This window comes from Nocardia puris (assembly GCF_003315035.1).
GTDB lineage: Bacteria > Actinomycetota > Actinomycetes > Mycobacteriales > Mycobacteriaceae > Nocardia > Nocardia puris.
The window spans coordinates 115,344-173,014 of sequence record NZ_QNRE01000008.1; the positions used below are offsets into that span (position 1 = coordinate 115,344).

Consider the following 57,671-nt stretch of genomic DNA (forward strand, 5'->3'; position numbering starts at 1 on the left):
TGCCCGCCATCTGCAGCAGCTGCTCGCGCGGCAGCATCTCCGGCAGCATGCGCGCGGCGGGCGCGTGCCTGCCCGGGGTGAGGCGGGCGATGGTGGCGACCGCGTCGGCCACGGCCTGGCCCAGCGTCTCGGGGTTCGAGCTGCCGTCGATGCGGGGCAGACCGGTGAGCATGTGCAGGCAGTCCGGGGTCATACCGCGGCCGGGGCGGCCCATCGGCACCAGCGCCGCGAACTTGCGGCCCAGGTCGGAGTCCATCGGGTCACCGAGACGCAGCTCGATGCGGGTGCCGATCTGGTCCTTGAGCGCCGGTCGCGCCTCGGCCCAGCGGGCCAGCGCGATCACCACGTGCACGCCGTAGGAGAGGCCCTGCACGGCGAGGTTCATGATGGGCTGTTCCAGCGGATCGAAATCCTGGCGGATGGAGCCGAAACCGTCGATCACCAGGAACACGTCGCCGAACGGGTCCTCGTGCGCGCCCGCGGCGGCGGGGCTGCTGGAGGGATCCATCGAGCGCAGACGGCGGAACTCGGCCATCGACTCGATGCCGAGCTGGCGGAACCGCGCCTCGCGCTGGCGCACGATGGTCGTCATCTCGGCGACCGTGCGGCGCACCTTGTCCTCGTCGAGACGGCTGGCCACCGAACCGACGTGCGGCAGGCCCTGGAGGCTGGAGAGCGTGCCACCACCGAAGTCGAGGCAGTAGAACTGCACCTGCTCGGCGGTGTGCGTCATGGACAGCGCCATGATCATGGTGCGCAGCGCGGTCGACTTACCGGACTGCGGGCCACCGACCACGGCCACGTTGCCGCGTGAACCGGACAGGTCGACGACCATCGGGTCGCGCCGCTGGTCGTAGGGGCGGTCGACGATGCCGATCGGCGCGCGCAGTGTGGCGACCGCCGAGTACTCGCCGGTGAGGATGGAACGCGGGATGAGCTGGTCGAGCGTGGACGCCTCGTCCAGCGGCGGCAGCCAGATCTCGTGCGCGGGACGGCCGTGGCCCCGGATGCGGGAGACGAGCATGTCCACGTTGGAGATCTTCTCGCCCTCCTCGTTGCGGTGCTCCTCGGGCTGGGCGTTGGACTGCGTGGGCAGCGGCACCCGGTCGATGGCACGGAAATCCACGTGGTGGGCGGTGAACGGCCGTGCCTTCACATCGATCTCGCCGCCCGCGACGCCCGCCTGGGTGACCTCGCGCTGCGAACCGCCGCCGACGTAGGGCCCGGAGACATAGGACGCCTGGAAGCGCCGGATCTCGCCGGAGTCGGACTTGAGGTAGCCGCCACCCGGGCTGTTGGGCAGGTTGTAGGCGTCGGGCACGCCGAGTACCTGGCGAGATTCGTTGGCGGAGAACGTCTTCAGGCCGATCCGGTAGGACAGGTGGCTCTCCAGGCCCTTGAGCTTGCCCTCTTCCAGGCGCTGCGAGGCCAGCAGCAGGTGCACGTGCAGCGAGCGGCCCAGGCGGCCGATCATGACGAACAGCTCGGCGAAGTCGGGGTGCTGGGTGAGCAGTTCGGAGAACTCGTCGAGCACCACGAACAGCGCGGGCAGCGGGTCCAGGTCGGCGCCGGCGGCGCGCGCCTTCTCGTATTCGGAGACGTTGGCGAAGTTGCCCGCCTGGCGCAGCACTTCCTGGCGGCGGTTCATCTCACCGGCCAGGGCGTCCTTCATACGGTCGACGAGGTCGGCTTCCTCTTCCAGGTTGGTGATGACGGCCGCGACGTGCGGCACACCGTCCAGGCCGAGGAAGGTCGCACCACCCTTGAAGTCGACGAGGACCAGGTTCAGCTGGTCGGGTGAATGGGTGGCGAGCAGGCTGAGCACCAGCGTGCGCAGGAACTCCGACTTACCGGAACCGGTGGCGCCGATGCACAGGCCGTGCGGGCCCATACCGCTCTCGGCGGCTTCCTTGATGTCGAGTTCGATCGGCAGGCCCGCGGCGTCCAGGCCGAACGGGACGCGCAGCCGCTCGCGGCCGTAGCGCGGGCGCCAGGCGCTCTCCGGATTGAAGGTGCCGATGTCGCCGAGGTTCATCAGCTGCGCCCACGACGAGATCACCTCGGCGTCATCGGTTTCCACATCGCTGCTGCGCTGGGTGGCGGCGCGGTAGGGCGCGAGGCGGCGGGCGGCCTGCTGGGCCTGCTGGGCGCTGATCCGGTCGATCGTCGCGAACCGCTCCTGGTTGCCGGTCGCGCCGCGGCCGACGCACTCGCCGTTCTCGATCACCATCTTGATACCGCGCGACACCGCCAGGCGCGGCGCGTACCCGCACAGGTCGATGAGGGTGACGCCCTCGTAGCCCGATTCGCGCAGCTGGTCGTCCTCGGCCTCGAGCAGGCCGCCGTCGACGACGATGACGAGCTGCACCAGGTTCGCGTTGGCGGGCTGGTTGCGGGAGTAGCGGACGCGGTTGGCCAGCAGCGGCTGCAGGCCCGCCATCGCCTCCCGGATGGAGCCGTAGAACATGCGCTGCGAGCCGATGCCGTCCTGGGCGTCGGGATGCTGGGTGTGCGGGAGCCACTTGGTCCACTCCCACTCGCGGGCCGTGTCGGGCCCGGCGACGACGGCCACCAGCACCTGGTCAGGCCCCTGGAACATGCACAGCTGCAACAACATCGCGCGCACCATGTCGCGCGCCTGCTCGCGGTCGCCGTCGAGCGCGATGGTCGCGAAGCCCTTCACGGCGATGGCCGTCGGCAGGTCGGGCACGGTGGAGTGGGCGCGCACGAAGCGGCGCAGCGACACCGCCGCGATCGGCTCGAGCTCCTCGACCGGGCCGGTCTCGGGGGCGACCAGCCGGGTGGCCAGGCGCTGGCCGCCGATGCCGATGCGGGCGTGGCAGAAGTCCTTGTCCCCCGCGCGGCGCTCCCACATGCGGCTGGTGCCCGCGAGCATCCAGATCAGACCGGGCTCGGGGTGGCTCCACTCCACCGAGGCGCGCTGCTGTTTGGCGGTCTCGTCGACGTCTTTGCGGACCTGGTCCAGATAACGCAGGTAGTCCTTGCGGTCCTCGTTGGCCTCGGCGGCCTTCTGGCCCTTGCCCCCGCCCTGGCCCGCGAACATGCCGACCATGGAGAACAGCATCATGACCGGGAACATCATCATCATGGGGTTGGACGCGATGCCGCTACCCTGGGTGAACAGCAGCGCCATCATGCCGACCATCGCCACGATCATGACGACCGGCATCATCTTCATGAGCAGGTTGCCCGGTGTGACCCGGGGGATCTCGGGTGGCGGCTGCAGCGTCACCTCGCCGCCGGGCGTGCGTGGCATCTCACGACGCGCACGACGCTGGAACCGGACAGTGCTCATCGGATGAGATCCCCCTCTACGCAACCTGCAAGTTCGGCCTCAGTGTAGAGGCCACCGCCGACATGTCGTACAGTTCGACCTGCATTCTGCTGCCCGGACGCCGGGGTCGCAAACTCGCTGCCCGGCGCGCGGGACGGCGAATACTCGACGTAGAACACCAGGTTGGGGGAAGTTTGACGCACGCGCGACTTGACCACATCGATGAAGACTCCTCGCGCGGCATCGTGCGCGCGCCGGACCTGGCCCGGGTGACCATCCTGGCCAAGCACACCCAGGTCGACATGGCCATTCCCGTGGACGTGCCGGTCGCGCTGGTGATCCCGAGTGTCGTCGACATGGTCGCCCAGCACAGCAGGACCAACGACTTCGACAACGAGGGCGAGCGCTTCGAGCCCGCCGAATGGGTGCTCGCCCGCATCGGGCACCCGCCGTTCTCCAACTCGCTCAGCCTCGGCGAGCACGGTGTGCGCGACGGCGAGCTGCTGATGCTCGAGAGTGCGTCGCACACCGCCCCGACGCCGCTGTTCGACGACATCATGTACAACGTCGCGATCGCCGACGCCGACCACTACCGCAGCTGGACGCCCAAGACCGCGCGCATCACCGGTTCGGTGCTGGCGGCGCTCACCATGCTGGTCGGCTGCCTGGGCCTGCTGCTCGCACCCGACGAGATGCCGGTGTGGGTGAGCGGTTCCATCCCGCTGGTGGTGGCCATCCTGCTCGTCGTCGCGGGCATGGTGCTGAGCAGGATGTACGGCGACACCGCGACCGCGCTGGTGCTGGGCGGCTGCGCCCTGCCCGCGGCGTTCACCGCCGGAATGCTCTATGTCCCAGACCATTACGGCTGGGCGCACCTGCTGCTCGGCTCGGCGCTGCTCGGCGCGACGGCGATCCTGGCCTGGCGCGTCACCGGCGTCGGGCTGGCGCTGTTCATCGGCGTCTCCGCGCTGGCGGTGTACGCGGTGCCCGCCGCCCTGGTCGGACTGCTCACCGAGCAGCCCGTCAAGGCGATCGGCGCGGTCGCCGCGGCGCTGGGCCTCATCGGGCTCTCGCTCTCGCCGCGGCTGTCGATGCTGCTGGCCAAGCTGCCGCTGCCGCCGGTCCCCTCCCCCGGCACCCCGATCGACCCCACCGAGGACGATCCGGACGACCACCGCGCGCTGCCCACCATGGAGGCGCTGCGGGTGAAGTCCGAGCGCGCCCGCATGTACCTGGCCGGTCTGGTCGCCGCGACCACACTGGTCACCGTCGTCGGCGCGCTGGCCGCGACCGATCCGCAGGGGAACCAGCCGTACTGGCAGGGCATCGCGCTGGCGCTGGTGTGCGCGGTGGTGCTGATGTTCCGCAGCCGGACCTACGCGGGCGCCGAGCAGGCCGTCGTGCTGATCGCGGGCGGTGCGTCGATCGTGCTGATCATGCTGGTCGCGATGAGTTTCGAGATGGACATGCCGCTGGCGGTGTTCGGCGCGGCCATGCTGATCCTGGTCGTCGCGCTCATTTTGGGCATCATCATCCCGAACCAGTCGGCGACCCCGCCGATGCGCCGCGGTGTGGAACTGCTCGAGTACGGCTTCGTGGCCGCGGTGCTGCCGCTGGTGTTCTGGGTGACCTCGCTCTACTCCCTCGTCCGCGGGCTGTGAACGCGCGACTGCGCGTCGCCGCGGTGGCGGTGACGCTGGGTATGTCGGCGTCGTTCGGCACCTTCTCCGGTCCCGGCGTCGCGCACGCCGACCGTCCACCCGCGGTGAATCCCGCACTGCGTCCGGCGGGCGATCCGGCCGCGCCCCCGGAACCCACCGAGCGCCCGCCGAACTCGAACTGCGCGGATATCGTGATCGGCGGTGACGGTCCGACGATCCCCGAGGCGCAGCGCGCCCTCAATCTGGAGCGGGCCTGGCAGTTCTCCAAAGGCGCGGGCCAAGTGGTCGCGGTCATCGACACCGGTGTGGCCAGGCATCCGCGGCTCCCCGGATTGGAAGCCGCGGGTGACTACGTCGCGGCCGGAGGTGACGGCACCGAGGACTGCGACGGGCACGGCACCTTCGTCGCGGGCCTGATCGCGGCGTCGCAGGTGCCAGGACAGGGTTTCGCGGGCGTCGCGCCGGAGGCCAGGATCATGACGATCCGCCAGACCAGCAAGATGTATCAGAAGGAAGGCGCGAGCCGGGACAAGGGCCCGGACGAGCTGCCCGACGGGTACGGCAACCTCGCCACCATGGCCTCGGCCATCGTGCGCGCGGTCGACCGGGGCGCCACCGTCATCAATATCTCCGAGGTCTGGTGCGGCACCGCCAACGATCTGGACGGCGCGATCGGCGCGGCGCTGCAGTACGCGGTGGACCGCAACGTCGTCGTGGTGGTCGCGGCGGGCAACGACAACGACAAGTGCCGCAACAGCAGCCCGATCGATCCGCTCGATCCCACCGCCGATCCGTGGGAGAACGTCTCGATGAACGTGAGCCCGGCCCGCTGGGACGAGTACGTGCTGGCCGTCGGTTCGATCGACAGCAACGGCGCGCCGTCCAGCTTCACCGTGCCGGGCCCGTGGCTGAGCGTCGCCGCGCTGGGCGAGAACATGATCTCGCTGAACCCGCGCAGCGACGGCACCGCGAAAGGCGTGGTCGACCAGCGCGGGTCACAGGGGCCGATCAGCGGGACGAGCTTCGCGACACCGTTGGTGGCGGGCGTGGCGGCGCTGGTGCGGGCTCGCTTCCCCGAGATGAGCGCGCGCGAGGTGATCAAGCGCATCCAGGCCACGGCGCACGCGCCGGCCGAGGGCTGGAATCCGTATATCGGGTACGGCTCCGTCGACCCGCTCGGCGCGCTCACAGCCGAGATCCCCGACGAACTGCCGCCGAAGCAGCCGACGCCGGCCAAGAGCACCCAACTCGCCGTGCCCCCGCCGCCGGTGCCGCCGGACAACACCGCACGCAACGTGGCGTTGATCGGTACGGGCGCGATCGCGGGTGCGCTGATCCTCGGATACCTGGCGTCGTTCCCGATCAGGAGAAGATTCGGCGTCACGTCCGACGACATGTGAGACGGTGAACGGGCCCGCGTGAAGTGAATTCGCGCGGGCCCGTTCGGTGTTCGGGGCGTGGCGCACAGCAACGACCGCGTGCCTCGTCCGAATCTCCGGCGTTGCGCGGGGGAACAACAAGGCATCGTGCCTTCCCGGACACGTCGCGCTTGTCGCGCGCGAAGGGTCTCGTCCGACCCCGACCTCCGTCAGCCCCTGCCCCGGGGAGTGGAGCCGCTGGCCCGACGCGCTCCACGCGCGGCTCGAGCCCAGAAGCCGACGTGGCCGACAGACCGGGCATCTCACGCACCGCCACACGAAAACGCCGCACCGGCAAGAACTCCCGGTGCGGCGTCCGAATACTCGACTCAGTTGCTGTTCTGGTTGCCCACCGGCTTGGGCGCGGGTGACGGGTCGGGGGCGACACCGTCGTGGGCGACCATCGCCTCCTCGCGGCCCAGCGTGGGCCCGTTGGCCAGCAGGCCCACGATCGGCCACGGCGCGGGCTCGGGGGTCACGCCCGCCTCCGCGTCCAGACCGAGCGCCTTCTGGGCGGCGGCGTTCTTGATGCCGTAGCGCACGCCGGTGTCGGCGACGTAGAACATGCTGTCCTTGCGCTGGCTGTCCTCTTCGATGCCGGTGGTCTGCACGAACGCGCCGGTGCCCGGCGGCACGTACACCGTGTCGGCGTTGGGCCCGGAACCGTCGGCCTTGGCCAGCGACACCGGCTTGGCGTTGTCCGGGATGGGCAGCGTCACGCCGGTGAGGACCGACAGTTCGGCGCGCTTGCCGCCGTCGGTGCTGCGGTCGGCGGCCGGAATGGGCTTCCAGGACATGCAGCTGACCGGCTGGTCCTCGACGTCGACCACGGTGGGCTGCACCCGCGGATAGGTCGACACCGCAAGGGAATCGGCCACCTGCGCGGCCACCTTGTCGGTCTGATCGATCTTGGTGTCGCCCGGCGAGAGGCGGTAGGTGTTGCGGATGATGTCGGCGGTCAGGCGCGACACCGGCTGCAGGCCCTCCTGCAACACCACGTAGTCCTGGTCGGGCTCGGTCGACACCTGCACCACATCACCCACGCGGTGCCCCCCGATCTGGTAGCTCACGCTCGCGCCGGGATCGTTGATCTTGGGCGGAATGATCGGCAGCACTTCGGGAATCGCGTTGATCAGGCCCTCGCTCACCGGGCGCGGGGTGCGGCCGGTGATGCCGAGCGCGTCGGTCACCTTGCGGTCGGTCATGTCGACGCGGGCGCGCTGCTGGTCGTACACCAGGTACGCCTGGTCGTTGACCGTGACGAGCAGCGCCTTGTCGCCCGGCATGGCGCTGGCTTTGTCCCCGAGCTCCGGATCGCCCGCGATGATGGTGGTGGTCATGTCACCGGACCCGTCGACCTTGAGCACATCGCAGACGCTCCAGGCCCGGCCCTTGCCGTCCTTGTCGTAGCGGAGCGCGGCGGGCGCGCCGGGGATGCCGATGAGCTGGCCGCGCGGCTTCTTGCTCAGCTCGGACTCCTTGACTATGACGGCCTTGCCCGCGTCGTCGGCGGCCAGCCGGGCCGAGGCCAGGTTCAGCGCCGGGTGCACCACACCGTCGATGACGACGTATACGCCGCCGGATTCCTTGCCGATCAACAGCGTGTTGCTGCCGATCTTGTCCTGCGGCCGCAGCAGGGCCAGGATGCCGCAGCCCGCGAGGACGACGCAGGCCAGCACCAGACCGACCGCGTAGGCACGCGTCTGCGAGCGCATCGGATCGTGCAGCATTCGCACGTCCCGGCGGACCAGGGCGTGCTCCATTCGCCGCACCAGGAAGCGGTAGCCGCTCACCTGCCAGCGAGTAGTGGGCTTTGAAGGCATGGTTCCTCCCCCGAACAGTGCTCGCGTTCGCCGAACACAGTACAGTTCCCTGGGACTGTTGTTCAGCTCGGCCGGTGCGAACGGTCGATCCGGGTATTTGGGGGACGATGATGGCTGTAGCCACCGGGACCGGGCCGCGCCCGCTCCTCGGCCGTATCTCGCTGCCGAATCTGCTGGTCGCGCAGGTCGTGGGGCTGATCGCCGGGTTGATCGCGGTGCTGTGCGGACTCGACGGCTGGATCGCGCTCGGCATCGCGATCGCCGCCGGTCTCATCCCGCTCGTCCCGGTGGCCAAACGCACGCTGCTGCAGTGGATCACCACTTGGTGGCGCTACCTGACCCGCCGCGAGTACGAGCTCGGCGACACCGTCGACTTCCGCGGCTCCGACGATCGCTCGCTCGGCCTGTACTGGGACGGCAGCCGGGTGGTCACCGTGGTCGAGGTGCTGCCGCCGCGCGGCGGGCTGACCCGCATCTCCAGCAGCACCGTGCTGGCCTCGCACCTGCTGCCGCTGCCGGAGCTCGCGCAGTGCCTGAACCAGCACGACATCCTGCTCAGCGGCATCGACATCATCAGCCACGGCCACCGCAGCCGGGCGGGCACGCCCGCGGGCAAGATCTACGAGTCCCTGCTGGGCCCGCTGCCCGCCACCGCGCATCGCGCGGTGTGGCTGGCGATCAGCTTCGATGCCATCGAGTGCCCCGACGCGGCGGCCCGGCGCGGCGGCGGCAGCGAGGGCGCCTCGCGTGCGGTGACCGTCGCGACGCAGCGCATCATGCGCGCGCTCGAGGACGCCGACTGCAACGCCCGCATCCTGACCGCGCCCGAGATCCGCAAGGCGGTCCTGCAGATCACCGCCGGTTTCGATCCGCGCACGCTCACCCATCGCTGGCGCTACGCCGAACTCGGCAACGCCGTGAACATCGGCAGCGCGGTCGATCCGAAGCACCTCGGCTCGGATCTGCTGTCCCAGCTGTGGGTCGCGCCCTCGCGCGGCACCACGGTCACGGTGCGCCTGCGCCCCGGCAGTTCGGCGGAGTCGGTGACCATCGGCGCCGCCTGGCGTCTCACCGCCCGTGAACTGCCCGAACGCGGCAAGCTCAAGGGCATGGTGTCGATGAACGGCCGCCACCGCGACAGCCTGCTCGCGCACCTGCCGCTGGCGGTGCCCGGCGTCGACGACACCGTCCCGATGACCGAGTACCCGATCGATGTGATCGGCGCGCTGCACCTGCCCTCGTCGGGCTGCGGCCAGCTGATCGGCTCCGACGAGAGCAATCAGGGTGTGGCGGTGCGCATCATCGGCCAGGGCATCTCGACCGTATACGTCGCGGGCGAGCTGTATCTGGCCCAGCAGCTGGTGTTCCGCGCGCTGGCCGTCGGCGAGCGCATCCTGATCCGCACCGACCGCGCGCACGCGTGGGAGAACCTGGTGCAGACCATCGGCAATCCCGAGCGGCTCACCATCGCCGTCGAAACCCACCAGTCCGACGCGGGGTTCACCGCCACCGTGGTGGACGGTGTGCTGGCGCCCGCGCCGCACGCCGGTGTCACCACCATCTACGTGACGGGCGATCCGATGGGCTGGCCCGCCACCCGTCCCGACCTGTCGATCCACCAGCCGGGCGCGATCGGCAACCACGTGGTGCTGCGCACCGGCACCGCGCAGGTGGATCTGACGCTGGTGTCGATCCCGCGCGAGGCCACCTACATCGGCCACCCGCGCGGGCGCCGCGCGATGGCCGGTCAGCCCGGATAGGGGTCGGCGGCCCGCGCGGCGCGCAGATGCCGCCCCCACCAGGCGAGTTGGCGCAGTTGGCGTTCGACGGCATCGAGCGCGGCGCCGTCGGTGGGCGTGCCGGTCGCGTCGAACCGGCGCTTGGCCTGGTGGAAGCTGACGGTCTCGCGCACCGACACCATGTGGATCTCGCCCACCACCTGCCGCAGTTGCTCGACGGCGCGCAGGCCACCGGACAGTCCACCGTAGGACACGAAAGCGATGGGCTTGCCGCGCCATTCGCGCTTGGCGGTGTCCAGGGCGGTCTTGAGCGAGGCCGGGTAGCCGTGGTTGTACTCGGAGGTGATCGCCACGAACGCGTCGGCGGACGCGAGCCGCTCCCGATACGCCCGCACCGCCGGGGTCTCCGTGAGGTCCATGGGCAGCGGTGTGTCGAGGAGATCGAGGACGCCCGTATCGAATTCGGACCTCTCCCGCACGGTGCGCAGGTACCAGGCGGCCACGACCGGCGCGAACCGCTCGGGACGAACACTGGCCACGATGACTTCCAGCCGCAAGGGGGTATCCACGCCGCGATGGTAATGCGGCGGTAGCCGGAGCGACCTCTCGCACGCCGGCCGGCCCTCCGCTCAGCTGTTCTCCACTGCACCCCTGGCGAATTCGGCCAAGCCCTGCGCCGGAGCGACCCGGGCTGTGAAGCCGATCGTGTGCGCCGCGCGGCGATGGTCGCCGACGAAGTGGCGGACATCCCCGATCCGGTACTGGCCGGTGACGACCGGGGTGGGGCCGCCGGTGGCCTTCGCCATGAGGGACGCGACCTCCCACAGGGTGATCGGATGGCCGGAGGCGATATTGAGCGGGACGAAACCCGGCGGCTGACGTTCGACGGCCGCGACGGTGGCGACGACGACGTCGTCGACGTGCACCAGATCGCGCACCTGTCCGCCGTCCTCGAAGACGCGGGGCGCGCGACCGACCAGCAGGTCGTCGCGGAACCGGGCCGCGGGCCCGACGCGCGCGCCCTCCCCGTACACGCTGTGGTAGCGCAGCACCGTGACGGCCGCGCCCGCGTTCAACCCCCACGCGTACGCATAGTGTTCCTGCGCCGCCTTGCTCGCCGCGTATGCGCTGCGCGGACGCGGCGGCGTGTCCTCCGCGACCGGTTCCCAGGTGAGCACTTCCCCGCTGCGGGGCGCACGATGGTCGAACATCCCGCGATCGAGATCGGCGCGCGAGCGCAACCCGGGGAAGAACGGGCCGCCCCGCACGGCGCGATAGCGCCCCTCTCCGTACACGACCACCGACGACGCGAGCACCAAGCTGCGCACACCCGCGTCGGCCATCCCGGCGAGCAGCACCGCCGTGGCGTGATCGTTGTGCAGCACGAAATCACCGGTGCCGGAGTCGGATTCGTCGCCGACCAGCGCGGCGAGATGGCATACGCTGTCCACCCCCGCGAGCAGCGGGACCAACGCCTCCCGGTCGCGCACGTCGACCTGAACCACACCGTCCGGCAGCCGTGCCTCGGGACCGTGCACGGACGCGAGCATCAGATCGACGCCCACGACCTCGTGCCCCGCCGCGCCGAGGGCTCGACGGACCCGCGACCCGATGAATCCGGCGGCGCCGGTCAGCAGCACCTTCATCGGGACCGCCCCGCTACGCGAACGTCGCGCCGTCCCATGCGATCACGGTAGTGCGAACGGCAGCGACACGCCCGTGTGCACGCGGCACCGATCGCAGGTGTCGGTGCCGCTCACCGCCGCCACCGACGCGCGGATGAGCTCCTTGAACGGCGCGAGATTGCGCTTGAACTCGGCGAACACGTCCACCGCGTGCACACCGTCGCCCTCCTCCAGTCCGGCGTCGAGGTCGGTGACCAGCGCGACGGCGGCGTAGCAGAGTTCGAGTTCCCTGGCCAGCACGGCCTCCGGGTGCCCGGTCATGTTCACCAGATCCCAGCCCTGCCCGGCGAACCAGCGGCTCTCGGCGCGAGTGGAGAAGCGCGGGCCCTGCACCACGACCATGGTGCCGCCCGCTTTGAGCGGCAGCGCCTCGATCTCGGATTTCACGACGGCCGAACGCAATTCGTCGCAGTAGGGGTCGGCGAACGAGACGTGCACGCCGCCGCCGTCGAAGTAGGTCTGCTCGCGGCCGGAGGTGCGGTCGACCAGCTGATCCGGCACCGCGACGGTGCCCGGCCCCCAGTCCGCGCGCAGGCTGCCGACCGCGCACGGCGCGAGCACCCGCCGCACGCCGAGCGACCGCAACGCCCACAGGTTGGCCCGGTAGGGCAGGGTGTGCGGCGCGAACTCGTGCTGTTTGCCGTGGCGCGGCACGAACGCGACGGGGCGGCCCTCGACCTCGCCCACGGCGATCGGTGCGCTCGGTTTCCCGTACGGGGTGTCGACCTCGACGGTGGTGGCGTCGTTGTCGAAGAAGTCGTAGAAGCCACTGCCGCCGATGACGGCGAGGGCGGGCCGGGGAAGCGAACTCATGCGCTCGATTCTCGCGCCCGCCCGGCCCCGGTGCACCACCGGGAGCCGGTGGTGACGACGGTCACCGGAGGGCATCGGTAATGATGGGACGATTCCCGGTCGAAGGTGAGGTAGCGGTGTCGCGTGCGCGGGCCGGTGTGTGGCTGACGGTGACGAGTGGGCTGACCTTCGCCAGCTCGGGCCCGCTGGCGAAATCGGTGATGGTGGCGGACTGGTCGCCGGGCGCGGTGCTGGCGCTGCGGCTGACCGGCGCGGCGGCGCTGCTGCTCGCGCTGGCCGCGCTCACCGAGCGCGCCGGATTGCGCGACAGCCTGCGCCACCTGCGCACGGTCGTCCTGTTCGGCGTGATCGGGGTGGCCGGCGTGCAGGCGACGTTCTTCCTGTCCCTGCAATACCTGCATGTAGGGGTCACCTTGATGATCCAGTTCCTCGCGCCGATCGTGGTGATCGGCTGGGACTGGGCGGTGCGCGGGCGCCGGCCGTCGGGGGCGACGCTGTTCGGCGCGGGCGTGGCGCTGACCGGGGCGGCGCTGGTCATCAACGTCTTCGACACCGGCGGGCTGAGCCTGCCCGGCCTCGGCTGGGCGGCGCTGTCGATGGTGTGCAACGCGGCGTTCTTCCTGGTCTCGGCGCGCGCGTCCGACAACCTGGAACCGGTGGCGCTGCTCGGATCGGGCATGGTGGTCGCGGCCTTGACGGCATGGGCGCTGGGCGCGGTATCGCTGCTGCCCATCCATTTCGGCGCGGCCACGGCGACGATGAACCACCGCGACCTGCCCACCTGGCTGGCACTGGCATTGTTGATCGTGATGAGCACCGTGGTGCCCTATCTCTGCGCCGTCGCGGGGACGGCGCGGATCGGCGCGACGCTCACCTCGCTGATCCTGTTGAGCGAGGTGCTGTTCGCGGTGGCGCTGTCGTGGCTGCTGCTCGCCGAGGCGATCGCGCCGGTGCAAGCGGCCGGTGCGACGCTCGTGGTGGGCGGTATCGCGCTGGCCAGGTACGGTGCCGAACAACGGTCGGTGCGGCGCGCGGAGTCCGCCTCGCGCCGCACCCCGACCTGACAAGACGCCGGAACGCCTGTACCCTAGGGGGGTATAAGACCGGCAGGCACGAGGAGGCAGTCGGTGACCACCCCGGACACGAGCACCACCCACGACCACGCGCACGCGGGGCACGGCTACATCACGGCCAAGGACGACTACCTCAAGCGGTTGCGCCGCATCGAGGGCCAGGCCCGCGGGCTGCAGCGGATGGTCGAGGAGGAGAAGTACTGCATCGACATCCTCACTCAGGTCTCCGCGATGACCAAGGCGCTGCAGGCGGTCGCCATGGGCCTGCTCGAGGATCACATCAGCCACTGCGTCGTGGACGCGGCGGTCGCGGGCGGGCCGGAGGCGGAGGCGAAGATCAAGGAGGCCACCGACGCCATCGCGCGCTTGGTGCGCTCCTGACTCGGGTGGAGTGCGCCGACCGGCTATCCGTGACGGCGCCGGTAGGCCGCTGCCGCGCCCGGATGCAGTGGGATAGGGCCGGTGCCGATCAGCGAACGCACGTCCAGGAATTGGGTGCCCGCAGCCTCCGCCGGAACCAAGTCATCCGGGTGCCCGGCCAGCAGATCCACTATGGCCGCGGCGGCGCGGTCCGGCAGCGCCGGTGTGGTGAGCAGCAGATTGGCCACGCCGACCGTATGGACTGCGGCCGCACCGGGATACGCGTCAGCGGGGATGGCGACGCGGTCGTACACCGGTCCGTAGCTCGCGCGCAGCGGCGCGGCCAGCTCGCCTAGATCCAGCAGTCGCATTCGCGCGGGGACCTCCAGCGCACCCGTCGGCACGCCACCCGCCCAGAGCAACGCGTCGATAGAACCCGCCCGTAAGGCGACCGCCGCGTCCGACAGGGAGCGGTGTTCAACCGTGATATCGCGCGCCGGGTCGATCCCCGCCGCGCGCAACAGCCGCTCGCCGGTCAGCGCGGCGCCCGACCCTGCGGCACCGAGATTCACCCGGGCGCCGCGCAATTCGTCGACGGCGCGGATCGGGCCGTCCGCCCGGACCGCGAGCTGGAGATAGTTCTCGTAGACCCGGCCCAGCGCGACCGCCGAACCCGGTGCCGAGCGCGCCGAATCCGCCAGCGCCAGAGCGGCATCCGCCAACCCCGCGCCAAGCAGATCCAAGTTCTCCTGCGAGCCCGACGTGGTGAGCGGCTCGATCCGCACCGCGCCGGTAGCCGCCGCCACGTCCGCCAGCAACCGCGCGAACGCGTGGTAGAAACCACCCGCCTCCCCCGACGCCAGACGCACCACGACGGGGTCGCGGTTCCCGCACGCGGCGGCGCTCAGCGCACCGATCGCCGTGAGCGCCAGGAACTCTCGGCGGCGGATTCCGGTCATCGCGGCACCTCCGCCCAAGGCAGGTCCACGACGGTCGCCAACCCGTGCGGTTCGACCGCTCGCACCGTCAGCGCGCCGCCGCGCGATTTCGCCAACGCCGCCGCGATCGGCAAGCCCAGACCGGACCCTCCCGGGGATGCGGTGGAACCGCGGAAGAAGCGTGTGGTGAGCTTGTCGAGTTCCGCCGCGGGCACACCCGGCCCGTCGTCGGCGACCGTGAGGAGGACCCGGTCGTCAGCGAGATCCACCGATACCGAGACGGTGGCGCCGGCTCCGGAGTACCGGGTCGCATTGCTCAGCGGCACATCGAGGATCTGCGCCAGCACGTCGGCTGACGCGGCGACCTCGGCCGCCCCCACTGCAGGTTCCGCACGCAACGTCTGCCCCGCCGCCACGAAGGCCGAGTGCCAAGCGTCTATCCGGTCGGCGACCACCTGCACCGCGTCGCAATGGTTTTCGGAGGCGTCGGTGGTGAAGGCTTCCGGTGTTTCGGCGACCGCCAGTGAGAGCAACCCGTCCAGCAGGGAGGTCAGGCGATCCACTTCCCCGCTCGCCCGCCGGAACGTATCGGACGCGGCGGGCGGGATGGACGGCTCCAAAGAGTCGAGTCGGATGGTCAGGGCAGCGAGCGGGTTGCGCATGGCATGTGCGGTGTCGGCCACCAATTGCCTTTGCGCTTCGGCCGATTCGGACACCGCGGCCGCCATACTGTCGAAGGATTCCGCGACGGCCCGCATTTCGGGCGGTCCGCCGTAGCGACGGGTGATCGAGGCGGGCGCCGCTGCCGCTCGAGGTTTCGGCAGCGACGCCGTCAGCCCGGCCACGGCGTCGGAGAGCGCGGCGAGCGGACGCAGCACCCACCGGCTCAGCGTGAGCGCGAGCAACGTGAACAGCACCATCGCCGCCGCCGCGCCCAGACCGATGATCACCCAGGCGCGGGTGATGTCGGCGCGCGCCCGTCCCGTCGAGGCCTCGATCACCACCGCGCCGTTGACCTGCACGCCCGTGCCCACCGGCCGCGTCACCAGCATCGTGTCGGCGCTCCACGGCAGCAGCCTGGTCACCGGGTGCGGGCGCTGATTGCGGCGCGCGGCGGCCACGGCCGCAGCCACCTCGGGATCGGCCACGTCGACGCCCGCGTTCACCGCCGACGCCCCTCGCGCGTCCACGACCAGCACGTTCTCCCCGTACAACTCGTGGTAGCGGGTGGCTTCCTCGGCCAGCGCGGTCCCGTCACCCGCCGCTGCGGCCGCGTCGGCCAGGGTCGCGAAACGGTCGGCGTCACCCGACCGGCCGAGCACGAGCTCCTGGGTGCGGCTGGTGGCGTAGGTGAGCGAGAGCGGCACCGCGAACGCGAGCACCGCCAGCGTGGCGAAAACCGTCAGCGCGGCGAGCAGCCTGCGCCGCACGGCACGCCCTCCGCGCTCAACGGCCCCACCGGTATCCGTAGCCGCGGATCGTGGTGATCAGGCCGGGGCGGTTCAGTTTCGCGCGCAGACCCGTCATGTGCACGTCCAGCGAGCGTGACACCGCGACGAACGCGTCGCCCCAGATCCGGTCCATCAGCTGCTGTCTGCTCACCGCTGCCCCCGGCCGTTCCACCAGCGCCTCGACGAGTTCGAATTCCTTCTGCGTCAACGGGATCGGCTTGCCCGCCACCTCCACGACCCGCGCCGCCAGGTCGACGCGCACATCCTCGGTGACCACTTCGCGCGGCGCGGGACGCCGCACCAGCGGCACCCGGCGCATCACCGTGTCCAGGCGCGCGGTGAGTTCGGTGATGCGGGGCGGTTTGACCACGTAGTCGTCGGCCCCGCCACGCAGGCCGCGCACGATGGATCGTTCGTCGTCGCGGGCGGTGAGGATCAGCACCGGCACCTGGCTCACCTCGCGCAACTGCCGCAGCACCTGGAGGCCGTCGATATCGGGCAGCCCGAGGTCGAGCAGCACCGCGTCGTACCCGCGGTGGTCGAGCAGCAGATCACTGCCCCGCCGCTTGCGCTCGGCCGTGTAGCCGCGGACGGTCAGCGCCTCCACCAGCGCATCGCCCACGCCGTCGTCGTCCTCGACCACCGCTACCCGCACGCGCCGATCCTCCCACAACCGCCCGGCCGGACCGCGCGCTCCCGCCCCACGGACCGGCGCCCCGTCGGACCCCGCAGCGCACTCCCCCTGCCCGCGCGATCCCACCGCACGACCGGCTCGCCTCGGGCTCCGGCAACCACATCCGTCGAGGCAGCGGATGCCCTTCGCACAGGCATGCTTCACATGTTCGTTCCTTCCGACTCGAAACCGCCCCGCCCGGACGTCGCGCCGCCACAAACAACTGCCCGATGCGCTCGCGTCCCGCCCGTCGTGGGGCCGGACGCGAGCGCCAGGGCGCACGGTGCTCAGCGCACCGCGACCGGCTCGCGTTCCGGGCCGGGTTCCGGCACCGCGGACGCGGCCTTGGCGTCGGCGTCGATGGTCGACTCCGCCGAGGTCTCCCGCATGAAGTAGTAGGTGCACAGCGAGATCGCGATGCAGCCCGCGACGTAGAAGAAGTACACCGCCTCCATATCGGCCTTCTTCAGCGCCAGCGCGATCATCTCCGCGGTGCCGCCGAAGATCGCCACGGTCAGCGCGTACGGCAGGCCGACGCCGAGGGCGCGGATCTTCGTCGGGAACAGCTCGGCCTTCACGATCGCGTTGATCGAGGTGTAGCCGGTGATGATGACCAGCGCGAGCAGCATCAGGCCGAAGGCCGCGAACCCGTTGGACGTGTGCGCGAGGACGCTCATGATCGGCACGGTCAGCAGCGTGCCGCTCACGCCGAAGAAGATGAGCAGTTTGCGCCTGCCGATCCGGTCGGACAACCCGCCGGCGAGCGGCTGGATCACCACGAACACCAGCAGCGCCGCGAAGTTGATCCAGGCCACCGTGTCCTTGGAGATGCCGGAGGTATTGATCATGAACTTCTGCATGTAGGTGGTGTAGGTGTAGAACGCGACCGTGCCGCCCAGCGTCAGGCCCACCACGAGCAGGCATTCGCGCGGGTAGCTCAGCAGCACCCGCAGCGATCCGCGCTTGGACTCACCGCTCGCGGCGCCGGTCGCCTCCGCCTCGAACGAGGCCGACTCGTCCATCCCGCGGCGCAGCACCATCACCACCAGCGCGCCGCCCGCGCCGATCAGGAACGGGATGCGCCAACCCCACGAGTACATCTGCTCGGAGGTCAGCACCTGCTGCAACACGATCTGCACACCGAGCGCGGTCAGCTGCCCGGCCACCAGCGTCACGTACTGGAAGCTCGAGTAGAACCCGCGTCGTCCGGCCGAGGCCACCTCGGACAGGTACGTCGCGCTCGTCGCGTACTCGCCGCCGACCGAGAGCCCTTGCAGCAGACGGGCGAGCAGCAGCAGCACCGGTGCCGCGATGCCGATCGTCTGGTAGCCCGGCGTCAGCGCGATGAGCAGCGAACCCGCCGCCATCACCGTCACCGAGAGCGTCAGCGCCGACCGCCGCCCGAAACGGTCGGCGTAGCGCCCCAGCGCCCACCCGCCGAGCGGGCGCATCAGGAACCCGACCGCGAACACCGCCGCCGTCGAGAGCAGCTGCGCCGTCGAATCCCCCTCGGGGAAGAACGTTTTCGCGAAGTACACGCTGAACGCCGCGTAGACGTACCAGTCGTACCACTCGACCAGATTGCCGATCGAGCCGCGCAGCACGTTCGCGACGACGCGTCGTTCCCCCGAGGGTGGTGTCTTGCGCACCGAGGTCGTTGTCACCGGAAATCTCCTCCTCCGGCGCTTCTTCGCGCCGGGTCGGAGACGAGTGTGTCGGCAGTCACAAGGTGGACGGAAGCTCGCGAGGGGTTTCCTAACACTCCCTTAGGAGAGTCGTCGCGGGCTCCGCCCGACTCGGGCTACCCGACCAGATGCGGGGCCAGCGCCCGCAGGGTCTCCAGGTGACCGCCGCCGAGGGCCTGCACCGCGACGTGATCGGCGCCCGCGTCGAGGTGCGCGGCCACCTGCTGGGCCACCCGGCGCGCATCGCCGTGGACGGCGAGCGCGTCCACCAGGCCGTCACTGCCGGGCGTGGCGACGTCGGCGTCGCTGTAGCCGAGCCTGCGCAGGTTGTTCACGTAGTTCGTGAGCCCGAGGTACGGGGTCACCGCCTGCCTGCCGACGGCGCGCGCCCGCTCCGGATCGCTGTCGAGCACGACCTTCTGCTCCGTGGCCAACAGCGTTCCCGCGCCGACGATCTCGCGGGCCTTGCGGCTGTGCTCCGGGGACACGAGGTACGGCAGCGCGCCCGCCGACCGGTCGCGCGCGAGCCTCAGCACCTTCGGCCCGAGCGCGGCCAGTGCCCGGCGCTCACGCGGCACGCCCTGCGCGTCGAGTTCGTCGAGGTAGTCGACGAGCGCGTCGTAGGGCTTGCGATAGACGCCGTCGAACTCGCGATGGCCCGCGCCCACGCCGAGCAGGAACCGTCCCGGATGACCCGCCTCGAGCCGGTGGAACGACTCCGCCACCTCCTTCGCCGGCGACTGCCAGATGTTCACGATGCTGGTGGCCACCGTGAGCGATTCGGTGGCGGCGAGCAGCTCGTCCACCCGCGCCAGATCCGCGGGCGGCGATCCGCCCAGCCACACCGCGCCGTAGCCGGCCTCCTCGTAGGCGCGCGCATCCGCCGCACTCACCTGCGCGTACCCGCGCCACACACCGACCCGTCCGAGCCCGTCGAAAGTCATGTCCCGAACCAACACCCGCACGCGTACGACCTATTCCTCGGCCACCGCCGACGCCGCGAACACGCCGAAAAAGTGTTAGCACTCTCGACCCGAGAGTGCTAACCTCAAAGGTGCACAGCTTCCGGCGCCCGCCGCCGTGGCGAGCGCCGACGCGACGAAACGGAGGTGATCGCTGTGCTGAGGTTCGATCCGTTCCATGACATCGACACCGTCGCCCGCCAGCTGCTCGGTGAGACCACCGGTACCGCTCGCGCCCCGCGATTCATGCCGATGGATCTGTACAAGGCGGGCGACCACTACGTGCTCAATGCCGATCTGCCCGGCGTCGATCCCGGCTCGGTCGACGTGAGCGTGGACAACGGCACGCTCACGCTGCGAGCACAGCGCAGCCTGCCCAGCGAGGACGGCGTCCAGTGGATCGCCTCCGAGCGGTTCGCGGGCACCTACATGCGCCAGCTGTCCCTCGGCGACAATGTCGATGCCGACAAGATCAGCGCCACCTACGACAACGGCGTGCTGTCGGTCATCATCCCGGTCGCCGAGAGGGCCAAGCCGCGCCGCATCGAGATCGCGGGCGGCAGCTCGCCCAAGACCATCGAAGCCGGGCACGGCAGCAGCTGACCGCGAATCGCCCTCCGAGTGCGCCATCGCATCCTCGGCGTGTGCCGCGGCGCCAAAGGTGTTGGCTTCCATGCCATCTGGACCACGGCGCAGCCTGTGTGCCGGGTACCAGATGCCGAGCAATACGCCGAAGGCGTTGGCTACCCGCAACAGCCCCGGCCGGGGACGGTCCGCATCTCCCTGGTCTGGGCGTTGCGGGCGGCAAGGTCGGCGTCGGCCGGGTAGTCGACGCCGATCAAGCTCAATCCGTGTGCGGGCGCCACCGTGACCGCGCTGGAGCGCTCGGTCTCGGCGAGCAGTCCGGCCACCCAGTCCGGTGCGCGCCTGCCCTCCCCCACCGCCAGCACCGCGCCGACCAGACTGCGCACCATCGACCAGCAGAACGCGTCGGCGCTGACGTAGGCGGTAAGCAGATCCCCCTCCCGCACCCAGTCGTAGCGCTGGAGTTCGCGCACGGTGGTCGCGCCTTCCCGGCGGCGGCAGAACGCGGCGAAGTCGTGCAGTCCCAGCAGTTTCGCCGACGCGTCCCGCATCGCGTCCACGTCCACGCCCGGACGGCACGCCACCACACCGCGCGCCGAAAGCGGTAGCGCGCCATAGGGGGCGGTGGTGAGCCGATAGGCGTAGTGGCGGCGGATCGCGGAGAACCTGGCGTCGAACTCCGGCGGCGCGACCCGCGCCGCGGTGATCCGCACGTCCTTCGGCAGGAACCGCGCCATCCGGTGCACCAGCTTGTCGCCGTCGAACTCGGCGCGCGTATCGAAGTGCGCCACTTGACCTTCCGCGTGCACACCGGCGTCGGTGCGTCCCGCGACGGTCAACTGCACCGGCTCGCGATACACCTTGCTCAGCGATTCCTCCAGCACGCCCTGCACGGTCCGCAGGCCGGGCTGGCGCGCCCAGCCGGTGAAATCGGTGCCGTCGTAGGCGATGTCGAGCCGCACCCGCGTGACCGCGCCGTCAGCCGCACCCATCGAATCCTCCACCCTCACCAGGCCCGTCCGCCGAACGCGAACGAGCCCGCCGACCCGGAACGGGTGGCGGGCTCGTTCGAGAACACGACGCGAACGTCAGCTGTCCTTCTTGTCCTCGGCGGCCTCATCGGCCTTGTCCTCGGCGGCAGGCGCCTCGGCGACGACCTCGTCGGCCTTCTCCTCGACGACCTCAGGAGCGGACTCCTCGGACTTCTTGGAGGCGGCCACACGACGGGCGCGATCGGCCTCGTTGGTCACGGTCTTCTCCCGGACCAGCTCGATGATCGCCATCGGCGCGTTGTCACCCTTGCGCGGCAGGGTCTTGGTGATGCGGGTGTAGCCACCCTCCCGACCCTCGAACGCCGGGCCGATCTCCGCGAACAGAGAGTGGACGACGTCCTTGTTGCGGATGACCTTCAGCACCTCGCGGCGGTCGGCCAGGGTGCCGGCCTTCGCCTTGGTGATGAGCTTCTCGGCGTAGGGGCGCACGGCCTTGGCCTTGGCCTCGGTCGTGGTGATCCGACCGTGCTCGAAGAGCGCCGTGGCCAGATTGGCGAAGATCGCCTTCTGGTGCGACGCCGACCCGCCGAAGCGAGCACCCTTCTTGGGCTTGGGCATTGGTTAATTCTCCTTGTGAGAGGCCGGTCGGGGTCCCTACCCCAACGGCCTAGAGCTGTTCGGTCTCGGCGTAGTCCTGCTCGCCGCCGTCGGTGTCACTGAAGGTGCCGCTGTCACTCCACGTGCCGGTGCTCGCGTCGTAGCCGACCACGCTGGACGGGTCGAACGACGCCGGGCTGTCCTTGAGCGAGAGGCCGAGCGCGTGCAGCTTGACCTTGACCTCGTCGATGGACTTCTGGCCGAAGTTGCGGATGTCCAGCAGATCCGATTCGGTGCGGGCCACCAGCTCGCCGACGGTGTGCACACCCTCGCGCTTGAGGCAGTTGTAGGACCGGACGGTGAGGTCCAGGTCCTCGATCGGCAGACCGAACGAGGCGATGTGATCCGCCTCGGCCGGCGAGGGGCCGATCTCGATGCCTTCGGCTTCGACGTTCAGTTCGCGGGCCAGGCCGAACAGTTCGACCAGGGTCTTGCCCGCCGAGGCGAGCGCGTCCCGCGCGCTGATGGAGTTCTTGGTCTCCACGTCGAGGATGAGCCGGTCGAAGTCGGTGCGCTGCTCGACGCGAGTCGCCTCGACCTTGTAGGTGACCTTGAGCACCGGCGAGTAGATCGAATCCACCGGGATCCGGCCGATCTCCGCACCGGACGCCTTGTTCTGCACGGCCGGAACGTACCCGCGACCCCGCTCGACGACGAGCTCGATCTCGAGCTTGCCCTTGTCGTTCAGGGTGGCGATGTGCATGTCCGGGTTGTGCACGATGACGCCGGCGGGCGGCACGATGTCACCGGCGGTGACGGTGCCTGGACCCTGCTTGCGCACGTACATCGTGACCGGCTCGTCCTCCTCCGAGGACACGACCAAGCCCTTGAGGTTCAGGATGATGTCGGTGACATCCTCCTTCACGCCGGGAACGGTGGTGAACTCGTGCAGGACGCCGTCGATGCGGATGCTCGTGACCGCGGCCCCCGGGATCGAGGACAGCAGGGTACGCCGCAGCGAGTTGCCGAGGGTGTAGCCGAAGCCCGGCTCGAGGGGTTCGATGGTGAACTTCGAGCGGTTCTCCGCGACGACCTCTTCGGTCAGCGTCGGACGCTGGGAAATCAGCATGAGGATCATCCTCCTTCTAGGGCGCCCACTATTTGACGCCACGTTTCAGGGGTTGTGTTCCGGCCGGCCCGTGAGACGGCCGGAACACCAGCGGCAACGCTGATTACTTCGAGTAGTACTCGACGATCAGCTGTTCCTGCAGCGGCACATCGATCTGGGCGCGCTCGGGCTCCTGGTGGACCAGGATGCGCAGGCGGCCGGGGATCACCTGGAGCCAGCCGGGGACCGGACGCTCGCCGTAGGTCTCGCGCGCGATCTGGAACGGCAGCGAGCCCGCCGACTTCTCCTTGACATCGATGATGTCGTACTGGCTCACCTTGTAGCTGGGCACGTCGACCTTGACGCCGTTGACCAGGAAGTGGCCGTGGCTGACCAGCTGACGGGCCTGGCGGCGGGTGCGCGCCAGACCGGCGCGGTACACGACATTGTCCAGCCGGGTCTCGAGCAGGCGAAGCAGGTTGTCACCGGTCTTGCCCTTGAGGCGGTTGGCCTCCTCGTAGTACCGGCGGAACTGCTTCTCCATGACGCCGTAGGAGAAGCGGGCCTTCTGCTTCTCCTGCAGCTGGAGCAGGTATTCGCTCTCCTTGATCCGCGCGCGGCCGTGCTGGCCGGGCGGGTAGGGGCGACGCTCGAACGCCTGATCGCCGCCGACGAGGTCGACGCGCAGACGACGCGACTTGCGGGTGATGGGTCCGGTGTAACGGGCCATTTCGCTCTACCTTCCTTTCCCGCTAGACGCGACGCCGCTTGGGCGGACGGCAGCCGTTGTGCGGCTGCGGGGTGACATCGGAGATCGTGCCCACCTCGAGGCCGGCGGCCTGCAGCGAGCGGATCGCGGTCTCGCGGCCGGAGCCGGGACCCTTCACGAACACGTCGACCTTCTTGACGCCGTGCTCCTGCGCCTTGCGGGCGGCGTTCTCGGCGGCGAGCTGCGCGGCGAACGGGGTCGACTTGCGCGAGCCCTTGAAGCCGACGTGGCCCGAGGACGCCCAGGAGATGACGTTGCCGTTCGGATCGGTGATCGACACGATCGTGTTGTTGAACGTGCTCTTGATGTGCGCGTTGCCGTGCGGGACGTTCTTCTTGTCCCTGCGACGCGACTTCTGGGACTTCTTGGGGCCGGAGGCCCTGCTCTTGGGAGGCATCGGTTATCCCTACTTCTTCTTGCCTGCGACGGTGCGCTTCGGGCCCTTGCGGGTGCGCGCGTTGGTCTTGGTGCGCTGGCCACGCACGGGCAGGCCACGGCGGTGGCGCAGACCCTGGTAGCAGCCGATCTCGATCTTGCGGCGAATATCGGCCTGAACCTCACGGCGCAGGTCACCTTCGACCTTGAACTCCGAAGCCTCGATGTAATCGCGCAGCTTCGTCAGGTCGTCGTCGCTGAGGTCCTTGGAGCGCAGGTCCGGGCTGACGCCGGTCGCCTCCAGGATCTCCTTGGAGCGGGTACGGCCGATGCCGAAAATGTAGGTCAGCGCGATCTCCATGCGCTTTTCGCGCGGGAGATCGACGCCCATGAGACGTGCCATGTGGCATGTTCCTTAATCGTTGCGGAGGTCTGCTCCCTGTCCGTTCCCCCGTCTTCACTGGGGCACCGGCCTCCGTACCGGTGGTTGGCCTGCACGCCCCGGGCCGAGGCCCGGATTCCCACAGCGTGCGGCTGGAGCTGGGAGTTCTTCTCTTTGTGTTGCCAAGCCGATCAGGCGATCGGTGCCCGGCGGTGAGCTGAGATCAGCCCTGACGCTGCTTGTGGCGCAGGTTGTCGCAGATCACCATGACCCGGCCGTTGCGGCGGATCACCTTGCACTTCTCGCAGATCTTCTTGACGCTCGGCTGAACCTTCACGTCCGTCCAATCTCGTTGTGGTCCACAGGGGCGTGAACACAGTTTTTCCCCAGCCTTACGACTGGGGAAGCCTATTTATTCTGCCACCACCTGTTCAGGGGGTGACACCCGGGTCCGCGACCCGGTCCAGCGCCGATGCTGGAGAGCACCATCGGCGGCAAAGCCACAAGCCGGAAGTTGTTCCCGCACCCGCGATCACGGGGCGACCAGCAATTTCAGCCTGCTCCGGCATCCGAGACCAGCCCCGTTTCCGAAGGCCGGGCAACGTCACCGAACTGGACCTGCAATCCCACGCAACCACGGCACGGGGGGTTCGGGGGGCGCAGCCCCGCCGAGCGGGTTGTGGGGGTTGCACCCCCACAAAACACCAAGTGATCCGACCCCGGCGAGCGCGCTCCGCGAGCACACCTCGCCGATTCGGATCACTTGTACCGGTAGACGATCCGGCCGCGGGAGAGGTCGTAGGGCGAGAGCTCGACGACCACTCGGTCCTCGGGAAGGATGCGGATGTAGTGCTGCCGCATCTTTCCGCTGATGTGCGCGAGAACCTTGTGCCCGTTCTCGAGCTCGATCCGGAACATCGCATTGGGTAGCGGCTCGACAACTCGACCCTCGACCTCGATGGCCCCGTCCTTCTTCGCCATATCCTCCGCGATCCCGGTTCGTCGAACGGCTGGCCGCTCGAACCTGGTGTGTTTAAAGCCTGGATGTCTGTTTCGTACGTCCCGGCCGGAATCCGGTCGGTGGCGTGCGGAACAGTCGGCACGTAGGTGTACCGCCGCTCCAGCCTACCGGGGGCCGTACGATCCGGCAAAAACGCCCCGGTCCCGCCAGCGGAAACGGCGGGCTGTCGCCGACCGGGACAATCTCGCGCCACCGACCGGAATGCCCACGTTCTGCCAGCGGAAACGGTCTCGTCGTTCCCCCGCGCGCGGCGGTCGAACGCTCCCGCGCGCACGGTCACGGGCGGTCGCCGCCTGCCCCGCCCCGCCGCGCGCACGTCACGTAAACTGGCCGAGTCCAGGAATCGGTCGAGCGGATCTAGGGGGACGCCGTGAGCGAGCACAGCGAGCGAAGCACGTACGCCGTCCCGTGGTGCGGTCCCGCCGCCGGCCACCGGGGCGTGCACGCGCGCGTCACGGATGTCAACGAAGTCTACGTCAGCGGGGCGCTGCAGTGACCGAACGCGACGAACCGATCGAGGGCATGTCGAGCAGTATCGGGGGCGGGCGGTGAGCCGGAACAACGATCTGCCCATGCTGCCGCCATGGCTGTCCGACAGCGAGGTCACCAGCGGCTACGAGGCCCCGGTCCAGAACCTGCCGCAGGACGATCTGATCGACGAGGCGCCCGACCGCAAGCGCTCCAAGCGCCGGTCGCCGGAGAGCCGCGCCGACGGCGGGCGCAAGGAGAAGAAGCGCAGGCTGTGGTCGGGTCGCGGCAAGGACGACGCCGAGGCCGAGGACCAGCCCGCAGAGCGGGACAGCGGCCAGGGCTGGGATCAGGCGCCGTCCCGTCCGGATGAGCATCCGTCCGGGCCGAACTCGTTCGGCGGGCCGGGCGCGCCGCAGCGTCCCGGCGGATCGCGCTCCGGTGGCGGGTCGTTCGATCCGGGCGCGCAGCCCGGCGTGCCGCCGCGTCCCGAGGGACAGGTGTCGGGCCCGCACGCGGTCCAGCCGCCCGGGGTTCCGCCGCAGCAGTTCCCGGGACCGAACGGTTACCAGGGGCCGGGCCACACCGGGGAAAGTCCCGGTGCGTTCGACCGGGGTGCGCAGTGGCAGCAGCCCGGGGTTCCGCCGCGTCCGCACGCCGGCGACGGCCCGCACGGTGAGGCTGCGGGCGGACTGCCGACCCGCAGGCCGAGCGAGCCGTCCACGGCCTTCCAGCCGCTCGGCCAGCGCCCGCCCGTCTCCCAGCCTCCGGTCGATCCCGCGTTCCCCGATCCGACCGAGGCCACCACCCGCGTCACCCGCCAGCGGCCCGATCTGCCGCCGCCCCCCGCCGAGCGCGGAGCCGCGCCCGAGCGCCTGCCCGCTCCACCGTCGCCACATTCCGGGACGCCACAGAGCCCCGCCGATGGGCGGCCTCCGCACGCGGCGCCGCCCCACGTCGACGCGGCCGCTGAGCGCCCCGGCACGCGCCTGTCGCCCTCCGCCGAGGGGGCCGGGAGCTCCGCCTCGGGCGAGATCCCCGGCGCGGCATCCCCGAGCGCGCAGGCACCGAACGCGGCTGTTTCCCCGCCGCAGCGCGCCGCCGAGGGTGTGAACCCCCTGGCGAGTTCCAGTGCGCCCGGGGCGGCCGAGGTGCCGCCCGCGGCGCGACAGGCGGCTCCTCCCGCGGCACCCCAGGATTCGGCTCCCGCTACCGACCGGCCGTCCTCCGCGGAGACCGGCCGGCCCGGCGACGTCCAGCCGACGCCGTCCGGCGAGAGCTCGTCGGTATCCGCGGCGCGCGAAACCGGCTCGGCGAGTCCACCGGCCGCCGATCCCGACGGCCCGCCGCCGTGGTTGGCCGGTCCGGGGCCCACGGTGCAGTCCCCCGCCACGTCCGAGCGCGCGAGCGATGGACCGCCGCCGTGGTTGGGTGGCGGTGCCGCGCAGCCCGATTCGTCGCTCGATTCCACCGAGGGCGAGGCGCGCCCGTCGGGCGTCCCGCCTCGTCCGCCCGAGCCGCCGACGCAGGGTGGGGCGACCGAGTCCGCGGCATCCGCACCGAATCCCCTTGCGCCGAATGTGGTTCCGCCGATCGACGCCACCCCGGCCGTCTCCGGCGATGCGACGCCCGCCGATGCCGCGCGGCGCGCGCAGCACCGCTCGCCCAGCCCTGCGGACCCGAACCAGGGACGCGGTGCCGCCATCGGTGGATCTCCGCTGCCCAGCGGTGTCACGCCCGCGCAGCCGCCGTCGGCCGCGAGCTCCGCGCCTCCGGGAACGCGCGGCGCCGCAGCGCCGAGTGCGAGTGAAAGTTCTTCTGCCCAGGCACCGGGGCAGACGCCCGTATTCCAGGGGCCACCGCCTGGCGGTGCCTCGGCGCAGCAGCCGGGCGTCCCGGCCGACTCCGGTTCCGGCGGCACGGGATTCGCGACGCCGGGCGGTACCGCGCAACCGCCTTCCGGTGGTCGGCATCGGCTCCCGGGCGAAACCGGTCCTACCGCCCAAGACTTGGCGCAGGGCGGTCCAGCCCCCACTGTCGGGCCGGCCGCAGGCGGTCACCGCGCCCCGGTGAGCGATCAACCCGCTCCCGGCGCGGTGGGTCGCGATCCCGGTGTGTTCACGCAGCCAGGCGCACCCAGCCCGACCGGGCCGCGTCCGCCGGAAGGCAGTGCTCCGGGTGGATTCCCCGCTCCGAGTGGCACCGAGAATAGCGGTGCCCCAGGTGGATTCGCACCCGCCCAGGGCGTTCACCGCGCACCCGTCAGCGACCAGCCCGCGCCCGGCGAGCTCCACCGCGCCCCAGGGGTGTTCAGCCAAGGCGCACCGGGTCAGGTCGGCCCGGTCGGCGGTCCTGTTCCCGGCGTGGCTCCGTCCGCGCAGGGCGGGCATCGGGCGCCGACGAGTGATCCCGCGCCCGGTGCGGTGCGGCGCGATCCCGGCGTGTTCGAGCAGCCTGGGCAGCAGCCGCCCGCGGGTGGGCCCGCAACGCAGTGGGGCACTGGGGAATACCAGCAGCAGGGTGTGGCGCCCGCCGGTCACGGGCCGGTGCCGCCGCAGGCCGCGCCGTCCTGGAATCGGGGGCAGCACGGGCAGGTGCCCGAGGGCTGGGGCAGGCCGCAGCACCCGCAGCCGCAGCAGATGTCCGGTCCGCCGCCGTCGCTGGACGACGTCCCGATGCGGCGGGCGAAGAAGGCGCCGGGCAGCGGGTGGCGCAAGGCCGTGCACCACGTGTCCGGTGGCGCGATCAACCCCGGCATGTCGGCGGAAGAACGGCGCCTGCAGGAGCTGGTGGCGCGCATCCGGCAGCCGGTCCGCGGCGACTACCGCATCGCGGTGCTCTCGCTGAAGGGCGGCGTCGGCAAGACCACCACCACCATGGGGCTCGGCTCGATCTTCGCCTCCATCCGCGGTGACCGCGTCATCGCCGTCGACGCCAACCCCGACTTCGGCACCCTCTCCCAGCGCGTGCCGCTGCAGACCCGCTCCACGGTGCGCGACCTGCTGCTCGACCCCTCGATCCAGCGCTACTCGGACGTGCGCAGGCACACCTCGCAGGCCACCAGCCGACTGGAAGTGCTTGCCAGCGAACGTGATCCGGCGGCGTCGGAGGCGTTCAACGACGAGGAGTACCGCGCCGTCGCGCGCATTCTGCAGCGCTTCTACAACATCATCCTGACCGACTGTGGTACCGGCCTGATGCACTCGGCCATGGCGGGCGTGCTGGACCTGGCGCACTCGCTGGTGCTGATCTCCTCGGCCGCGATCGACGGCGCGCGCAGCGCCGCGGCCACCCTGGACTGGCTGTCCCTGCACGGCCACGACCACCTGGTGCGCAACGCGGTCGTCGTGATCAACCTCCCGCGCGAGGGTTCACCGAACGTGGGCGTGCAGCAGCTGCGCGAGTACTTCCTCTCCCGCTGCCGCGCGGTCCACATCATCCCCTACGACACCCACCTCTCCGAGGGCGCCGAAATCGACCTGCACCGCCTGAGCAAACAAGCCAAGCGCGCCTACGTCGAACTGGCCGCCACCGTCGCCGACGAATTCGGCGTCGACCACCGCCACTACCACAACTGAGCGGACAACCCCGCAACCCCAAACCCCAACTCACAACACAAGATCCGCACCCAACCGGCCATCCTGGCGAGAACTCCCGACGACCGACCGTTCGCACCGGCGCGCCGAACCCCTCACCACTCCGGGAGGCGCCTCCGGCCCGCGAGGACGTCGCGGATCAGATCGTCATACGCGTCGGCCAATTCGGCGAGGTGGTGCCAGGCGCAGTGGAGGCGTTCGTCGGCTGCGTCGAGGGTCATCAGCGCGTGGTGGGCGCGCACCGAGGATTCCGCGAGGCGGTCGATCACCGCGCCGATCGTTTCGGTGTGCAGGGTGGCGCCGAGGCGGTGCTGCGGGACGCTGCGCGTCACCCAGTCGTCGATGGCCATGACCAATTCGCCACGGCGCCTGTCGTTTTCGAGGATGTGGACGGGGTCGGTGTCGACCGAGCCGCCGCGGCCGATGTGCTTGCGTTCGTGGAGCACGGCCAGGTCACGCGCGAACCACAGCAGCGGGCCGCCGACGACCCGGTGCCCGCGACACGCCCGAACGAGTAGATCCGAAGTGGGGAGTAGCCCCGTTGCCGTGGGCTGCAGCGTCGTATCGACACACCGGGGTGTGTCGGGGACCGCCATCACGACCGTTGATGAATCCGAACCTGCCACGTTGCCTCGCCGTTCATCGCCGCACAACACCGGATCAGGACGTTCATTACAATAAACCTCTGAAGTCGCCTGTCAAGCGTTACCGGGCCGTAGGGAGTCACGAAGAGTACACTTCGTTACCTGCACGACCAACCGAGGAGCAAGATGGCGGACGGTCCGACCTATCACCGGATCGCAGACCTTCTCCGCGAGGAGATCCGCGCGGGGAAATGGCATCCTGGTGATCGGCTTCCCAGCCATTCCGAGCTGGCCGATCGGATGCAGGTCTCGATCACCACCGCCCGCAACGCCATTCAGGTGCTCGTCGCCGAGAACCTCGTCTACACAGCGACTTCCCGCGGGACGATCGTCCGAAACCAGGAAATTCTGGAATCGGTCGTCACCGACCATATTCGTCCCGATCGTCCCAAGTCCGCGCACGACATCTTCGAGGAGATCGCGCGCGACGCGAATCGGGTGCCCACCAAGGAGTTCAGCGCCCGGATGGAGCCGGCGTCGGCCCAGGTGGCGCACTGGCTCGGGGTGCCGGAGAGCTCCTGGGTGCTGGCCCGCACGGTGGTGCAGTACCTGGACAACGAGCCGTGGTCGTGGGAGGTGAGCTTCTACCCGCGCGACCTCGCCGAGGCCACCGGCATCGATTCGCCGCACGACATCCCCGAGGGCACCACCCGCCGTCTCGCCGATCGCGGTCACGCCGAGATCGCGCACCGCGACACCCTGGTCGCGCGCCCGGCGAGCGCCGACGAGGCGCTGGTGCTGGGGGTCGCCACCGGCACGGTCCTGCTCGATCACCTGCGCATCGGTGCCGATCGCGAGCGCGTCACCCGCGCGACGCGGCAGCGGTCCATCGCCGCGCACCACCGTCTGGCCTACGAACTCGGCGACGCGGAGGGCACCGCCGTCATCCGGCGCACCCTCGGCCACCCCATTCCCTTGACATGACAACGGTTTTCCGCCGGGCCGGTCTCGGTGATCTCGGCCTGATCTGCCGCCTGCGCGTGCAACGCACGGCGTGGCTCACGGCGCGCGGTTCCGATCAGTGGACGGTCGCCGGACGCGGGCTGCCCATCGAGATCTTCGCCAGGGCGGTCGGGCGGTCGCTGGACGCGGGCGAGACCTGGATCGCCGAGGTGGACGGCGAACCGGCGGGCACGATCACCGTCAACGACCGCGCCGATCCCGGCCTGTGGTCCGATCGGGAGCTCGTGCACGCGCTGATCGTGCACTTCATGATCGTCGACCTGCGCTTCGCCGGGCAGCGCCTCGGACACCGGATGCTCGCGCACGCGGGCGAGATCGCGCACCGCGCGGGCCGCGACTGGCTGCGCCTGGACGCCTGGACCACCAATACCGACCTGCACGAGTACTACCGCAGGGCGGGCTTCCGCCTGGTCCGGATCGCGGGCCGGGACGCCACCGGCCCCTCCCGCGCCCTGTTCGAACGCCGCACGGAGAGCTGGGATTTCGGCCGTGTGGTGCCCGCGGGAGGAGCGCAGCCACACGGCTCGAACGCACCTTCGTTCGAGCCGCCGACCGACACGCTCCCGGCCATCCGGCCGAACTGAGCCGACCGGGCCGAACTCCGCCGCCGGAGGGCAACCACACTGCGCGCACCCAGCCTCGTTCGACCCGCCGACCGGCAAACGCCCGATCATCCGGCCGAACGAACCGAGTCAGTTCGGATCCAGGTAGCTCACCTGGATCATCTGCGGCTCACCGCGTGAGACCAGGGTGCCGCGGCCCGGTGGCAGCCGGGTGGCCCGGATGTCACCGAGCAGCTTGCCCTCGTCCTTGGGCGCGCTCATCAGCAGACCGTCCACCGACAGATCCTTCATCCGGCCGAGCACCTTGTCGTACAGCGCGCGGGCGGCGCCACCGGAGCGGCGCGCCACGATGAGATGCATACCGATATCGCGCGCCTGCGGCAGGTACTCCATCAGGGGGTCGAGCGGGTTCTGGCTGGTGGCGACCATGTCGTAATCGTCGACGACGATGTAGATCTCGGGTCCCGTCCACCAGCTGCGATCGCGCAACTGTTGCGGTGTGATGTCCGGGGGCGGGAAGCGCTTGGCGAGGTAATTGGCGACTTCCTTGATCATCGGCACGGAGGTCTGCGACGAGGTCGAGTAACCGGCGAGCTGGTCACCCTCGATGACGCCGAGCATGGTGCGCCGGTAGTCGATGAGGATGACCCGCGCCGTCTCGGCCGTGGAGTTCTCGGTGACGCCGAGCACGATGTTGCGCAGCAGCGTCGTCTTGCCGCACTCCACGTCGGCGAAGGCCATGAGGTGGGGCTGGGCGTCGAAATCCAGTACCAGCGGCGACAATTCGTTCTCACCGAGGCCGATGACCGCCCGGGTCGGGCTCTGCTCGATGCCCTGCGCGGCGGCGATCGCCAGTACTTCCGCACGCGGGATGCGCAGCGGCAGCATCCGCACGTCAGGAGCGCGGCGCTCGCCGTACATCTCGGCGAACTGCCGTTTGGCCGCGGCGATGCCTTCCGACAACGATCCGGGATCGGAACTGCTGTCCAAGCGCGGCAGCGCGACGAGCATGTGCAGCTTCTGCGGCGTGAGACCGCGGCCGGGGCGCCCGACCGGTACGAGAACCGCGGTGCGGCGGTCCATCTCGGAGTCGGCCGGATCACCGAGGCGCAACTCGAGCCTGGTACCGATGAGATCCTTGATCGCGGGCCTGATCTCCGGCCAACGGCTGGCGGCGATGATCAGGTGGATGCCATACGAAAGCCCTTGAGCCGCCAGCGCGTTGAACGACGCTTCCAGCGTGTCGTACTCACCGCGAATGGTCGACCAGCCGTCCACGACCAGGAACACATCGCCGAATTGATCCTCCGACAGCGGGTCCGCGGCTTGTTCCTCGGGCGAGCGGGTGAGTAGTTCGGCCTTGCGCCTGCGGAAGTGCTGGATCGATTCGACGCCGAGCTCCCGGAACCGCTCTTCCCGTTGGCGCAGCAGGGTGGTGACCTCGGCGATCGTGCGGCGCACCCGGTCCACATCCATGCGGCCCGCCACCGAACCGACGTGCGGAAGGTCGGCGAGCCCCATGAGCGTGCCGCCACCGAAGTCGAGACAGTAGAACTGCACTTGTTCGGGCGTATGCGTCGCGGCGGCCGCCATGATGATGGTGCGCAACGTGGTCGACTTGCCCGACTGCGGACCGCCGACCACCGCCATATTGCCCTGCGCGCCGGCCAGATCCACGATGAGCACGTCCCGGCGCTGTTCGTACGGCTTGTCTATGACGCCGATCGGTAGCCACAGCTGACCGTGCTGGTTGACCGGCGAGCGCCAATCCGGATCGGGCAACAGCATGTCCACCGAGGGGGATTCGTCCAGCGGCGGCAGCCACACCTCGTGCGCGGGCCTGCCGTGCCCGGTCAGCCGCTCCACGACCACCTGCAACAAGGTCGCGGGAACGCGCTGCGCCGAGGTGGCGGGCTCGGCCACGGCGCTGTCGTCCACGCCGGGTGGCGCAGGCAGTTCGGGCCCGCCAGCGGGTGGGGGTGGGGGCAGATCGAGCCCGCCCGGCGGGGGCGGCAGATCGGGCAGACCCGGACGGGACAGCTCGGCCGCCCCGGGCGCCGGCGGCAGGTCGGGAAGCCCGGCCGGTGCCGGTACCGCGCCGGAATTGGCCGGGTCATCGACGATCTCGACTTCGGAGGCGGTGAAGATCACCGGGTGCTGGCCGCCGACGGCCTCACCATCGATCTGCGTGCTGCCGCGCGGCGACACATACGGACCCGAGACGTACGCCGCGTTGAACCGCAGCGGGTCGTCGGCGTCGCTCTTGAGGTAGCCCGACCCGGGCACGCTGGGCAGATGGTAAGCATCGGTGATACCGAGCACTGCCCGGGACTCGTTGGCGGAGAACGTGCGCAGGCCGATCCGGTAGGACAGGTGGCTGTCCAGGCCGCGCAGCTTGTTCTCCTCCAGGCGCTGCGAGGCGAGCAGCAGGTGCACGCGCAACGAGCGTCCGAGCCGGCCGATCATGACGAAGAGATCGGCGAAATCCGGCTTCTGAGAGAGCAATTCGGAGAACTCGTCGACCACGACGAACAGCGCGGGCAGCGGATCCAGCTGCGCGCCGGCCGCACGCGCCTTCTCGTACTCGGTGACATTGGCGAAGTTGCCCGCCGCGCGCAGCAGCTCCTGGCGCCGGTTCATCTCCCCCGCGAGCGCGTCCTTCATGCGATCGACCATCGAGAGCTCTTCCTCGAGGTTGGTGATCACGGCTGCCACGTGTGGCAGCGACTCCAGCCCGAGAAAGGTGGCACCGCCCTTGAAGTCGACCAGCACGAGGTTCAACAGGTCCGGTGAATGCGTCGTCACCAGCGACAGCACCAGTGTGCGCAGGAACTCCGATTTGCCCGAGCCCGTGGCGCCGATGCACAGGCCGTGCGGACCCATGCCGTTCTCGGCGGACTCCTTGATATCGATCTCGACGGGCGTGCCGTCCGGCGTGATGCCGATCGGCACTCGCAGGCGTTCCCGGTCGCTGCGCGGCCGCCACACGACAGCCGGGTCGATGCGTGCGGCGTCTGGAATCTTCAGCAGCGCCATCAATCCCGGCACGGCCCGGGTCTCGTCGCCCAGGCTGACGATCTGGGCCGCGGTGGCGATCCGGTACCGCGCGAGATCCCTGGCGAGCGATTCGGCTTCCGATCTGGTCACCGCGTCGGCGGTGGCGAACTTCTCCACACCCGCCGCCGACTTCGCGGCGACCATGCCGTCCGCCACCACCAGTTGCAGGCCGCGTCGCACCGCGAGCCCGGCCTGAGGAGCCGTCAAGTCGAGGACGGTCACCGAATCCAGCCCGGCATCGCTGACGATGCGCTCGGACCCGCTGACATATCCGTCATCGATGATGACCAGCAAATGGACGCGGCCCGCGGTGGGTTGCGCGTTGCGCATGAATCGACCGCGCTCGAGCAATTCGGCCGCCATCGCGGTCTCCAGCTCGGCGAGTGAGCGATACATCATGCGAGCCGTGCCCATGCCGTCGCGGTCCACCGGATGCTGGAGGTGCGGAAGCCATTTCGCCCAGGACCAGGTTTCGGCGTCCGGGTCGGCGCAGATGATGGCGACCGCGGCGTGGTCGGGGCCGTGGAATGTGGCGAACTCCATCACCATGGATCGCACCAGCATTCTGGTCTGATCGTGATCGCCTTCGATGTTGATCGCGGGGAACGCCCGCAACGAGATCGCGGTCGGCAGCCCGTGCACCACCGAGTGCGTCCGCACGAATCGGCGCAGGGCGACCGTGGACACCGGCTCCAGGTCCTCGAGCGGACCGGTCTCCGGCCTGGCGAGTTTCGTGGCCAGGCGGTGGCTGCCGACCCCGACGCGCACATGCCCGAAATCCGGATCGTTGGGACGCCGCTCCCACATGCGCCTGGTGCCCGCGATCGATTGCAGGTCGGCGGGATCCGGGTGGCTCCACAGCAGCGCCGTGAGCTGTGCGGTGCCCGTTTTCCGGACGTCCTTGCGCACCTGATCCAGATAGCGGAAGTAGTCCTTGCGTTCCTCGTTGAGTTCCGCGGCCTTCTTGGGTCCGCCGGTGCCACCACGGAATCCGGCCATCATGCCGACCATCGACATGATCATCATCATCGGGAACATCATCATGAACGGATTGGCCAGCAGGTTGCGGCCCATCATGACCATCATCGCGATCATGCCGATCACCGCGACGACCATCACCACCGGCATCAGCTTCATCAGCAGGCCGGTCGGCACGGGGCGCGGGATCTCCGGCGGAGCGGTCAGCGCCACCTCGCCGCCCGGCGCTCGGGGCGGCGCGATCCTCGGACGTCGCACGAAACCTTCGGTTGCCATGTCCTACTGTCCTCCTCCGGGGGCAACGCCCTCCCCCGGGTCGACGATCTCGTCACGGTCGCGGCGGAACGGAATCGACAGCGCCCACCCGATGCCGAGCAGCGCGAGCAGCGTGATCGACCCGATCGTCGCCACCCGGCGCGGCAGCGGGTCCCGGTACGGCGGCGGGGCGGGCGCGGCGATCGCGCGCCCGACGTCGGCGCCCGCGCTCACCGGCTCCTGCGGCAGTTGCGCGGTGAGCGCGGCGAGTGGGTCGATGAGTCCGTGCCCGAGCCGGTCGTCGCGGCCGGAACCCGGCCCGTGCGCGGTGCGGGTGATGCGGTCCATCACCTGCCGCGCGTTCAGTTCCGGGAACCGGGCCCGAACCAGCGCGGCGAGACCGGATACGAACGCGGTGGAGAAGCTGGTCCCGTCGACGGTTCCGGTGCCCTCGGCGGTCTGTACCGCGTTCACCAGCCCCGTACCACCCGGTTTGCTGTCGAGCGAGACGATATTGCGGCCGGGAGCCGCGACGCCGATCCAGGGTCCGCCGATCGAGAAGGGCGACACGCTGCCGTCGGCTTCCACCGACGCCACCGACAACACGTACGGCGAGAATCGCGCGGGCGTCACCATGGTGTTGACCGCGCTCCACCCGGATCGATCGTTCTGCCGCTCACAAGCGCTGCCCTGCTGGATGTTTCCGGCGGCGGCCACCACGACGACATCGCGGTCGTGGGCGTACTTCACCGCCGCGCCCAGCGCCGCGTCGGCCGGATCGCCGCTCACGGGTGTGCACGCCACCTCGGAGATGTTGATCACCGTCGCCCCCATGTCCACGGCGCGGACCACCGCCGCCGCGAGGGTCAGCACGGTGCCGTAGCCCGACTGAGCGATCCGCCCTGGCCCCTCGTTCCGGTTCCGGTCGCTGGCCTCGTACGCGAGGCTCAGCTGACGGATGGCGAGGATTTCCGCGTCCGGCGCCACCCCGGCGAACGCGTCGCCCGGCGCCGGCCGGGCGGCGATCAGCCCTGCCACCAGGGTCCCGTGGCCATCGCAGTCCACGGTGCCGTCGCTGCCGGAGACGAAGTCGCCGCCCGCTTGCAGCGCGGGCAGCCGGGGATGCCGATTGACGCCGGTGTCGATCACCGCCACCTTCTGTCCGGCGCCGGTACTGAACCGCCAGGCCGCGGGTAGATCGAGCACCCGCTGCGCCGCGGGCGGTTCTTGCGGCGGCCCACCGGAGAGCGAAGGCTCGGCACATGTGTGCCGCTGTTCGGTGGGCTCCGGCGGCCCGCCCCGCGCGTTGACGGCGAGCGCGGCGCCGAGTGCGCCGTCGTCGACGACCGGTGGCGCGGAGGCCGCCGCCGGGGCGGACAAGACGACGAGCGCCGAGGCCACGGCGGCACCTGTGCACCGCGCGAGCCGCGCGCGGAAACGGGGTGGCGGAATGGTCATCCGGATATCACCGAACTCCGTCGCCGTGTCACAGATTCCGCGCGGCCGAATATACGCCCATGATCCACAGCACCAAGGGGACGATGGCCACGATCAGCAGGTACTCGAAGATCTCGCCCGCGCGCCGCGTCACCGGCGTCATCTCGGTGTGCGGGCCGATGACGCCGAACGCCACCGCGGCGGCGCCCAGCGCGAAAACCATGGCGGCGCACGGGACCAGCGATTCCGGGCGTCCGAGCGCCACGGCGACGGGCAGCGCGAACAAGGTGGTCACACCACCGCCGATGAGCGTGGCGGCTTGTGTCAGGTCGGCGAAGGAGCGACCGCGCAGGCACAGGATTAGCGCGATGATCACCGCCAAGGTGACTCCCTGCCAGCGGGCCGATCCCAATGGGTCCGCGGCGACGACCGCGGCGACGACACCCGCCGCGGTCGCGCCGATGATCACACCCGACTGGTACTCGTTCGCCGCGCGGGCGCGCAACTCGAGCCCGGCGGCGGACGGCAGCGCCGAGGCGCCGATGGCGCCGATGTCCTCGATGGTCGGGCGCGGTTCGTGATCGGCCGGATCGATCGCCGCTCCGGCGGTCGGTACCGGGGGCACGGGCAGCCGGGCCGCGGCCACCGCGAGGCGGGCCGCCGAGCCGATCACGATGACGGACGCGACCACGACGCCCGCCGCGATCTTCGGGAAATCGAACTCCCACACCATCCGCACGAAAGCGGCGACACCGGTGAACAACACAGTGGTGATGACGGCCGCGAACATCGTCGCCCCGACGCCGGTGACGCTGTAGCCGACCGCCGCCGCCACCAGCGCCGCGACCGATCCGAGCAGTAGGTGCGGGCTACCGACCGATCCCGGCACGAACAGCACCGCCGCGGCGAAGATCAGCACCATGGCGTGCAGGGACAGCAGCACCGCCGCCGTCCTGGCCTGATACCTCCGGATCGCGATCACCGCTGAGACCAGCGCCGCCACACCGACACCGGCGGGAAGGAAACCGATCGGCCAGCCCGCGCCGTCGGCCTTCGCCAGGAGCAGCAGCCCGGTGGCGGCCAGCGCGGCGACCAGCGCGGCGAGCAGACCCATCCATGTCGCCGAGATCGGCGACCAGCTGCGGTACCCCGCGGTGGTGAGTTTGGAAACGGCGTCGATCACATCGTCGAACAGCGCGGGGGATTCCTTCGCCGCCACCGGGCGCAGCACGAGCAACTCGCCGTCGTACACCTCGGCCTCGGTGAGCGTCTGATTCGGGGCGATGGGGTCGCGCCCGATGCGCGCCAGGGTCCAGTGCTGGGTGACCAGCGGCGCGCCTTCCTCGTGCTCGGTGAGATCCGGATTCCGCGATTCGATCAGCTCGACCACGTCGGTGATGAACGCGGCGATCGGCACGGTGGCCGGCAAACCCAGGTCCACCTGAGTGTTGCCGCCGATCACCGATACCCGACACAGCTCCGGATCAGCGGCGACCACACCGCCGGTCGACGACTCTGTCACTGGCTCGCAGACTCCCTACACTTCACCCGGTCCCCCTCGGCAACAGTCTCAATCTAACCCAGGCCGAGCCGGTATGCTGAGCGAGAATTCGCTCATCCCGAAGGTTTTGGGGGCCAACCCGCATGACCGGCAATCGCCAAGCACAACGCGCCTTCGACGCGGGCGTCCTCTCTCTCGGCCTCGCCATCGACGGCCAGGAATCGACGCGCGACCTCGACTACGCCAAGCTGGCCTTCACCAGGGCGACCGAATGGGATCCCGACATGTGTGACGCCTGGCTGGGTCGCGCGGCGGCGGGTGAGGTCACCCGCGAAGTGTTGTTCAACCTGCACAAGACCAGTCAGCACACGCTGTTCCGTGAGCAGCGCAGGCTCGGGTTGCGGCCGCGCGAGCTCGCCGGGCGGTTCGTGGCGGGCCAGTACATCGACTACCCCCTCGCCGGCTACACCGAGATCTGGCTGGCGCAGGCGTCGCAGCTGATCACGGACGGCGAGTTCGACGAGGCCGAGCGGGTGCTCGACGAGCTCGCGGCCTACCGAAAGACTCAACTCTCCCAAACGGATCACGAGATCGACGAACGGATCAGCGCCTACGTCCGCGGGGTGCTGCACTACCAGACCCAGCGATGGCCCGATGTGATGTCCGTCCTGGCCGGATCCACCGAATGGGACGACCCCTACCTCGCCGCGGGTGCGCACGTGATGGTCGGGACGGCCTGTGCGCAACTCGGCCTCTTCGGTGAGGCGATCCGGCGCATGGAGCAGGCCGAAGCCGGCCCGATTCCGGCGGCGGCGACCACCGCGCGATTCTGTCGCGGACTGTGCCTGCGCGAGACCGGTCATGAGGAACAGGCCCAGGCGTTGTTCGAGAAGGTGTTCTCCGAAGCGCCGGATTTCGAGGCCAACACCATGGCCATGCGAGATCGCAAGTACCGCTTGACCGTAACCACGCGCGAGCAGATCGAGGCCCGCACCGACCGCTGGGATCCCGCGTCCGCGCCGTCGGCCGATCAACTCGGACAGCAGGAACGCGACGACAAGGCCAAGCAGATCCTGCAAGCCGCGCGCGCCGAACTCGACCAGCAGATCGGGTTGGCCGCGGTGAAGGTGCAGGTCGCCAAGCTACAGGCCACCGCACAGTTGGCGAAGGTCCGCGCCGAGAAAGGCATGGCCTCGGTACCGCGCGGCCAGCACCTGGCATTCACCGGGCCGCCGGGCACCGGCAAGACCACGGTCGCGCGAGTGGTGGCCAAGATCTATTGCGGACTCGGCTTGCTCAAGACCGACAACCTGGTCGAGGCCAAACGCGCGGACTTCGTCGGCCAGCACCTGGGTTCCACCGCGATCAAGACATCGAAGCTGATCGACAGCGCCATGGACGGCGTGCTGTTCATCGACGAGGCGTACACGCTGATCCAGACCGGCCTGTCCGGCGGCGACGCGTTCGGCCGCGAGGCGGTGGACACCCTGCTGGCACGGATGGAGAACGACCGCGACCGCCTGGTGGTGATCATCGCGGGATACGACGGTGAGATCGACCGTCTGCTGGCGTCCAACGACGGTCTGGCCTCCCGGTTCGCCAAACGGGTGAAGTTCGACTCCTACACCCCCGAGGAACTGGGGCGGATCGGGCAGTTCATCGCGGGCAGGCGCGATTCGGAGGTGTCGGACGAGGCGCTAGCGCTGCTCGTCGCCGCCTGTGCCGACCTGTACGAACGGCAGACCACGGATCAGAGTGGCGCAATCCGGCGCGGGATCGATATCGCGGGCAACGGCCGGTTCATCCGCAACGTCATCGAGGCTGCCGAGGAGGAGCGGGAGTTCCGCCTGGCCAGTGACGACAGCCTCGACCTCGCGAGCCTGGACGAGTCGACGCTCATGCGCATCGAGGCCGACGACATGCGCAACGCGTTGGACAACGTGCTGGCGACTCTCCGGTAGGCGGCCCCCACACCGGGACGCCGCCGACCCCGCTCAGGGCAGCCCGGTCGGCAGCGTGTCGTGGCTGACGAGGGCGTTCTCCCTGGTCAAACTCGTACCCGGCACCAGCTGACCGACGATCGCCCAGGGGGCGAGCCTGGGCTTCTCCTCCAGGCCCAGCAACGCGGCCGTGGTCGGATCGGGAACGCCGAAGCGAATTCCGTTCTCCGCCACATAGAACAGGCTGCCGCGCCGCTCGCTCTCCGGGTAGATCCCCGTGACCTGGACGTACTCGCCTGTTCCCGGCGGAATGTAGGCGGCGTCGATACGGTCGCCACCGCCGTCCGCAGTGGCCAATTCCACGGGTGCGGCCGAATCCCGCAGCGGTAGTTCACGACCCGCGAGCAGTGCCACCGCCGCAGCGGGCGCGTCCGTCCCTCGCGACCACGACAGACAACCGACCGGGGCGTCCTCGGCGGACTTGATATCGGGTATCTCCCGCGGAAAGCGGTCCACCGGAAGCGTGTTGCGCACCGGAACACCGACCAGACGGTCCGGCGGCACCGCGACGATATCGGTCATCTCCTGGGAGTTCGAGGTCCGGATCAGTTCGGCGGCGAACGGCGACACCGGCTGCACCCCGTCGGGAAGAACGACATACAGATCCTCCGAAGCCACGGTGCGCACCCGGATCACGCCGCCGACCGGAACATCCGACAGCGCACCGGGTCCCGGCCCGCCGACACCGTCGATGGCAGGTGAGCGCAGCGGCGGCACTTCTACCGTGGCGTTCAGCAAGCCCGCGCTGATCGCCCGCGGTGTGCGCTCGGCCAGCCCGAGCGCACGCACCAACACGGGATCCCCGAGATCCAGTTCGGCGCGCCGGCCGTCGAACAGCAGGTAAGTCTTGCCGCCTTTGGTCACCAGCATCGTCTCCGCGCCCCCCAGCGGACGAGCCGCGTAGTCGGCGTCGGTATCCAACGCGCCCGCGATCGCCGTCGTCTTCACATTCGCGGTCGCGCGCCCGGCGTCGGAAAGGGCGACGGTGTCGCAGATCGTCCAGGTGGAACGGTCGCCCGCCGACGATCCGGGCAGCAGCCCCGGCGCACCGGGAATGCCCAGCAGCGGCCCACGCGGCCGATCGGTGAGCTTGGACGTCTTCACCGAGGTGGGTTCCTCATTGGTGCCGGTGATCAACCGTGCCGACGCCAGATTGAGCACCGGGTGCAATCGATCGTCCACCACCGCGTACAGGGCGCCCGTTTCCTGTGCCATGACGATCTTGGCGTCGCCCACCGCGCCCTGCGGGCGCAGGAACGACAGGATCGCCGCGCCCGCGACGACGAGCAGGCCCAGCACCGCGCCGACGATCAGCGAACGGGACTGGGAACGCATCGGATCGTGCAGCATCCGCACGTCCCGCCGGATGAGCGCATGCTCGTACCGGCGCAACAGGAAACGGTAACCGTTGACTTGTTGCCTGGTGGTCAGCTGAGCGGGCACGAAACCCTCCGAATGGCCGCGGGCGGAACAACTGCGAGACGAGACGCCCCGGCGCGGTTGTGCCCCCGGTCCGGTGATCTCGTCGGACAACAGTAGCGAAGGGCGGCGAGTTCGGTCCATGATGAGCGTATGGCGTCCCCTACGGCCGAGGCGGCCGCAGATGCCCCGGTGCATCCGCTGCGTTCCACACATTTCTGGTTGTTTCGCATGTTCCCGCTGCGCCGGGTGCTTTTCGTACTGTTGTTGGCGAACGCGAGCGCCCTGGCCGCCTTGATTTTCGGCGCCGAACCCTGGGTAGCGGCCGGAATCGCCGTCGCGGTCTTCGTGCTGTTTCTGGCGCCATTCCGTGGGGTGTGCCTGGCCGCGTATATCGCCGAGAAGTTCACCTTCGCCCGGCAGAAAGTCGGCAAGCGTTCCGCGCCAGTCCACCGAACCCCGTTCGATGTGCCCCTACCCGACGGCGGCAGTTACGGAATGCGCTGGGATGGAAGGCATGTGATCACGATGCTGCGCTTGGACGTACCGCCACCGTTCGTGACCCGATTGAGCCCGAGCGGACTCAGCACCGGCGACAAGGTGCCGCTTCCCGAGTTGGCGCGCTGCCTGAACCAATTCGACATCGGGCTCTCCTCGATCGACATCATCAGCACCGGTTCCCGCACCGCGAGCGCCGGCCCCGTCGCGCGACTCTACGATCAGATCCTCGGCCCCCTGCCCGCGGTCGCGCACCGCACCGTGTGGGTGGTGCTGCGGCTGGATCCGCTCGCCAACGCCGCCGCCGTCGATCGGCGCGGCGGCGGCTCGACCGGAGTGCTGCGCTCGGTGATCGTGGCCACCCAGCGGGTCGCGAATCGACTCGCCGCGCACGGGATCACGGCCTCGGTGCTCACCGGTGCGGAACTGAACTCGGTCGTGCACCAGCTGACGCACGGCGTCGAACTGGACGACTTCACCGAACGACCGGACGCGCTCGAGCACGGCGACATGCACACGACGACCTACCGTGTGGAGCTGGATCAGCTGGGCCCGCGCGGATTCGCCGACATGTGGACGACCTCGACGATCGCGACCACGGTGACCATGCGATTGCGCCGGGCGCCGGAGGAACCGGGGCACAAGCGTTCCGACGCGACGGCGGGACAGCGCATCGACGTCTCCGCCCTGGTGCGCTTCACCACCCGCGCCGAACCGGGAGAGCTGAACCTACCCGGCCTGATCCCGTTGCCGGGCAGGCAATATCGCGCACTGATCCAGACCCTGCCGATCGACAGCGCGGAGCTCGCACTCCCGGAGGAGAGCGTGATCGGCGACGCCGACGCGCTCACCGAGCTGACCACCCCGATCGCGGGCTGCGGGCAGCTCGTCGGCGCCGACGAATCGGGGCAAGGCGTCGCGGTCCCGCTGATCGGCCCGCACGTGCGGCGCGTGGACATCGTCGGCGGCGTCTTGGTGGCCAAGCAGGTGATTCTGCGGGCCATAGCTATTGGGTCAACCGTGGTCGTCCACACCAGTCGCCACGAGGAGTGGCGGAAGATGGTCGACTACGTCGGCTCTCCCGGCCTGACGCTGGCCACTTGGTCAGCCGGATCACAGCAGGCGAACTCGCATCGTTCGGCGAATGTTGTGGTGTACGACGGCGTGCCCGTCACCGGGCATCACTCCGATACGACGGTGGTCACGGTACGCGGACCGGGAGCCGGGCCCACCGGGTTCGAGCCGGATATCACGCTCGTCGAAGACGCGACGGAGCCGAATGTGGTCACCGTCCTTTCGGCCTCCGGAAAAACCGTAGTCCGCATGGTGGCGACGCCGTTCGAAATCAGTTACCTCGGTGTGCCGGAACCGGTTCGGGCATTGCAGGACATGTCGGCCTGAAACGCCGCGGTCGTCGCGATCTCCGTACGGAGATCGCGACGACCGGGCGTGTGGCGAAGCGGTGGGGCGAACTCATCCCACAGCGCGTCAGAAGGCGTTGTAGACCCTGCGGTCGGCGGCCTTCGCATTGTCGAACGCCGCATTGATCGCGTCGCGCAACTTCCCGATCTTGACGTGGGTATCGTCGAGTTCGCCGGTTTCCTGCGCATTGGTCAGCAAGTCCATCCGCTCCTGGAAGATCCCGGCGGCCTCGTTCTCTTCCCAACCGTGCCGGACGAGCTTGGCGCTGGCCGCGAGCAGAGCGGCCTTGTAGGTCCCGAGATCGCTGATGTAGCCGTCCATCTCGGCGATCAGTGCGGCACGAGTCGATTCTGTGTACAGCATGGTGTGCTCCTGGAATGGTCTGCGGTGTCAGACGAGATTGGTCAGCGCTTCGACGTTGTCGGGATCGATCTGCGAGTAGGTCTGGTTGCCCTCGAACACGACCTCTTTGATCGCCTCGATCTTCTGGTTGATCCGGACCGCCTCGTCCTGCCATTCGGTGGCGACCTGCTGGCCCTTCACCGCCGCGTCGCCTTCCCAGCCGGCACGGGCGGCGTTGAAGGAGTCCTCCACCTTGCGAACGGTGGTCTGGATACCCGAGATGGCCTCCATGAACTCGTTGACGACGTCTGCCGCTTCTTTTTCGGTAAAGCTTGTCTGACCGGTCATTGTCTACCCTCTCATCAGGTGATTTTCGGTGGCTCCGCCGGCACCTTTCGACGGCGGAGTCGGTCGCTTCGTGATTTCCGACGCGTCGACTAGGGCATCCACCTCCCCCCGGGCAAGGTGTCGATCAGCGCCGAAATCGCCTGGGCGATGCGATGATCCGAACCCGGTGTGAAGGTGGACCAGATGGTCAGGTCCGCGGACGAACCCGGGCTCGCGACGATCCGACCCCGTTCGGTGTCGTAGATCGCCACGGCACCGGTGGATCTGGTGCCGGCGCCCTCGGCATGGGCGTAGGCGACGACCTCGGTCCGAACCCGGCAGCTGGCCATGGCGAGGCCGAACTCCATGGCCTCGCGGTCGTCGACGCCCAGCGTCAGCGCCACCTGCGCGAAGCCCGCGGCATCGGTGGCAGCGTCCAGACGGGGACGCAGTTCCGCGGCGGGCGCGCTGAAATCACCGATCGCGGCGGCCGGACAGGGGCCGAGCATGTCGAGCACCGGCTTGGCCAGCGCGGCGCCACTGTCGTCGGCCCATGTGGTGCGCACGTCGAACGCCGTGCCCACGCGCGTCGCGACGGCGTGCGCGGAGCCGTTGCGCGCCAGGCACATCCGCCTACTCTCGGTCTGGCCGTAACTGCGCGCGATCAGTTCCCGCTCGGGCCGGGCGAGCACATGGAGCGCGTCGGCGAGCTCGCCGCGCACGTCGTCGTATCCGTCCACGAGTCCGGCCCGCCGCAGCTCGGCGCGCGCCGCGTCCTGCGCCGCGCGCCACGCCGCCTCGGAATCCTGCTGTGGCCCCACGCCGAGGACGCCGGGCAACGTCTGCACACCGAGCAGGTCCGCCGCCACCAGCAGACCGTCGTTGGTCATGGTCGTCACGGCGCGGCCCCTGTCTGCTCGCCCCGCGGCTCGGTGGCGCCGAGCACCGCGGGTGCGGCGTCGATTCCCGCCTCGATCTCGAGACCGGTGCCGGGCAGACCCGCGGCGGCGGCACGGATCGTGCGACCCTCTTCGCCCGCGGCCGCGGCTGCGGCCGGCGCCATACCCAGCGGCGCGGCGGGGACTCGGCCCGCCTGATCAGCCGCCGAACTCGACTGCCCGGGAAGTATTTCCACACGCGGCACGTGCTGCGCCAAAGTCCTGGCCTGATAGGCCGTCGGCTGCCGCATGGCGGCCATCCCGCCCAGCGCGGGGATCGCACCGGCGGGTGCGAACGCGGGCGCGACGCTCGGCGAAGGCGTGGCCGCCGCCTGTTCCGCCTCCAACGCCGCCGGCGACGCGATCACCGGTGGCTGACGCGACTCCCAGGGTTCGGCCAGCGCTGTCGAGGCCGACTCATAGCTCTGCATCACCCGGGCGGCGTTCGCCTTGGCCAGATCTCGCTCCTCGTCGACCTGCGCGGCCGCGGCGACCAGTGGCCCACCGAGCGCCGCTCCGGCCTGTTCGATACCCCGGCCGAGGGCCTCCAGCGCGGCGAGCTCGTCCACGTGCGGCATCGCCAGTTGCGCGACCTCGTACGCGACGACTTGACCGGCCACCCGCGCGGCGTTCTCCCCCGCCGCGGCCGCCGCCTCGACGAGCCACTCGCGCAGCTGCGAAATCCGCTGGACCACTTCCTCGGTGGCGTGTGATCGCCACGACTCCCTGATCTTCCCGATGACCTGGTCGTACTCGACGACGGCCGCGCCGAGACTCGCCGCCAGCCTGGCCCACGCGGCGGCCGACTCCGCCATCGGCGCCACGCCTGCGCCCGTGGACAGCTCGCGGGCCAGTCGATCCGTGGGTCTGGCCTGCCAGATCACCCCGGTGAAGCCGATGACCGGAGGCTCGATCATGGTGTCTCGATTCCGGGTTCAGCCCGCCGCCGCGCCGAGCGCGTCGGCGTTGCCCGCATCCATGCCGACCATGTCGGCTGACTGGGAACGCAAGGTGGCGGCCAGCTTCCGCATCTCCAGCACCCCGTTGGCCGCGGCCTCCCGGTAGGACGAACCGACCGTCGACAAGGTCTGCGCGACCCGCAGCGACACCTCGTCGGCGCCGGGCGCCGGCACGGCGAGCGCGGGACCGTCGACGGTCAGATCGTGTTCCAGCCGGGCGACGAGCGCGTCCAACGCGGCGGCCGCCTGACCGGCTCTAGTCGGATCGAATTCCATGAGTGCTCCCTGCTCGATGGCTCGTGTTCTAAAGGGTCAGCGCCTTGTCGGGCGGTTCGGTGCCCGGCACCTCGGTCACCCGTTCCACCGCGCCCACGACGGGCAGCGACGCCCCCTCGATCTCTCCCACGACCTCGTTGCCGTGTTCCTCGGTGACCAGCTGGCCGCGCAACCCGTCGGCGGTGCTCTCGGCGCCGCGCGCCATGCCGGCGGCGCCGGCGCCCATGGGCATCATGCCCGCGCCGGGGCTCATCATTCCGCCACGCGGGCCGGAGCTCGCGCCGGGCGCGACTGGTTGTCCGGCACCGGCGTTGGTACCCGCCGAACCCAGGCCGCCCGCCGTATTCGCACCGCCCCACGGCGTCAGCTGGCGGACGGCGCCGGCGGCGCCACCGCCACCCACACCACCGACCATGCCACCGCCACCGCCGCCACCGGCGAGTCCGTCGCGCGAAAGCTTCTCCGCGTCCTCACGATCCGGGGTGACCACCGGTTTCGGCGGAGCGAGCGCCTGATGGATCGAGGACACCTGTTGCGGCAGGCTGCCCGCCAACTGGGAAAGCGGGCCGAGGATCTGCATGATCTGCGACATCGCCTGCGACGGATCGACATTGCTCGGGGCGTTGGTCACCGGGACCTTGGTACCGGTCTCGGTCATCGCCGCGCTGTGCACCGAGAGTTCGCCGCGCGTCTTGGCCACCACCGCCAGCGCCTCGGCGATCGTCTCGGTGGTCAAGCCCACCAGGAACACCTGGCCCGCGCCGGTGGCGAGAAACGGCGCGGCCGCCGTGGCCGATGCCACGAACTTGGCGATCACCCCCGCCATCAAGCCCGCGCCTTGGAACACCGAGCCTGCCGCGGAGGTGACACCGACCGAGGTCTGAGCGCTCTGCTGCGCGACCGCCGCGGTGTCCTTCGATGTCTCGGCGCCCTTCTGGGCCGCCTCCATGGCGGCCATGCTCTGCCAGATCGCCATCACGGCCTGTAAAGCCGTGCTACCGAGCGTGGTCGCGGTCTGCAATACCGTGGACACGATCTGCATCATCTGCGCCGGATCGACCGGTGGCGCCGCCGGCTCCTGACCAGCCGCGGGCGCGGCCCCCTCGGCGGCCGCCGGTGCCGGTGCGGCGGAAGGCAACACGCCGGTACCGAATCCGCCGGCGAGATCGGTGAGAGGCTTGGCGAGCGCGGACAGGTCGAGCACCGGCAACGGCGGCATATCCGGCAACGGCGGCAGGCCAGGGATTTCCGGCAGCGCGGGAATGCCCATATCCCGCAGGACGTCGTTCACCGGGCGATCCAGCATCGGCCCGACGGGGCTCTGCCGAAGCAGATCCACTACCGATTGGTCCAAAGGCGCATTCATGAGCTGGATATGACCCCGAGCTCGGCCGCCGACGACGCATCGGTCACGTCGTAGAGAGCAGCCGCCTCGTGTGAGGCCACCGCCGTCATCGCGTACACGTGCGCCAGTTCGGCGACCGACATCATGTTATTGGCCTGCGCGTAGGCGAAGGCGGCGAGAAAGTCCTGGCCGATCAAACCGAAAACCGGAATGGCCGCGGCGATCGTCGCCGCCTGGTTCGCCGCACCGGCAACCGCGACTTCCCCGGCCATGACCGCCGCGGTGTTCCCGTACTGCCGAATGGCATCCGATGTGACGGCAATCTTGTCCATTCGAAACCTCAGCTACCAGAAGACGATTGGCACGGACTTCCTCAATGTACCGGATGGTCGCATGACTCGCCGAGCAAGTTTCGAAGAACAAAATGTAACTTCCGCCCAACGAATCGATGGCTTGCTATCACCACCGATCCGTTCATCGTCCCGCCATCTCCTCGTTGAACGCGGTGACCAGATCCCCGCGTTCGGCGAACGCGCGCTGCGCCGCCCGCGCCGCCGTCGTCACCACCAGCTGCCCGAAGTCCTGCGGCGACAACCGCGAGATCCCCTCGGAGAACTCCAGATCGCACAGCGCGCCATTGCCGTCCACCACCACGGTCACTTCGCCATCCGGCGAGGTCTCCCGCGCCCGGACCGCGGTCATCTGATCGCCGAGATCTCGAATCCTGTTGAGCTGCCTGCGGACCCGGTCCTCCAGCTCGTCCATCGCCGAACTCACACCAGCACCCCCGTTCACACCGGCCGCAGCCAGCTCTGCGGCTCCTGTTCGTACTCCTGCTCCTCCAGCAGTTCCTGTTCGGCCACATCCTCGGGCTTCGGCAATCCGGTGAGGGCGAGCACATCGGCACTCAGCCCGGCCGCCTCGAGCTCGGCCCGTCGCTCCATACCCGCCCGGTTGGCCGCCTGCTTGCACAATCGCAGAATCTCACCGGCCAACGCGCCGGGGTCCCGGCGCAATTCACCGGGCTCGACGGTGATCGAGATCGGTAGCCCCTGCTCGGTCGTGACGACCGAGATCGAACCGCTGCGTGAAGTCGCTGTCGCCATATGCGTCCTTGTCGCTCGTCCTGTTGTGCAGTGTACGACCGGAACCCGGACGCTCACACCCGCTCGTCCTTGATGGCGCGGACGACCTCGGCGATCTCGGTATTGATCAGGGCGGCCAGCCGATTCCGATCGACGGGCTCGAACACGGGTCGCGAGTCCGGTGTGACGATCGCGTACCGGCCGTCTCGGTCCAGGTCACGCCATTCGAGCCGCCTGCGCGTGATACCGCGTGGGCCGAAACGCGATCTGCCCTGTTCGATCTCGATCACGCCCGCGCCACTCACCCTCGACTCGGCGAACCGCTGCCAGTGGTCGGCGTCGTGATCGTATGTGGGTTCGTGGGCGGGCGACGTGGCGTAGAAATGGTCGAAACCGTCGCCGTGCCGGGGTTCGAGGCGCCCGAGCGAACCCGCGGGCTGCTCGGGCAATGTTCGGCTGACAACCTCGGCCAAACCCAGCGCGTCCACCGCGATGATCGTGAAAGCGACGCTGTGCCAAAGGGTTTCGCCCGGCTCCTGGTCGATGACGAATCCCCGGTCACCGCTGCGCACCGCGAGTCGCGCGATTCGGCAACGCGGATCCCGCTCGTCGCCCCGCCAACCCGTGATCACCACGCGGATATCCGGGCAGGCCATCGCGGCCAGGCCGTCGTCCAGCGACGAACCCCACGTCGCGCGCAGCCGTTCCGCGGCTTCGGCACGCTCACGCCGATAGTCCGCCAGCAGCGGTGTGCGGCTGGTGAAAACGAACGGGCGCGGTACCGTTCCCATTCTCATTCGCGCCCAAGCGACGACGAACTCCAGATCCGAAAGACGACACGACAGCGCCGCCATCACGACAACCTCACCGGTCGACGACGGGACGCGCCACGATCTGCGGACCGCCCACGGCTTCATCGAGGTGTTCGGTCGAGTCGAGATGACCTCGGCGACTCCGGTCGCGCTCCTCGGAGCCCGCGCCGCGCCCGGGTGTACCCGCGGCCCCGGGCGCACCGTGCAGGGGAACCCCCGAGGCGGAGCCCGCACGGGGCGCGGCTACAGCGGAGGTGGCGGTGGCGCGCGGAAACAGGTATCCGTCACGCCTCGGCGCACCGGCGTTGTGCGTGGACCGAGACGCTGCACCCTGTCCGCCTGATGCCGAACCTCCACCGACCCGGGGGTCTGCCGCGCCGGCGGCGAGCGTTCGCGCGGAGTCGGCTCCCGCTCCCGCGACCGGGCTGCCCTCCGCGCCCGTCATCGCGTCGGCGCCGGCCCGCAGCATGTCGGCGGTCCCTTGCCCGAGGCTACCCGTTACCGCGTTCTCATCGCTCGCCCCCGGCGATGCCGACCGCGGTGCGCGCGCGGCGGAAGTATCGCCGGGACCTGCGCCGGGGGGCGCCGCGAAACCCGGGCCGCCGAACTGCGTCGGGCTCCCAGGTGTTCGGTTGTCCTGGGGGAGCACCGGCGACGACACCGGACTCTGCGGGCGTGGCAGAACCGGTATCGAGGAGTCCGAGTCGACGACGCCCGGCCAATAGAACTCGTCGACCATATACCGAGCCCGCTCGGTATACGTCGAGTTGACCGAGCCGTCGTCGGATGTGCCTTCCTTGGTGATGGCCAACCACCACGTCGTGTAGGAGAGGTTCGCACCGACCGACGCCATGCCTGCGATCAGATTCCGCACATCGGTGGCGTATCGCTCGGTAGCCTCCCGCGCTGCCGGGCCACCGGCGCCGCCCCACATGGCGGACGCGTCGAGCACGTTGCGTCGAAGGTCCTCGTACTCGCGATCGAGCCTGGTCGCCATCCACTCCCAGGTCCGCGCGGCGGAGTCGACAGACGCTGGATCGATGCTGGCGTGCAATTCCCGGAGTTGGTCGAAGGTCATGGCGTCGGCGTGCGAAACCGCGATCGAGGGAGGATAGAACTCGGGCACGGCGTCATTGGTGCCCGGTACCGACACACCCGACAGATGCCGGATCTTCTCGATGGCCGACGCATCGCCCCACTCGCCTCGGCCCTGCACGACGTCGACGGCCGTCCGGCCGAACTCCTCGACCAGAGTCTTCCCGCCGTACACGTTGTTGTAGCCGAGTTCCAGCATGAGGACGTCGTAGACGTAGTTGTCCTGAATCAGATTGTCGCCGTCCACGCCCGCACCCAGATCGCGCAGATCGTCGTACTGGTACGGCGTGTACACCGCCCATCTGCTCCGCACATCCGTCGGTTCCGCCGGCACCGAGATCCCCTCGAACTCAGCGGTCGACAGCCCCTCGGCCTCGGCGTACCGCCTGCCCGCGGCGATGAACGCGTCGGTCATCTCGGTCAGGATCTCGGCGTGCCGGTCGAGATAGGTGAGCACGTCGGTTCCGCGCGCCGACATCTTCCGCGCCAGTTCACGTCCGGATTCCAGGCCGGAGAAGGGTTTCAGTTCGGCGATCTCGCCGACCTCGTCCCGCACACCCAGCACGATGCCGACCAACTCCGCGCAGAGACGGGCACACGCCGCGGCCTCACCGTGGAAAGTGACGTCACCGGAACCTATTTCGGCCCACGTCGTGGATTCGCCCATCCGGTCGTGCTCCTCGTCGCTGTCGCACCGGCTACCTCAACGCCCCCCGGCTGCGGCCATGATGACACAGGGCACCTGTTCCAGGCACGGCAATCAGCGATCCCGGCACGCCGACGCGCTCGGCAGCCCGTTCACACCCGTTCGTCCCGAATCGCGCGCACGACCGCGATGATCTCGGTGTTCACCAGCGCGACCAACGCGGTGGCGTCGACGCCGACGGCTCGCGCGGGCAGGCCGTCGATGATCGCGTAGCGGCCGTCGTCCACCAGATCACGCCACTCGATCTCCCGGCGCACGATGCCGCGCGGACCGAACCGGGAGGTTCCCTGTATCACCTTGACGACACCCGTGCGCGAGGCGGGCATCGTCAGGAAGGCGCTCCTGCGATCCGAGACCGGATCATCGTCCTTGACCGGCGATCTGCCGTACCGGCGATCGGTCTCGGCATCCTCGGGGTCGGGCAGGACGATCTCCCCCGGCTTCCCGGCCGGCGCCGCGGGCATCCGCGCGACGATCTCCGTCGCGAGATCGACCGCTCGGCACTCGGTGACGACGTATCCACCGCTGTGCCAGATCGTTTCACCGGGCCGCTGCTCCACGACGAAACCCTGCTCGCCCTTGCGGCCGCCGATCAAGCGCACACAGGCCGCCGGATCGTCGGGGTCCGCGCCGCCCCAGCCGTCGACCACGATGCGAATGTCGGGAAACGCCAGCACTTCCAGGAATTCGGCGATGTCGCGCCGATCCGCCCTGGCGCGCAGAGCTTGCCTGGTGCGCGCCTTCTCCAGGACGAAATCATCGTGCCCGGGGGTACGGCTGGTGAAGATCAGCGGCGAGGGCAACCCATCCCGGTCGACCTCCTCCCACAGCACGAAGAACTCCAGATCGCCGAACTCCCAGGTTCTGCTCACTGGTCGACCACCGGCTTGAACGCGGTCGGCGCCTCGCCCACCGCCTCGTCCAGGTGCTCGGCCGAGTCCAGATAGGCGGGCCGCTTGTGTTCCTTGCCTTCGCCGCCCGCGTTGCGTCCGGCCGCGCCCGCGGCTCCGGGCGGGCCCGGGTACGGACCCATCGAGGCGATCCCCGCACGGGCCGCGCCGGCGAGTCCCGTGGTGACGCCACTGGCGACACCGGCGCGCGGGAAGAGCTTGCCGACATCTCCCACGGGCCGCGCCGCGGGCGCCGCACCGCCGGGTCCCGGTCCCGAACCGAGGCCCTTCGCGGCGTTGAGAGCGGCCGCCCGCGCGGCGTCCAACGCGGACGGCGTCGGCAGCCCGCCGAGCGCCGGAATGCCCTGGGCCGCCTGCTGTGCCGCCGACATCGCCTCCTGCGCCGCCTGCTCACCCGCCGACGCGGCCTGCTCGGCGGCACGGCGAGCTTGTTCGGCCGCTTGCTCCCTGGCCTGCTGCTCCTGCTGCCTGCGCGCCGCCTCCTGCTGCTCGCGCTGCCACTGCGCCGCCGCCTGCTGCTGCCGGGCGGCGGCCTCCTGTTGCTCGCGCTGAAGTCGCTCGGTGTCGAGCCGGGCGCCGTCGCGCGGCCCTGCGATCTGTTGCAGGCCACGGGTGTCGAGGTAGCCGGGGCCCGGCCCGGGACCGATGGGCAATCCGGGACCAGGACCGGGACCAGGACCGGGACCACCCGGTGTCTCCTCGGGGGTGACCGTCAGCAGTTCCTTGTTCGGCGGCGGCATGGGCGGTATCGCGGAACTCGACTGCTGGACGCCGGGCACGTAGAAGTTGTTGAACGCGGTGCGCGCCCTTGGTAGTAGAACGTCGCGTGCGTAGGGCTTCCCTACGCTGGCGGTGCCACCGGCGCCGTCCCACGACGCCTGCCACGGCATATTGAGCTTCACGGTGTGCAGCCACCCCGATGTCCAGCTGAGGTTGTTGCCGACCGAGCTCACCGCACTCGTGAGATCCAGAACGTTGGATCGGTAGGTCAGCGCCGCGGTCAGCGACGCCTGCGGGCCCTCCCCACCCCACTCTCCTGAGGCGTGCAACTGCTCGATGCCGTTGGCGAGATCGTTGAACGCGACGTCGAGCCGCGCCGAGATCCAATTCCACACCGCGGCGGCATCGATCACGTCCTGCGAGTGGTCTCCCAGCGCCTGGCCGAGCTCGTAGAAGGTGGTGTACTCGATCGCGTAGGCGTTCTCGATGGACGGGTCCCCGGTCCACCGGTCGCCGTCCCTGGCCGAGTCGTTGGGCTTCTCGACCAGCTCGACCGGAATGGCGCCCATCCCTTTGGTCTGCGGCTGCACTTCCGAATTGGGATCGGGCAGCCGATCGCCCTCGGGGAAGTGGGGGCCACTGGTGCCGCTGCGCAATTCCCGCGCCCATCCCGGCAGCGTCCCCTCGCCACGCAACGGCACACCGGGGAAGTCGCGTCGCGTGTCCTGCCAGTTGCCGAAACGATCCATCCGGAACGTCTCGAACTGCTCGGCGGCGGATTCATCGGTGTCCTCGTAGATCTTGCCCGCGATCAGGAACATCTCGCCCATGCCGCGCAGGATCTTCTCGTCCTCGGCGAGGCGGTCGTCCAGATCTCGCGCCACCGAGAGGAACCGCTGCCGCAGCGTCTGCCCGGAGGGGAGGTTGCCGAATCCCTGATACTCGGTGATCCGATCCGTCGCGGCCTTGCCGATCAGCATCATGGTGAGCGAGTCGGCGACGATGCCCGCGGCTGATCTGGCGGCGCCCTCGCCGATGTCGATCTTCCCCGCCGCCGCCTGCTCCTGGAACGCGACCCAGGGGTTCTCGCCTTCACCGGCCATCGGTCTGTCCACCTTTCCGCCGGGGTCCCGACCACAACCTTCGCACAACGCCTCCCGACGCGGCCACCCCGGCCGCGGACTTCACTTCCACTATCTTGCACCCGGTATCGGCATTGTCCAGCCCTCGAGTCGGGGGCTGACAGCCGATGACGCAGCGTCCGGCGTTCGGATACCCGGGACCGATACAACATCTGGCAAACAAAGGGCATCCGGACGACCTCGACTTCGAGAACGGCGAACCGTCACCGTCGGCGCGGCCGGGCGCCCAGCACGCTCAGTAGACCTCGTCTTTGATGGATTTCACCACCGCGGCGATCTCGGTGTTGATCGCCGCGATCATCCGGCGTTCGTCCGCGGCTGCGGCGAACGGCGGACTCCCGCTGACGATGACATACCGGCCGTCCTCGACCACATCGCGCCACTCGAGGCGGCGGCGCACACGACCGCGCGGTCCGAACTTCGACCTCCCTTGGTCCACGGTCATTGTTCCCATCCCGCGCGTGGCCGACCGCAGGAACGACTCCGCCCGATGCGCGTCCGAGGGTTCGAACGAGTCCCACAGCGGCGAACTCTCATGCGAATCGTCCATGTCACGGCGGCCATCGGCGAACTCCTCGGGAGTCGGCAGCACGATGTGCTTGTGGGTCCCCGGCCCCACCTCGGGAAGGCGGTTCACCACCGCGGCGGCGAGCGATAGCGCACCGACTTCGGTGACCGTGAAACCGCCGCTGTGCTCCACCGTCTCACCGGGCGACTGCGACACGACATAGCCACGCTCACCCCGGCGAATCGCCAGCAGCCGTACGACATTCGCGGGCTCGGCGGCATCCGGACCGCGCAAACCTCGAATTCGCACGGCGATGTCCGGACGCGCGATGTCCTCGAAGATCCGGGCGAGTTCCTGGCCTTCGCTGTCACGGAGCCGCTCGCGCGTGCGCGCGCATTCCCGGAGGAAGTCCTGCCGGAACTCGATCCGGGAGATGAACGAGAACGGCTGTGGCAGCGGGCCTTCCCGCATACCGTCCCAGAGCGCCACGAACTCCAGGTCGGTGAAGTCCCACCGGCGATTCATCGTTCGACGACGGGTCGCACCACTCGGGGCGCTTCGCCCATCGCCTCCTCCAGATGCTCCGTCGAGTCCAGATAGGCCGGCCGCTTCCGCTCGCCCGCGTTCTCGCCGGCACTACGCGCGGGTGCGCCCGCGGCGCCCGGCGCGCCGGGCATCATCCCGCCGGTCGGCGACAGTCCCGCGCGCGGGAACATCGTTCCCGCACCGGATCCCAGGCCACCCGCGCGTGGAAACAGCCTCGACGCCTCTGCCGCGGTACGCGCGGGCCCGCTGCCACTGCCCACGCCGGGGCCACCGCCGCCGGTGGGCTTGGCGCCCGTGCCCGGCCCGGCCGCCATCCTCGGATCAACCGGTCTGGCCGCCGCCGCTTGCTGCCCGAGCGCTTGCTGTCCGGCGGCCAACGCCTGCTGAGCGGCCTGCTGGGCACCCGAGAGAGCCTGTTGGGCGGCCTGCTGAGCACCCGACTGCTGCGCGGCCTGCCGCTGCTGTTCGGCCAATCGCCGGGCCGCCTCGGCGGCCCCCTCGCGCCCCGGCATCCCGCCGGGCATCCCGCCCACCACCGGAACCGTCGTCCCGCTGCCACCGGACGGCATCGGACCCACGCCGGGCGCGATCGGGGCGGACAGGCCGGGGCCAGGGCCCGGACCCGCTGCCATCGCACCGGGTCCCGGCCCCGCGACGCCACCCGGGCCGGGACCGCCACCCGACTCGCCCCCGGGTTCGCCGTTCACGGACGGCACGTCACCGAAATAGCCGTCCGGCAACGGAATCAACGGAACGCGGGAACCCGATTCGGTCGCTCCTGTTCCGTACGTGACGTTCATGTTCGTCTGGTATTTCGCAAGGTCGTCCGCTGCGGTGGAACCGCTGGTTCCATAAGCGGTATACCCCGGCGACTGCGATGCGGGGTTGACCGGACTTTGGGGCATGCTGACGCGGGTGTCCTCCATCCATCCCACCGCGTACTCGAGGTTGTCCGCGATCACCTTCATCGACTTACGCAGGGGGGGCACGCTTTCCAAGTAGCTCGAGACAGCGGCCGCTGCGGCTTCGCGGCCCGCGCCTCGCCAGCTTTCGCCGGTCACCCCGACCATACCTACGCGGAAGGAAGAGTATGCCTCGTGCACGTTGTCCGCGAGCCATGACCACACACCGGCGCGATTGGCCACCTTGGCCTTTTCCTCGCCCACACTCTGCCCCAAGTAATAGAGCTGACTGTAGCTTCGGCTCGAACCCTCTTCGACATTCGGACCGTAGCTGACCGCACCGAAGCCAGGGGGCAGTCCGCCGTCGAACTCCTGCATCCGCTCCGAGGGCCCGGTCAGCGTCGGCGCGGTGGGCGGCCCATCGGTCTCGTCCAGCGGGAGGTAGCTACTCGTCGGAGTGACGGAGTCGGGCGTGTATCTCGGGGTAGTGTTGGAGGTATCGATCGTCCTCGGCTCGCCACTCAACCGACCCGGTTCCGTGGGGAGAGCGATCGAATCCAACAGTTCCGCATTACCTTCATCAGCGCCGACGTAAGCCTTCCCGGCGGCGATGAACGTATCGAACATGTCCTCGAGAATCTCGACATGCCGGTCGACGGCGGCGATCAGGTCATCGCCGCGGTTGTCGAACATCCGGCCGAGCTCCGAACCGGATCTCATGTTCGAGAAGACCAGGGAGTGATTGTGGCTCTCGAGCGCCTGTTCCCTGACCGCCATCAGCTTCGCGATCGCGTCGGCCGCGGCGTTCGCCAAGTTGTACGCCGCGCTCGGTTCGAACTCCAGCGTCCCCT

49 protein-coding genes (2 of these 49 cut by a window edge) are annotated in these 57,671 nt (G+C 69.7%); 11 read left to right on the plus strand and 38 right to left on the minus strand.

Features of this window, described 5'->3' with window-relative positions; all coding sequences use genetic code 11:
* Positions 1 to 3,316 carry the 5' portion of a type VII secretion protein EccCa gene (gene eccCa / locus DFR74_RS20655; RefSeq protein WP_067507324.1) on the minus strand. It extends 728 nt beyond the left edge of the window, so only the first 3,316 of its 4,044 coding nucleotides appear in the window; it begins with the start codon at positions 3,314 to 3,316; its stop codon lies off the left edge, out of view.
* Positions 3,317 to 3,489: 173 nt separating this feature from the next.
* On the opposite strand from eccCa (DFR74_RS20655), the gene eccD (DFR74_RS20660) reads away from it, so the two are divergent.
* Together eccD (DFR74_RS20660) and mycP (DFR74_RS20665) are read left to right on the plus strand one after the other, a co-directional pair.
* Positions 3,490 to 4,956 (plus strand): type VII secretion integral membrane protein EccD, encoded by a 1,467-nt coding sequence (eccD, locus tag DFR74_RS20660; RefSeq protein WP_067507327.1) that lies wholly within the window; start codon positions 3,490 to 3,492, stop codon positions 4,954 to 4,956.
* A gap of 41 nt (positions 4,957 to 4,997) precedes the next feature.
* A complete protein-coding gene (mycP, locus tag DFR74_RS20665) occupies positions 4,998 to 6,356 on the plus strand; it encodes a type VII secretion-associated serine protease mycosin (protein ID WP_067507470.1) in 1,359 nt (452 codons plus the stop codon).
* Positions 6,357 to 6,703: 347 nt separating this feature from the next.
* Here the strand turns inward: mycP (DFR74_RS20665) and eccB (DFR74_RS20670) are convergent, their stop codons facing one another.
* Positions 6,704 to 8,197, minus strand: a complete 1,494-nt coding sequence (gene eccB / locus DFR74_RS20670) for a type VII secretion protein EccB (protein WP_067507331.1) — start codon at positions 8,195 to 8,197, stop codon at positions 6,704 to 6,706.
* Between the two features lie 110 nt (positions 8,198 to 8,307).
* On the opposite strand from eccB (DFR74_RS20670), the gene eccE (DFR74_RS20675) reads away from it, so the two are divergent.
* Entirely contained in the window at positions 8,308 to 9,957 is a 1,650-nt protein-coding gene (eccE, locus tag DFR74_RS20675; protein WP_067507473.1) for a type VII secretion protein EccE, read from the plus strand.
* Here eccE (DFR74_RS20675) and DFR74_RS20680 read toward each other — a convergent pair.
* From DFR74_RS20680 to DFR74_RS20690, 3 genes are read right to left on the minus strand one after another with little or no spacing between them, the layout of a single operon-like run.
* Positions 9,945 to 10,505 carry an NADPH-dependent FMN reductase gene (locus DFR74_RS20680; protein ID WP_067507334.1) on the minus strand — a complete coding sequence of 187 codons (561 nt, stop codon included), beginning with the start codon at positions 10,503 to 10,505 and terminating at the stop codon, positions 9,945 to 9,947. The two genes, eccE (DFR74_RS20675) and DFR74_RS20680, sit on opposite strands and share 13 nt — an antisense overlap.
* A gap of 60 nt (positions 10,506 to 10,565) precedes the next feature.
* Entirely contained in the window at positions 10,566 to 11,582 is a 1,017-nt protein-coding gene (locus tag DFR74_RS20685) for an NAD-dependent epimerase/dehydratase family protein (RefSeq protein ID WP_067507337.1), read from the minus strand.
* Between the two features lie 42 nt (positions 11,583 to 11,624).
* Positions 11,625 to 12,434 carry an S-methyl-5'-thioadenosine phosphorylase gene (locus tag DFR74_RS20690; protein ID WP_067507340.1) on the minus strand — a complete coding sequence of 270 codons (810 nt, stop codon included), beginning with the start codon at positions 12,432 to 12,434 and terminating at the stop codon, positions 11,625 to 11,627.
* 116 nt (positions 12,435 to 12,550) lie between these two features.
* On the opposite strand from DFR74_RS20690, the gene DFR74_RS20695 reads away from it, so the two are divergent.
* Both DFR74_RS20695 and DFR74_RS20700 read left to right on the plus strand, forming a co-directional pair.
* On the plus strand, positions 12,551 to 13,498 hold the full coding sequence (locus DFR74_RS20695; protein WP_170160779.1) for a DMT family transporter: 948 nt from the start codon (positions 12,551 to 12,553) through the stop codon (positions 13,496 to 13,498).
* 63 nt (positions 13,499 to 13,561) lie between these two features.
* Entirely contained in the window at positions 13,562 to 13,888 is a 327-nt protein-coding gene (locus DFR74_RS20700; protein WP_067507343.1) for a metal-sensitive transcriptional regulator, read from the plus strand.
* Between the two features lie 23 nt (positions 13,889 to 13,911).
* Here DFR74_RS20700 and DFR74_RS20705 read toward each other — a convergent pair whose 3' ends face one another.
* From DFR74_RS20705 to DFR74_RS20725, 5 genes are all read right to left on the minus strand, one after another.
* The gene (locus DFR74_RS20705) at positions 13,912 to 14,826 is read right to left on the minus strand and encodes a TAXI family TRAP transporter solute-binding subunit (protein WP_067507478.1); all 915 of its coding nucleotides are present in this window, start codon (positions 14,824 to 14,826) and stop codon (positions 13,912 to 13,914) included.
* Complete coding sequence (locus DFR74_RS20710) at positions 14,823 to 16,235, minus strand: sensor histidine kinase (RefSeq protein WP_067507345.1); 1,413 nt, start codon at positions 16,233 to 16,235, stop codon at positions 14,823 to 14,825. Before DFR74_RS20710 ends, DFR74_RS20705 begins: the two co-directional genes overlap by 4 nt.
* Positions 16,236 to 16,251: 16 nt before the next feature.
* Complete coding sequence (locus DFR74_RS20715) at positions 16,252 to 16,911, minus strand: response regulator transcription factor (RefSeq protein WP_067507348.1); 660 nt, start codon at positions 16,909 to 16,911, stop codon at positions 16,252 to 16,254.
* A gap of 305 nt (positions 16,912 to 17,216) precedes the next feature.
* Positions 17,217 to 18,593 (minus strand): MFS transporter, encoded by a 1,377-nt coding sequence (locus DFR74_RS20720; protein WP_232331704.1) that lies wholly within the window; start codon positions 18,591 to 18,593, stop codon positions 17,217 to 17,219.
* A 137-nt stretch (positions 18,594 to 18,730) separates the two neighbouring features.
* The gene (locus DFR74_RS20725; RefSeq protein WP_067507353.1) at positions 18,731 to 19,558 is read right to left on the minus strand and encodes an LLM class F420-dependent oxidoreductase; all 828 of its coding nucleotides are present in this window, start codon (positions 19,556 to 19,558) and stop codon (positions 18,731 to 18,733) included.
* 174 nt (positions 19,559 to 19,732) lie between these two features.
* Between DFR74_RS20725 and DFR74_RS20730 the strand changes: the two genes are divergently transcribed.
* Positions 19,733 to 20,179, plus strand: a complete 447-nt coding sequence (locus tag DFR74_RS20730; protein ID WP_067507481.1) for an Hsp20/alpha crystallin family protein — start codon at positions 19,733 to 19,735, stop codon at positions 20,177 to 20,179.
* Positions 20,180 to 20,319: 140 nt separating this feature from the next.
* On the opposite strand, the gene truA is transcribed toward DFR74_RS20730, so the two are convergent.
* The 8 genes from truA to infA form a co-directional block, all read right to left on the minus strand.
* The gene (truA, locus tag DFR74_RS20735; protein ID WP_067507483.1) at positions 20,320 to 21,153 is read right to left on the minus strand and encodes a tRNA pseudouridine(38-40) synthase TruA; all 834 of its coding nucleotides are present in this window, start codon (positions 21,151 to 21,153) and stop codon (positions 20,320 to 20,322) included.
* A gap of 96 nt (positions 21,154 to 21,249) precedes the next feature.
* On the minus strand, positions 21,250 to 21,771 hold the full coding sequence (gene rplQ / locus DFR74_RS20740) for a 50S ribosomal protein L17 (protein WP_067507355.1): 522 nt from the start codon (positions 21,769 to 21,771) through the stop codon (positions 21,250 to 21,252).
* 49 nt (positions 21,772 to 21,820) lie between these two features.
* Positions 21,821 to 22,879: a DNA-directed RNA polymerase subunit alpha gene (locus tag DFR74_RS20745; protein WP_067507486.1), complete on the minus strand. Its 1,059-nt coding sequence runs from the start codon at positions 22,877 to 22,879 to the stop codon at positions 21,821 to 21,823.
* 103 nt (positions 22,880 to 22,982) lie between these two features.
* The gene (gene rpsD / locus DFR74_RS20750) at positions 22,983 to 23,588 is read right to left on the minus strand and encodes a 30S ribosomal protein S4 (RefSeq protein ID WP_067507357.1); all 606 of its coding nucleotides are present in this window, start codon (positions 23,586 to 23,588) and stop codon (positions 22,983 to 22,985) included.
* Between the two features lie 22 nt (positions 23,589 to 23,610).
* Positions 23,611 to 24,024 carry a 30S ribosomal protein S11 gene (rpsK, locus tag DFR74_RS20755; protein WP_067507360.1) on the minus strand — a complete coding sequence of 138 codons (414 nt, stop codon included), beginning with the start codon at positions 24,022 to 24,024 and terminating at the stop codon, positions 23,611 to 23,613.
* A 9-nt stretch (positions 24,025 to 24,033) separates the two neighbouring features.
* Entirely contained in the window at positions 24,034 to 24,405 is a 372-nt protein-coding gene (gene rpsM / locus DFR74_RS20760; RefSeq protein ID WP_039795645.1) for a 30S ribosomal protein S13, read from the minus strand.
* Between the two features lie 202 nt (positions 24,406 to 24,607).
* Entirely contained in the window at positions 24,608 to 24,721 is a 114-nt protein-coding gene (rpmJ, locus tag DFR74_RS20765; protein WP_025347279.1) for a 50S ribosomal protein L36, read from the minus strand.
* Between the two features lie 422 nt (positions 24,722 to 25,143).
* Positions 25,144 to 25,365, minus strand: a complete 222-nt coding sequence (gene infA / locus DFR74_RS20770) for a translation initiation factor IF-1 (RefSeq protein ID WP_003418601.1) — start codon at positions 25,363 to 25,365, stop codon at positions 25,144 to 25,146.
* Between the two features lie 2,622 nt (positions 25,366 to 27,987).
* Here infA and DFR74_RS38015 point away from each other — a divergent pair.
* A complete protein-coding gene (locus DFR74_RS38015) occupies positions 27,988 to 29,451 on the plus strand; it encodes a nucleotide-binding protein (protein WP_411719818.1) in 1,464 nt (487 codons plus the stop codon).
* A gap of 113 nt (positions 29,452 to 29,564) precedes the next feature.
* On the opposite strand, the gene DFR74_RS20780 is transcribed toward DFR74_RS38015, so the two are convergent.
* On the minus strand, positions 29,565 to 30,065 hold the full coding sequence (locus DFR74_RS20780; protein ID WP_067507364.1) for a DUF4254 domain-containing protein: 501 nt from the start codon (positions 30,063 to 30,065) through the stop codon (positions 29,565 to 29,567).
* Between the two features lie 174 nt (positions 30,066 to 30,239).
* On the opposite strand from DFR74_RS20780, the gene DFR74_RS20785 reads away from it, so the two are divergent.
* Together DFR74_RS20785 and DFR74_RS20790 are read left to right on the plus strand one after the other, a co-directional pair.
* Complete coding sequence (locus DFR74_RS20785) at positions 30,240 to 31,037, plus strand: GntR family transcriptional regulator (RefSeq protein WP_067507367.1); 798 nt, start codon at positions 30,240 to 30,242, stop codon at positions 31,035 to 31,037.
* Complete coding sequence (locus DFR74_RS20790; protein ID WP_084537480.1) at positions 31,034 to 31,660, plus strand: GNAT family N-acetyltransferase; 627 nt, start codon at positions 31,034 to 31,036, stop codon at positions 31,658 to 31,660. The genes DFR74_RS20785 and DFR74_RS20790 overlap by 4 nt, the downstream gene beginning before the upstream one ends.
* A 108-nt stretch (positions 31,661 to 31,768) precedes the next feature.
* Here the strand turns inward: DFR74_RS20790 and eccCa (DFR74_RS20795) are convergent, their stop codons facing one another.
* From eccCa (DFR74_RS20795) to eccD (DFR74_RS20805), 3 genes are read right to left on the minus strand one after another with little or no spacing between them, the layout of a single operon-like run.
* A complete protein-coding gene (gene eccCa / locus DFR74_RS20795) occupies positions 31,769 to 35,950 on the minus strand; it encodes a type VII secretion protein EccCa (protein ID WP_067507370.1) in 4,182 nt (1,393 codons plus the stop codon).
* A gap of 3 nt (positions 35,951 to 35,953) precedes the next feature.
* Entirely contained in the window at positions 35,954 to 37,387 is a 1,434-nt protein-coding gene (mycP, locus tag DFR74_RS20800; RefSeq protein ID WP_067507373.1) for a type VII secretion-associated serine protease mycosin, read from the minus strand.
* Positions 37,388 to 37,415: 28 nt separating this feature from the next.
* Positions 37,416 to 38,888 carry a type VII secretion integral membrane protein EccD gene (gene eccD / locus DFR74_RS20805; RefSeq protein ID WP_067507376.1) on the minus strand — a complete coding sequence of 491 codons (1,473 nt, stop codon included), beginning with the start codon at positions 38,886 to 38,888 and terminating at the stop codon, positions 37,416 to 37,418.
* A 122-nt stretch (positions 38,889 to 39,010) separates the two neighbouring features.
* On the opposite strand from eccD (DFR74_RS20805), the gene eccA reads away from it, so the two are divergent.
* Entirely contained in the window at positions 39,011 to 40,828 is a 1,818-nt protein-coding gene (gene eccA / locus DFR74_RS20810) for a type VII secretion AAA-ATPase EccA (protein ID WP_067507379.1), read from the plus strand.
* Between the two features lie 33 nt (positions 40,829 to 40,861).
* Here the strand turns inward: eccA and eccB (DFR74_RS20815) are convergent, their stop codons facing one another.
* A complete protein-coding gene (eccB, locus tag DFR74_RS20815) occupies positions 40,862 to 42,310 on the minus strand; it encodes a type VII secretion protein EccB (RefSeq protein ID WP_067507381.1) in 1,449 nt (482 codons plus the stop codon).
* 129 nt (positions 42,311 to 42,439) lie between these two features.
* Here eccB (DFR74_RS20815) and eccE (DFR74_RS20820) point away from each other — a divergent pair, with 129 nt between their 5' ends.
* Positions 42,440 to 44,185 (plus strand): type VII secretion protein EccE, encoded by a 1,746-nt coding sequence (eccE, locus tag DFR74_RS20820; protein WP_067507384.1) that lies wholly within the window; start codon positions 42,440 to 42,442, stop codon positions 44,183 to 44,185.
* An 87-nt stretch (positions 44,186 to 44,272) separates the two neighbouring features.
* On the opposite strand, the gene DFR74_RS20825 is transcribed toward eccE (DFR74_RS20820), so the two are convergent.
* The 15 genes from DFR74_RS20825 to DFR74_RS20895 all read right to left on the minus strand — a co-directional run.
* Entirely contained in the window at positions 44,273 to 44,569 is a 297-nt protein-coding gene (locus tag DFR74_RS20825) for a hypothetical protein (protein WP_067507387.1), read from the minus strand.
* 27 nt (positions 44,570 to 44,596) lie between these two features.
* Complete coding sequence (locus DFR74_RS20830; protein ID WP_084537481.1) at positions 44,597 to 44,896, minus strand: WXG100 family type VII secretion target; 300 nt, start codon at positions 44,894 to 44,896, stop codon at positions 44,597 to 44,599.
* Positions 44,897 to 44,985: 89 nt separating this feature from the next.
* Complete coding sequence (locus DFR74_RS20835; RefSeq protein ID WP_325050990.1) at positions 44,986 to 45,765, minus strand: ESX secretion-associated protein EspG; 780 nt, start codon at positions 45,763 to 45,765, stop codon at positions 44,986 to 44,988.
* A 5-nt stretch (positions 45,766 to 45,770) separates the two neighbouring features.
* Complete coding sequence (locus tag DFR74_RS20840; protein WP_067507393.1) at positions 45,771 to 46,730, minus strand: PPE domain-containing protein; 960 nt, start codon at positions 46,728 to 46,730, stop codon at positions 45,771 to 45,773.
* Positions 46,731 to 46,748: 18 nt separating this feature from the next.
* The gene (locus DFR74_RS20845) at positions 46,749 to 47,048 is read right to left on the minus strand and encodes a PE family protein (RefSeq protein WP_067507395.1); all 300 of its coding nucleotides are present in this window, start codon (positions 47,046 to 47,048) and stop codon (positions 46,749 to 46,751) included.
* Between the two features lie 28 nt (positions 47,049 to 47,076).
* Positions 47,077 to 48,414: a hypothetical protein gene (locus DFR74_RS20850; RefSeq protein WP_067507398.1), complete on the minus strand. Its 1,338-nt coding sequence runs from the start codon at positions 48,412 to 48,414 to the stop codon at positions 47,077 to 47,079.
* Positions 48,411 to 48,725 carry a type VII secretion target gene (locus DFR74_RS20855; protein ID WP_067507401.1) on the minus strand — a complete coding sequence of 105 codons (315 nt, stop codon included), beginning with the start codon at positions 48,723 to 48,725 and terminating at the stop codon, positions 48,411 to 48,413. Before DFR74_RS20855 ends, DFR74_RS20850 begins: the two co-directional genes overlap by 4 nt.
* Before the next feature lie 142 nt (positions 48,726 to 48,867).
* Positions 48,868 to 49,170, minus strand: a complete 303-nt coding sequence (locus DFR74_RS20860) for a YbaB/EbfC family nucleoid-associated protein (protein WP_113975217.1) — start codon at positions 49,168 to 49,170, stop codon at positions 48,868 to 48,870.
* Positions 49,171 to 49,184: 14 nt separating this feature from the next.
* On the minus strand, positions 49,185 to 49,499 hold the full coding sequence (locus DFR74_RS20865) for a hypothetical protein (protein WP_067507406.1): 315 nt from the start codon (positions 49,497 to 49,499) through the stop codon (positions 49,185 to 49,187).
* A gap of 53 nt (positions 49,500 to 49,552) precedes the next feature.
* Entirely contained in the window at positions 49,553 to 50,395 is an 843-nt protein-coding gene (locus DFR74_RS20870) for an ESX secretion-associated protein EspG (protein WP_084537482.1), read from the minus strand.
* The gene (locus tag DFR74_RS20875; protein ID WP_067507409.1) at positions 50,343 to 52,052 is read right to left on the minus strand and encodes a hypothetical protein; all 1,710 of its coding nucleotides are present in this window, start codon (positions 52,050 to 52,052) and stop codon (positions 50,343 to 50,345) included. The genes DFR74_RS20870 and DFR74_RS20875 overlap by 53 nt, the downstream gene beginning before the upstream one ends.
* A gap of 131 nt (positions 52,053 to 52,183) precedes the next feature.
* On the minus strand, positions 52,184 to 52,963 hold the full coding sequence (locus DFR74_RS20880) for an ESX secretion-associated protein EspG (RefSeq protein ID WP_067507411.1): 780 nt from the start codon (positions 52,961 to 52,963) through the stop codon (positions 52,184 to 52,186).
* Entirely contained in the window at positions 52,960 to 54,825 is a 1,866-nt protein-coding gene (locus DFR74_RS20885) for a hypothetical protein (RefSeq protein WP_067507414.1), read from the minus strand. Before DFR74_RS20885 ends, DFR74_RS20880 begins: the two co-directional genes overlap by 4 nt.
* Before the next feature lie 274 nt (positions 54,826 to 55,099).
* Complete coding sequence (locus DFR74_RS20890; protein ID WP_067507417.1) at positions 55,100 to 55,897, minus strand: ESX secretion-associated protein EspG; 798 nt, start codon at positions 55,895 to 55,897, stop codon at positions 55,100 to 55,102.
* Positions 55,894 to 57,671 carry the 3' portion of a hypothetical protein gene (locus tag DFR74_RS20895; protein WP_170160781.1) on the minus strand. The gene runs 76 nt beyond the window's last position, so 1,778 of the gene's 1,854 nt are visible here — the last part of the coding sequence; its start codon lies beyond the right edge, outside the window; its stop codon occupies positions 55,894 to 55,896. Before DFR74_RS20895 ends, DFR74_RS20890 begins: the two co-directional genes overlap by 4 nt.

Excerpts from the sequence above, each read along its gene's own strand:
- rpsD (WP_067507357.1), bottom strand. The coding sequence starts at position 23,588 with ATGGCCCGTTACACCGGACCCATCACCCGCAAGTCGCGTCGTCTGCGC.
- DFR74_RS20785 (WP_067507367.1), top strand. The coding sequence starts at position 30,240 with ATGGCGGACGGTCCGACCTATCACCGGATCGCAGACCTTCTCCGCGAG.
- DFR74_RS20745 (WP_067507486.1), bottom strand. The coding sequence starts at position 22,879 with ATGCTGATTTCCCAGCGTCCGACGCTGACCGAAGAGGTCGTCGCGGAG.
- eccE (WP_067507473.1), top strand. The coding sequence starts at position 8,308 with ATGGCTGTAGCCACCGGGACCGGGCCGCGCCCGCTCCTCGGCCGTATC.
- eccA (WP_067507379.1), top strand. The coding sequence starts at position 39,011 with ATGACCGGCAATCGCCAAGCACAACGCGCCTTCGACGCGGGCGTCCTC.
- eccE (WP_067507384.1), top strand. The coding sequence starts at position 42,440 with ATGGCGTCCCCTACGGCCGAGGCGGCCGCAGATGCCCCGGTGCATCCG.
- DFR74_RS20685 (WP_067507337.1), bottom strand. The coding sequence starts at position 11,582 with ATGAAGGTGCTGCTGACCGGCGCCGCCGGATTCATCGGGTCGCGGGTC.
- DFR74_RS20845 (WP_067507395.1), bottom strand. The coding sequence starts at position 47,048 with ATGGAATTCGATCCGACTAGAGCCGGTCAGGCGGCCGCCGCGTTGGAC.
- DFR74_RS20870 (WP_084537482.1), bottom strand. The coding sequence starts at position 50,395 with ATGAAGCCGTGGGCGGTCCGCAGATCGTGGCGCGTCCCGTCGTCGACC.
- DFR74_RS20780 (WP_067507364.1), bottom strand. The coding sequence starts at position 30,065 with ATGGCGGTCCCCGACACACCCCGGTGTGTCGATACGACGCTGCAGCCC.
- rplQ (WP_067507355.1), bottom strand. The coding sequence starts at position 21,771 with ATGCCCAAGCCCAAGAAGGGTGCTCGCTTCGGCGGGTCGGCGTCGCAC.
- DFR74_RS20825 (WP_067507387.1), bottom strand. The coding sequence starts at position 44,569 with ATGCTGTACACAGAATCGACTCGTGCCGCACTGATCGCCGAGATGGAC.
- mycP (WP_067507470.1), top strand. The coding sequence starts at position 4,998 with ATGTCGGCGTCGTTCGGCACCTTCTCCGGTCCCGGCGTCGCGCACGCC.
- DFR74_RS20690 (WP_067507340.1), bottom strand. The coding sequence starts at position 12,434 with ATGAGTTCGCTTCCCCGGCCCGCCCTCGCCGTCATCGGCGGCAGTGGC.
- infA (WP_003418601.1), bottom strand. The coding sequence starts at position 25,365 with ATGGCGAAGAAGGACGGGGCCATCGAGGTCGAGGGTCGAGTTGTCGAG.
- DFR74_RS20885 (WP_067507414.1), bottom strand. The coding sequence starts at position 54,825 with ATGGCCGGTGAAGGCGAGAACCCCTGGGTCGCGTTCCAGGAGCAGGCG.
- DFR74_RS20890 (WP_067507417.1), bottom strand. The coding sequence starts at position 55,897 with ATGAATCGCCGGTGGGACTTCACCGACCTGGAGTTCGTGGCGCTCTGG.
- DFR74_RS20790 (WP_084537480.1), top strand. The coding sequence starts at position 31,034 with ATGACAACGGTTTTCCGCCGGGCCGGTCTCGGTGATCTCGGCCTGATC.
- truA (WP_067507483.1), bottom strand. The coding sequence starts at position 21,153 with ATGGGTGCGGCTGACGGCGCGGTCACGCGGGTGCGGCTCGACATCGCC.
- DFR74_RS20705 (WP_067507478.1), bottom strand. The coding sequence starts at position 14,826 with ATGACCGGAATCCGCCGCCGAGAGTTCCTGGCGCTCACGGCGATCGGT.
- rpsK (WP_067507360.1), bottom strand. The coding sequence starts at position 24,024 with ATGCCTCCCAAGAGCAGGGCCTCCGGCCCCAAGAAGTCCCAGAAGTCG.
- DFR74_RS20725 (WP_067507353.1), bottom strand. The coding sequence starts at position 19,558 with ATGACTTTCGACGGGCTCGGACGGGTCGGTGTGTGGCGCGGGTACGCG.
- DFR74_RS20865 (WP_067507406.1), bottom strand. The coding sequence starts at position 49,499 with ATGGCGACAGCGACTTCACGCAGCGGTTCGATCTCGGTCGTCACGACC.
- DFR74_RS20835 (WP_325050990.1), bottom strand. The coding sequence starts at position 45,765 with ATGACCAACGACGGTCTGCTGGTGGCGGCGGACCTGCTCGGTGTGCAG.
- DFR74_RS20855 (WP_067507401.1), bottom strand. The coding sequence starts at position 48,725 with ATGGACAAGATTGCCGTCACATCGGATGCCATTCGGCAGTACGGGAAC.
- eccCa (WP_067507370.1), bottom strand. The coding sequence starts at position 35,950 with ATGGCAACCGAAGGTTTCGTGCGACGTCCGAGGATCGCGCCGCCCCGA.
- DFR74_RS20850 (WP_067507398.1), bottom strand. The coding sequence starts at position 48,414 with ATGAATGCGCCTTTGGACCAATCGGTAGTGGATCTGCTTCGGCAGAGC.
- DFR74_RS20840 (WP_067507393.1), bottom strand. The coding sequence starts at position 46,730 with ATGATCGAGCCTCCGGTCATCGGCTTCACCGGGGTGATCTGGCAGGCC.
- rpsM (WP_039795645.1), bottom strand. The coding sequence starts at position 24,405 with ATGGCACGTCTCATGGGCGTCGATCTCCCGCGCGAAAAGCGCATGGAG.
- mycP (WP_067507373.1), bottom strand. The coding sequence starts at position 37,387 with ATGACCATTCCGCCACCCCGTTTCCGCGCGCGGCTCGCGCGGTGCACA.
- DFR74_RS20830 (WP_084537481.1), bottom strand. The coding sequence starts at position 44,896 with ATGACCGGTCAGACAAGCTTTACCGAAAAAGAAGCGGCAGACGTCGTC.
- eccB (WP_067507331.1), bottom strand. The coding sequence starts at position 8,197 with ATGCCTTCAAAGCCCACTACTCGCTGGCAGGTGAGCGGCTACCGCTTC.
- DFR74_RS20875 (WP_067507409.1), bottom strand. The coding sequence starts at position 52,052 with ATGGGCGAATCCACGACGTGGGCCGAAATAGGTTCCGGTGACGTCACT.